The organism is Yersinia kristensenii, assembly GCF_900460525.1.
Taxonomy (GTDB): domain Bacteria; phylum Pseudomonadota; class Gammaproteobacteria; order Enterobacterales; family Enterobacteriaceae; genus Yersinia; species Yersinia kristensenii.
In genome coordinates this window covers 1266984-1324654 of sequence record NZ_UHIY01000001.1, presented here as the reverse complement: position 1 = coordinate 1324654, position 57671 = coordinate 1266984, and the positions used below count along the sequence as shown (strand labels likewise).

The window sequence follows — 57671 nt, the reverse complement described above, 5'->3', positions numbered from 1 at the left end:
TGGAGTGACTTAAGTTATCATTACCTCACTGGGAAAAATGTGGCCGATAACCAGCGGCTGCGCTTTATGACCGGCTATTACTACAAGTTAATCAATGAAGATAACCGCCGTTTTACCGTCGGTTTGAATGGCATGTGGTGGCATTATCAAAAAGACCTCAGCGGCTACACCCTGGGTCAGGGCGGGTATTATAGCCCGCAAAAATATCTGTCACTGGCTATCCCGGTAAACTATCGGCAGCGGACAGATAACTGGTCGTGGGAGTTGGGCGGGTCGGTATCTGTTTCACATTCCGCGACCAATGATCGGGCGCGTTATCCACTGCAAAATCTGCTCAACAATAGCTTGCAGCCTATTCCAGATCGCGGTAAACCCGATTATGGGGACAGCAGCAATGGTGTGGGTTACACCTTGCGAGCTTTGATTGAGCGCCGCCTGAGTTCTCACTGGACTCTGGGGGCCGGAGTCGATATTCAGCAAGCCAAAGATTATACCCCAAGCCATGCGCTGATTTACCTGCGCTACTCCATGGCAGGGTGGCAGGGCGACTTGGATATGCCGCCACAACCGCTAGTGCCTTACTCAGATTTTAAGTAATAGCCAGTCGCGCCTCTTGACATAAAAAAGCAACTTTAGAGTGATAAATAGCGCTTTGAAGTTGCTTTCCTGATAGGAAAAGACTGAAACCCACGATATTCTTCCCAACCGGTTTGGTTTCATAAGATAAAATCTCAGGGTTATCGAGTATACTCGGATAGCATCGATGAGTCGCCGCATCACTGTGGCAACAATTTTATTTTACTCAGTCAGAATGGGTGGGAGTGAGTTTGCGGGTAAGGCGTTCATTAACGATTAAACAAATGGCAGCGGTGGCGGTTGTCGCACTGGTTACCATCTGTATTTTTATCGTCATTCAGTTATTCCACTTTGTGCAGCAGCGCAAGGATGATTACGCCAAGCAGTTGGAGAGTATTGCCTATTCCGTTCGCCAACCGCTGTCTGCCGCAATCTTGAGCGTTGATATCCCCCAAGCCAAAAATATCCTCAATAATTTACTGCCCATTGGCATCCTGAGCCGCGCCGATGTGATTTTACCTAATCAAATTCAGGTATTACACGCAAACTTCCCTACGGAAAGGCCCGTGCCACGCTGGGCTAAACGTATTTTTTCTCTGCCGGTGCAGATAACGGTGCCGTTATATTCTCTGGAGCGGGTATCCGCCAATCCGCAGCCACTGGCACATTTAGTGTTACGGGCAGATTCATTTCGCCTATATCAGTTTATCCTCAGCACCTTGTCGGCGATGCTCTCGACTTATTTGCTGCTGGCATTGGTACTTTCGGTCTCTCTGGCCTGGTGTATTAATCGCCTGATTGTTCACCCATTGCGTGCGATCGCCAAAGAGCTGGAAAAGATTGGTCAACAAGGGGTGTTGAATCACCAACTGACTTTACCTGCTCATCATCAGGATGATGAACTGGGGGTGTTGGTTCACAATTATAATCGTAATCAACAATTGTTAGCTGAGGCTTATGCGGGGATGAGCAGCCCGCTGAGTACTGAATTACCTCTGCCACATAAAACCCTAAAACAATCGTCACAGGAAAATGACATTTTGCAGGCGATTGAAAAGCGTGATTTCGTCCTGTTTTTACAGCCGCAATGGGATATGGAAGCACCGCGAATTATTGGTGCTGAAGCATTGCTACGCTGGCGGCAGGCGGATGGTAGCTATCGTCTACCTTCAGAGTTTATCACTGACTCAGAAGAAAGTGGCGCGATGATACCGCTGGGCAATTGGGTGCTCGAGGAATCCTGCGGCATTCTGGCTGACTGGAAAGCTCGAGGGATTACCTTGTCGCTGGCGGTCAATATTTCCGGCTTACAACTACAATGCGAGAGCATCCTGACGCATCTGCAAACCATTCTCAGCCGTTATGATATTGACCCACGCCAATTGGTGCTGGAAATTACTGAGACTGCGCGTATTCAGGATCTCGACAAAGCGCTCATGTTACTGCGCGAATTACAAGGGCTTGGCTTATCTATCGCCCTGGATGACTTCGGTACAGGGTATTCAAGCCTGCAATATCTCAATCACCTGAAAAGCTTGCCGATCAATATCATTAAACTGGATAAAAGCTTTGTGAAGTATTTACCAGAAGATGATGTGATGGCGAGAATCATTAGCACCATCTCCGAGGTGCTGAAACTCCGCGTTATGGCTGAAGGCGTCGAGACGGACGAGCAGCGGCAATGGCTACTAAAACAAGGTATTCGCTGTGGTCAGGGCTTTTTATTTTCGGAGCCGTTATCACGCGAGGAGTTTGAAACCCGCTTTACCCTGCGCCCTTGATGCTACAGCGGTGTTAGCGGTCTTGTTGTAATACCAATGACTTTGGATAATATTCTTCGCCCTTGTGACGTCAAACTGATATTAGCTATCTTTATTAATAATACCGCGAAGAAAATATTATGCTGATATCTCTTTATCTTCTTTCGAAGCTATACAATATAACTCCCCATTGCGTCAAGACTATTTAATTCGAAGTAAAACCCCTCCGAAATAGCCTTAATCCCTTACTACACCTACGATATAACAAAAAACTTACAGTGCCATTGCATTAGTTAAAACTATTTACTTTGAACTAAATCACATAAATGGATATCAATTTTATTAATTTCGAACTATCGGTCATAGATCTCGGAACTTAATATCAAAATAAATAGAATGACGTTTCATAAGTGAGATTTTTATTTATCATAATAATTAATGTTATTTATTAAAATAAGGTAACTGTAATGAAATTTAAATTACTATCTCTGGCAATGGCATCACTTATCAGTACTAGCGCAATGGCCGTCACTATTGACTATCGTCATGAAACACAAGATCAAAGTGGTAATAATCACAAAGACCGCTTATTAATGTCCCACCGCTTTGCTAATGGCTTTGGGTTATCTTTGGAAGGCAAGTGGAAAAGCGCCAGTGACAAAGATAAGCCATTCCATGAAGGCGTGAGTAATGGTACTGAAGTCGTTGCCAGTTATGTGTATAAAATTGATAAAATATTCTCCATCGAACCGGGTTTCTCATTAGATTCAAGTTCGAGTGCTAACAGCTATCGCCCTTATCTGCGCGGGAAGGCTAATATTGTCGATGATCTCTCTATTTCATTACGTTATCGTCCTTATTACAAACGCACCAGCGCCAATATTAATACAAAAAAAGACACGTCTGAAAATGGTTATAATCTGACGAGTGTCCTCAGTTATAAAATCAACAAAGAATTCCAATTAGACTACGAGTTAGATTACAAACAAGCCAATAAAGCCGGTGTCATTCTAGCGGATAACGAAAATTACGATTGGACCCATGATTTTAAATTGACGTATAAGTGGGATAAGAACTGGTCCCCTTATATGGCTGTCGGCAATGTCTCTGGTAGTAAAAATACTGATGAACGCCAAACTCGTTATCGCGTAGGCGTCAAATACAGTTTCTGATCTATTACTGAAGTCATCACATTCTGACCTTTGGGGTCACACCTCGCTATAGCGATTTTTGACAGGTAACGAAGTCATGAAAAAAAGAGCGTTATTTTTGAGTATGGCAGCGCTAGCCACGTTGTATATTCCCGCCGGACAGGCAGCGGATACTGACCGCCTGACGGTGGTAAAACAGTATGTCGATAATGTGCTAAATAAGGCATCCGATACCTATCACGGTGATAAGCCGAGCCCATTATTGGCGGATGGTGTTGACCCCCGAACCGGGCAGCAACTGGAATGGGTATTCCCTGATGGCCGCCGGGCAGTATTATCAAATTTCTCAGCACAACAAAATCTCATGCGCGTCATGAGTGGTTTGAGCCAGCTTAGCGGTGATCCCCGCTATCAGAAACGCGCCGAAGATATTGTTCGTTATCACTTCCAGAATTATCAAGACCCAAGTGGTTTGCTGTATTGGGGCGGTCACCGGTTTGTTGATCTGAAAACCCTTCAACCAGAAGGGCCAAGTGAAAAAGAGATGGTGCATGAGCTGAAAAATGCTTATCCCTATTATGACCTGATGTTTAGCGTCGACAGTGATGCCACCGCGCGGTTTATCCGTGGCTTTTGGAATGCCCATGTTTATGATTGGCGTATTCTTGAAACCAGCCGCCACGGTGAATATGGCAAGCCGATGGGCGCACTGTGGGAAAGCAAGTTTGAGCAGCAGCCACCTTTCTTTGCTACCAAAGGGCTGAGCTTCCTCAATGCGGGCAATGACCTGATTTATTCTGCGTCCTTGCTCTCCAAACACCAGCAGGAGCCCGGCGCATTAGTCTGGGCTAAACGCCTGGCAGATCAGTATGTTTTACCGCGTGATGCCAAAACGGGCCTTGGTGTTTATCAGTTTACACAAGCTCTCAAACGCGAGGAGCCAACGGATGATGCCGATACCCATTCTAAGTTTGGCGATCGCGCTCAACGCCAGTTTGGGCCGGAGTTCGGCCCGGCAGCACTGGAAGGCAACATGATGCTCAAAGGGCGCACCAGCACCCTTTATTCTGAAAATGCCTTGATGCAGTTGCAGTTGGGTAAAGATTTGGGGCCTCAGGGGCAGGACTTGCTGAAATGGACGGTGGATGGCCTGAAAGCCTTTGCCAAATATGCCTATAACGATCAAGACAATACCTTCCGTCCGATGATTGCCGATGGGCAGGATTTATCCAATTACACCCTCCCACGAGATGGTTATTACGGTAAAAAAGGCACCGTGCTCAAACCATACAAAGCAGGTAATGAATTCCTGATTTCTTATGCGCGTGCTTATGCCATTGATAATGAACCATTACTGTGGAAAGTGGCGCGCGGCATTGCCAACGACCAAGGACTGGGTGATATCGGTACTGCGCCGGGCAAAGATGTAAAAGTGAAGATGGACACCACCAACAGTGATCCTTACGCGTTGTTTGCTTTGTTGGATCTCTACCAGGCCAGCCAGGTAGCAGATTATCGGCTACTGGCAGAGAAAATCGGCGATAACATCATCAAAACACGTTATATCGACGGTTTCTTCATGGTTTCTCCCGATCGCCAATATGCCGATGTTGATGCTATAGAACCTTATGCTCTGCTGGCTCTGGAAGCATCATTGCGCAATAAACCTCAGGCTGTGGCACCTTTCCTGAATGGTGCAGGCTTTACTGAGGGGGCCTACCGTATGGACGACGGTTCGTCGCGGATCTCAACCCGTGATAATGAACTGTTCTTGCTCAATGTGGGCGAGAAGCTACAACCGAACGGCCGTAAATAGTCCCGACAGTGGCCCGTGCTGGGGCCGCTGTTGGTAAAAAGTGCCGAGCAGCGGCTTCCCAGGGCCTGCTTGCCCGGCGCTTTTACCCACGGGTTTTCAGCGTCGTGATAAAGATAAACCGCCCCCTTGCTTCATCCTCAAAAGGGGGCCACCGTCCACTCAATATTTTTGCTCAAAAATTATTCATTTCTTGCATGTTCCACAACTGCCGATTGCTTCTTTTTTATCCTTTCTCATTACTCATCATTTTGGGTTAATTGTCTGGTTGATCTGACTGTATTCCGTTTATTGCTGCCGCTTGAAGCGTTTCAGTTCTTAATTTCGCATTTAGGGTGCAATCCAGTGCAACTAATAATTTCCATATTGTTATGAGGGTGTTATTTTCCGCGCAAGCACGGATAAAAAAGAAGTGTCACTCAATTATCACAGAGAGCAAAGCGACAGGCTGCCGTGTATTACTCCAAAAGGACATAGTTATGAAAGCTTCAATATTTAAAAGTCTTTATTTTCAAGTGCTAACGGCGATTACTTTGGGCGTGCTGTTGGGGCATTTCTATCCTGAGCTCGGCGCTCAGATGAAGCCTCTGGGTGATGGATTTGTTAAACTAATTAAAATGATTATCGCCCCTGTGATTTTCTGTACCGTTGTGACCGGTATCGCGGGGATGGAAAGTATGAAAGCTGTGGGCCGTACGGGTGCCATTGCGCTGCTCTATTTTGAGATTGTCAGTACCATTGCGCTACTGATTGGCTTGGTGATTGTTAACGTGGTGCAACCCGGTGCTGGTATGAATATCGACCCGGCGACACTGGATGCAAAAGCGGTTGCACTTTATGCTGAACAAGCTTCGCAACAAGGGATTGTGCCATTCTTACTGGATATCATTCCCAGCAGCGTAGTCGGCGCTTTTGCCAGCGGCAATATTCTGCAAGTCCTGCTGTTTGCTGTGCTGTTCGGTTTTGCCCTGCACCGCCTGGGTGAAAAAGGTCAGATTATCTTTAATGTTATTGAGAGTTTTGCCCGCGTTATCTTCGGTATCATTAATATGATCATGCGCTTGGCACCTCTCGGGGCTTTCGGGGCCATGGCCTTTACCATCGGTAAATATGGCGTGGGTAGCTTGGTGCAACTGGGCCAGCTCATTATCTGCTTCTATATTACCTGCGTGTTGTTTGTGGTGGTGGTGCTGGGCTCCATTGCGAAATTCAATGGTTTTAATATCTTCAAGTTTATCCGCTATATAAAAGAAGAATTGTTGATCGTGCTCGGGACATCCTCCTCGGAGTCTGTGCTACCGCGCATGTTGGATAAGATGGAGAAAGCCGGATGTAAGAAGTCCGTGGTGGGCTTGGTTATCCCGACCGGCTACTCGTTTAACTTGGACGGCACCTCGATTTACCTGACTATGGCGGCAGTGTTTATTGCTCAGGCAACCAATACCCATATGGATGTTATTCATCAGGTTACTTTACTGGTGGTGTTGCTGCTCTCCTCAAAAGGTGCGGCAGGGGTCACGGGCAGTGGCTTTATTGTTCTGGCCGCCACCATTTCTGCGGTGGGACATTTACCTTTGGCAGGTTTGGCACTGATTCTGGGTATCGACCGCTTTATGTCCGAAGCCCGTGCGCTGACCAATCTGGTGGGGAATGGGGTTGCAACTATTGTTGTGGCGAAATGGTGCAACCAATTGGATAACGACCAACTGCAAGCAGTGTTATCCAATAAAGCCTTACCAAATAATGAGATAAAAAACAGCGTTTCTCCGTCTTAACACCCCGATAACTCCCTATATTCTAAAAACTACCGGTGGCGAATCGTCACTGGTAGTCCCTCTTTATGATGCCCCGCGATAGCCTTTTTTGTGTGAATTACTATTTAGATACTATTTTTTACTCTGATGAGTGACATCGGCAAAAGCATGCGGTCTAACAGAATGGTACACTCCCAGCTCCAGTTTTTACGCGGGTGATAACCGTTGATTTTGCGCCCAATTATGACGGCATAACGATGCGCGTTTGAAAGCTGGGCTAATTTATTCATGTTTTCATGATTACCCTATTGCATGACGCCGGTATGTTACTTATTGGCGTTTGGCGTGAAAGCACAGATGGCTTACATGAATGACATGACGTTGCATCGTTTTAACATTGGATAGTTTATTAAGTAGGGGTTCACATGCAGGGCACCAGAATTCGTCTCATAGTTGGTGGGTTATTGCTGGCCGCCGCCAGTAGTAATGTGCAGGCTGAAGCACTACAACCCGATCCTGCCTGGCAGCAGGGGAAGTTAGAAAACGGGTTTTCATGGCAGTTGTTGGCAACGCCACAGCGCCCTAGCGACCGGATCGAGTTACGTCTGGTGGTTAATACAGGCTCATTATCTGAGAGTGCGCCACAGATTGGCTTTGCCCATTTGTTACCGCGTCTGGCATTAATGAGTAGCGCGAGTTTTACTCCTGCCCAGCTTCAGTCGCTATGGCAGCAAGGGGTCGATAGCGATCGTCCGTTGCCACCCGCTATTACATCTTATGATTTCACTTTATATAGCTTGAGCTTGCCCAATAACCGCCCTGATTTGCTGAAAGAAGCCTTGGCGTGGTTATCTGATACCAGTGGCAAGCTGGCCATCAGTGAGCAAACCGTCAATGCAGCGCTGAATAGTGCTGCTGATCCTATTGCTACGTTCCCGCAAAATATTCAGGAGCCTTGGTGGCGTTACCGGCTAAAAGGCTCTTCTCTGATGGGACATGATCCCGGTCAGCCAGTGGCAAAACCGGTAGATATTGAGAAACTGAAACAGTTTTATCAGCAATGGTATACCCCGGATGCCATGACATTGTATGTCGTGGGTAATGTCGATAGCCGCAGTATTGCCGCCCAAATCGGTAAAACATTCTCTGAGTTGAAAGGGAAGCGGGCGACACCGGCACCTATCGCGATGTTAGCGCCGCTACCGCCAGAACCTGTGAGTTTGATGAATGAGCAGGCGACACAAGACACATTATCACTGATGTGGGATACCCCTTGGCATCCTATCCAGGATTCTATTGCGTTAAGCCGTTACTGGCGCAGTGATTTAGCCCGCGAAGCATTGTTCTGGCATATTCAGCAAGTGCTGGAAAAAAGTGATCAGAAAAACCTGAAGTTGGGCTTTGATTGCCGGGTGCAATATCAGCGCGCTCAATGTGCTATTCATTTGAATACACCGGCTGAAAACCTGACCGCGGGCATGAGTTTCATTGCGCGCGAGCTGGCGAGCCTGCGTGCCAATGGCCTGAGTCAGGCAGAGTTTGATGCTTTGATGGTACAGAAAAACGAACAGCTCAGTAAGTTGTTTGCTACCTATGCCCGCACTGATACTGATGTTTTGATGAGCCAACGTCTGCGTTCACAGCAAAGTGGCGTGGTGGATATCGCTCCGGAACAGTATCAGAAGCTACGGCAGGCATTTTTGTCAGGTCTGACTTTGGCGGAGCTGAATCAGGAATTGAAACAGCAATTATCGCAAGATACCACGCTGATTCTGACGCAGCCAAAAGGTGAACAGGAAGTAAATGTGAAAGCATTGCAGGATGCGTATAACGCAATTATGACGCCACATACTGTGGTGCCAGAAGACGCGGCTCCAACAGTGGCTTCTGCGGAGGCAGCACCCGCGACACCTACCACGGCACAATAAATAGATATTTAGCAAACAATAAGCCCAGTATGGAATGTACCGGGCTTATTAATGTCATGCTGAAGGACGGGGAATCGTGCCGTTGGGGTCGTAGCGACGCAGTCGCCGGAGCGCCCCTAGGTGCGGTAAACCCTTCAGACTCTATGTTGAATCACACTACAGGCATGGCTGCCAGTGGGATGATTGCGCCACGATATTGAATCACGGTGCTGGCGGTTAAATGCCCACGCACGGCTGCGTCATGCGCGCTGCCACCGGTCAGGCGAACCGCCAGATAACCGGCACTGAAAGAATCCCCGGCCGCCGTGGTATCGACCACTTTATCTTTCGGCAGTTTAACCGCGGGAACATCATATTGGTGGGCTTCAAAGCCCTCTTTCACCCAGACGATGCAGGAATCTGCGCCGCGCTTGATAACAATTTCGCTTACGCCTAAATTCTGTGTGCGCTCAATCACTTGCTCTATGGGCTTCTCGCCCCACAGCATATCTTCATCATCCAATGTCAGGAAGGCGATATCCGTGCAGGTTAACATGTCGCGATAGGCTTGTTGTGTCTCTTCTTTGCTCTGCCACAGGCGAGGGCGGTAATTGTTATCAAAGATAACTTTCCCCCCATTAGCACGGCAGGCACGTAGCAACGTCAGCAAGCGCTGGCGAGAAGCGCTGTCGAGGATTGCCAAGCTGATGCCACTGAGATACAGATAATCAAACTTTTCCAGACGTTGGCAGATTTCATCCGCTTGTGGGCTGGTCAGCCAGAAACGTGCGGCGGCATCATTACGCCAATAATAGAAAGTGCGTTCACCGGTGCTATCAGTTTCAATGACATATAACCCCGGTAATTTATTATCCAGACGTTGAATGAGAGAAGTGTCGATGTTCTCTTGCTGCCAGGCGGCCAGCATCTCGTTACTGAAACTGTCTGTCCCCAGTGCCGTGACGTAATGTACATTCAAGTTCTGTTTGGACACCTGACGGGCAACATACACCGCAGTATTCAGCGTATCACCGCCAAAGCCCCGGCTGAGGTCGGAACCTTTTTGTGACAGTTCAATCATGCATTCGCCGATAACGGCAATATTTTTGCTGGTCATGGAAAGCTGGCCTGTGAGTCAAGAATGAAGATAAGGTTAGTCTCACTGCTGGCTTAGTCTGAGTCAATAGTATTAAAACGATGTTTTAAATTTTTTATGATGTAAGTCGGGAAACTGATAAGTTTCCCGCTATTTTGCACACATTTATGATCCTGAAAGTCATCATTCTAACCACAGTTAGGATGACTTTCGCAGGTCAGTCACACTGTGGCCGCCAATCCCCCAGTTATCTGTATCGACTTCATCAATCACCACCACGGTTGTCGCTGGGTTTTTGCCCAGAGTGTCGACTAATAGCTGGGTGACACCGGCGATCAGCTGTTTTTTCTGTTCCGCCGTCGCCCCTTCGCGCGTAATTTTAATATTGACGTAAGGCATGTTTATCTCCATTAAGTTCTTGGGTATGGCATTGATTAACCACTATAGATGGGTTAAATGTACCGCGCCAGCCCACTTGGCGCTGTAGCTATCTGGAAATAATAATCTGTCAGGCTGCTATATTCTGTTATGCGACGATATAAAGTTCTGGCCGCCTGAGTCGATAACATCTTCAGAAGAAAAACCGTTTATCACCGGGTGTCCTCAGTTGTCGGCAATACCCATCGCCGTAGCTGTTTGGTGCCCTAAAATATGGCGACTAAACTGATGATGACCAACAAAATATCAGGTTTACTTGCGCCATCCTTTGCCGCTATTGATCGAAATAAAGGACAGAGCTTCTGGCGGCAATGTCAGCGTCGGTATACTTTTCAACCTATCTATCGTACCTCTGGTGCGCTGCTGGCTATCGAGTTGCTTACGGCGGTTTTTCATCCCTCATCACCGGATACCCGCTTGAATCCGGAAGATTATTTTAGTGCCATTAGTATTCGCGCCCGTTTGGATGTGGTGCTTGAGCAGTTGAGTATGGTGAAGCAGTGGCATGAGATATTTGTGCATCACTCGGTGTTGGTCTCAATCAACATTGATGGTCAGGCACTCATGGCAATGCAGGATGATCAGCAGGCTAAGATGTTAATCGATGCCATGCCTTACATTCGTTTTGAATTGCTGGAGCATGTCGACACCTCTCTTGATACCCCCTTTGCGCGTATTGCCGAGGCAGACCGGTTATGGCTGGATGATTTTGGCAGCGGACTGGCGAATTTCACTTCATTCATTAGTTGGCGCTATGAGTACATCAAAGTGGCCAGAGATTTGTTTATCTTGCTGCAAGAAAGTGACGTCGGGAACCAGCTGTTTTTCAAACTGGTGACTTTAATGGGCAGCTATAGCAAAGGGGTCATTGTTGAAGGGGTGGAAACCTCACAAGAATGGGCGATGGTGCAGCAGTCTGATGCTGTTGCCGCACAAGGTTATTATCTCTCCCGCCCGACATCATTTGATCGTTTACAATCCCTTCCGATGCTATTTTGCGGCTAATTTTACTGCTCAATAAATAAGCGCTTATTCCTCCGGCACCCCATCCTGTCCCCTTCTCGACTATGATTAAAGTAGTTTTTTAATTCATACTATTAATTTGATGAGTATTGGCATGGAGTTGTTATGACCAAAACCGGAAAAGTGCTGGCGGGCATTGGCGGGGTTATTGTGTTGCTGTTGGCCGCCGTCATCGTGTTCATTATGACTTTCGATTGGAATCGCCTAAAACCCACCATTAATGAAAAAGTCTCGACTGAGTTGCAACGGCCTTTCGCCATTCGTGGCAACCTCGGGGTGGATTGGTCACGGAAAGGTGATGAGCCGGGTTGGCGCGGCTGGGTGCCGTGGCCGCATATTCATGCTGAAGATTTGGTGCTGGGTAACCCGGCCAATTTAGTCAGTGATAAAACGGCGGGTCAGGCCCATTCTGCGGCGGGCAACGCGGAGTCTACCGCATTCCCTACTGGGGAAATGGTCACTCTAAAGCGGGTCGATGCCAGCATTGCGCCGTTGGCACTACTGACGAAAGAGGTCTGGATACCGCGTATCTGGTTGACACAACCGGATGCTCACTTGTTGCGGCTGGCGAATGGCGAGAATAACTGGACCTTTAATCTGGCCAATAACACCGAAGAAGATAAGAGTACCGTTTCTGATTGGTCGGTGAATATTGATGATATTGTCTTCGATCGCGGCCAGATAAACTTGAAAGATGCGGTGCTGAAAGCGGATTTGCAGGTGGTGATTGATCCCCTCGGTAAGCCACTGCCGTTTGCTGAGGTGAGTGGCGCACGTAATGAGAAAAAAGAGAAGCAACCGGCTGAAAAAACACAAAATAATGCGCCCGATTTTGTCTTTGGCTGGAAAGTTGACGGTAAGTATCAGGGCCAGCCCTTAACCGGCAGTGGCAAAATCGGCGGTATGTTGTCGATGAGTGATGCCAGCACGCCCTTCCCCTTGCAGGCGGATGTCCGTTCTGGTTCCACTCGAGTGGCGGTGGCGGGGACATTAACCGACCCCGGTAATCTAGCGGGGCTGGATCTGCAATTGAAATTCTCTGGTGCCAGTTTGGATAATCTCTATCCGCTGATTGGTGTGTTATTGCCAGCTACGCCCCCTTACAACACCGATGGTCGCTTAATCGCGAGTCTCAAGCCGGCCGGTGGGGCGGTGTATCGCTACGAAAACTTTAACGGCAAAATCGGCGACAGTGATATTCATGGCAATCTGGCCTATACCGCCAGTCAGCCGCGGCCGAAATTAACCGGCAACATGTCATCGGATAAATTGCGCTTTGCTGACTTAGCTCCCTTGATTGGGGCGGATTCCAATCAGGAAAAAGCCAATCGCGGCGAGCGCAGCCGACAACCCAGCAATAAGGTGCTGCCGACTGAAAAATTCGATACTAAAAGCTGGGGCGTGATGGATGCCGATGTCACCTATGCAGCTAAACGTATCGATCGGGATAAATCATTGCCATTGACTGACCTGTCGACTCACGTGGTGCTCAATAATGGTGAGTTGCGGCTCGACCCACTGCGATTTGGCATGGCTGGGGGGGATCTCAATGCGGCTCTACGCTTGAACGGCAATAAAAGCCCTATGCAGGGTAAGGTTGATTTACATGCCCGCCGCCTGCAACTGAAAGAGCTGTTGCCGCAGGTGCAGGCGATGCGCAACAGTTTGGGCCAATTGAATGGCGATGCTTCCTTTACCGCCAGCGGTAACTCGGTTGCCGCTCTGCTGGCGACCAGCAATGGTCACTTGCGCTTGTTGCTGAACCAGCGGCTAATCAGCCGCAGCTTGATGGAGTTACTCGGCCTGAATGTCGGTAACTATTTGGTGGCGAAGCTGTTTGGTGACGATGAAGTCAAAATTAACTGCGCGGTGGCTGATCTTCAGCTGCGTAATGGTTTGGCGACGCCACGGCTGTTTGTTATTGATACCGAGAATGCCATTATCAACATTACCGGAAATATCAATTTTGCTACTGAGCGGTTGGATTTATCCATTGATCCGGAAAGCAAAGGGCTACGAATTTTAACCCTGCGCTCTCCGCTGTATGTGAAAGGCACATTTAAGCGGCCGGATGCGGGAGTCAAAGCCGCGCCTTTGCTGGCCCGTGGCGCAGTTGCTGCGGTGCTGGGTGTGGCGCTGACTCCCGCAGCGGCATTACTGGCACTGATTTCCCCCAGTGAAGCTGAAGAAAATCAGTGCACCCCATTGCTGCAAAAAATGAAGCAAAAGAAATAGCGAGTTAATGTGTCGGTGGTTGGGGCAGCAATTGGCAACTGTGATCTTGCAGTTCCTCCACCGATGCCCGCTGTAGCTTTATCAGCCCGGCTTTACTGGCGAGCAATAAAAACTGCCCATCGGGCAAGGCTGTCATGGCGAGACCATAACGGCCCATTTCATCTTTCGCGCCCGGCACTTCATCCGCTAACAAACGAAATGCCCCTGATTGCTGTAATTCTGCCGCCGTCGTCCGCCGCACCAGATAATCATGCCCTAATAAACCGCCGGGCAAGGGCTGCCACTGCTGACGGAAATTGGCCTCTTGTGCCGCCAGAGCTGTTTTGACCTGTGGCTTCAGACAAGAAATATGAATATGTAAATGATCCTGACTGCGGCCATATTTTGAATTGATGGCTAGCGAGATATCCGCATCATCAATGGGTGCGCCGTATTTATCCGCCATAAAGTGGCGAGCTTGCCAGGCATCAAAGACATAGTTGGGGCTGTTGGTGGCTAATAACTGCGGGCTTTCTATGCCGCTGATTTTTGCTGTCGGCATCAACAAATACTGTAATGGCCCGTGCCTGTCTTTGTACACCACGAACCCCGCGGGGATATCAACTTCGGCACAAGGTTGCGGATTATGCGCTGTTTCCATATGGGGCACACATTGCTGGCTTACTATTTTCCATAATGCATCCGCATTGCTAAAGCGTAATTTATAGCCAATGCCCAACAGGATAGCGCCCAGCAATATCAATAAAAACCACGGTTTTTTTAGATAACGAAACATTAGCTTCCCTTCACTTTCCATGATGAGCCACTAGTGTAGTGAGATATCCGTGGAGTGGGCAAACCCCATAATGCTTATTTATCATTATGGGGTGTTGACCTTAAACAGAAATGTGCGGGCTATTGCGGGGCCTTATTGTCCGGCTCTTGGGGGAGAGTGCCGTCTTCGGCATAGCGGGCGGTAGCTATCCAGGCGGCGCAAAATAAGGTCAGGCGGGCGAAAAAGTAGAAAAAGGCCATTAAGCCAATCACTGAACCAAAGGCGGCCCCAGACGGGGAACTGGCAAGGCGCGGCAGCATCATGGTCATGACAAATTTGATGATTTCAAAGCCGATAGCGGCAATTAGGGAGCCCCGCAATAGCGCTTTTTTCTTCGGCTTATGTCGCGGTAGAATCCAAAATATCCATAAAAATAACAGATAGTTAGCAGCGATGGAGATGGATAAAGCAATCAGTGTCATGACCGGCCGCAACCACTCGATCCCCCCTAATCCTAATGCATTAACAATCGCGGATTGCGCCGCTCCGGCGATAGAAGTCAGTGAAAGAGTAATAATCAGCGCGATAACTAAGCCAGTGAGTGAAATAAAATCACGGGCGTAGCGGTAATAGAATTTTTCCTGATCCTGTGGATTGCGCTCCCAGACATCCCGCGACTGGGCACGAATGGCTTCGCGCAAATTCCCCATCCAACTGATACCGGAATAAAGAGCAATCGCCAAACCGGTTAATCCGACGGTGGTGCGCTGCTGAATAGCGGTATTCACTGTGTTTTTGAGTGTGGCCGCCAGACTCGGGTCACTGATGGTATTCACAATTTTATTAATTAATTCAGCCAATAAATCGGGGTTAGAGGCGAGTACAAAACCCACAGCGGCAAAAGAAACCATCAAAATAGGGATCAGTGACAAAAATGAAAAATAAGTAATGGCGGCCCCGAACTGACTACCCAGCCGGTCATTGAAACGATCTGTTGCGCGGATAATATGGGCAATAGCGGGGTAAGCTTTTACACGGTCAGTAAGCCGTGCCATAAAGGAAATTGCTTTTTTGCCCGTTTCAATGCCAGCAGTCAGCGGTGCTGGGTTGCCTCGCGGTGCGTTCGGCATAATGCTCCTTGAGTATGTTAATCCATGCTTTATGCAGATGATTATGCTAAGAAATAGGATATAAAACAGCTGCTAATCTGTTGATAATAGCAGAGTCGATGCCTATCACAACCTTGCCTGCGGCTATGCTGCTGTGGGTGTCGGCCAGGATTCTGGTGTAGTCATAGATTTTATGTGTGCTCAATTATCATCACTGCTGTGGTGTCTGCCGTCAGCGCTTCAAAAATATGTTCTACATCAGCGGAATAACTGATGTAGTCGCCGCTATTAAGCTCCACTGCCTGATCAACTGGCCCGACTCTGGCTTTCCCTGAGCCGATAATCACATGTTCAATGGTGCCGGGCATATGGGCTCGGGAGCGCCTGGCTTCACCGGGTTGAACATTGATCCGATAAATATCTCGCTGCACGCCCGCAGGGCACGCCGCCAGTAACGTGGCGGTGTAGTTTGCCTGCTCGGAAACCGCAGCAATCCCTTCATGCGCTCTGATGACCTGAACATGCAAGCGCGGTTGGGCGATAAGCCGACTGACCGGGACATCCAGTGCCATTGCCAGTGACCAGAGGGTTTCCAGACTAGGGTTCCCGGCTCCGCCTTCCAATTGCGATAATGTTGATTTCGCGATACCCGCGCGTTTGGCTAATTCCGTCACCGTCAGCCCCAACTTCTCACGTTCCCGGCGGATAGAGGCAGAAAGCAAGCCAATCGGGGTTGCCGCATGGTCTGAGTTATCAAGCACAGAGTCAGTCATTGTTCACCATATCATTCATTTGTTCATCTTGACGAACAATTCAAAGTCGTTCACCATAATAGTCACTTGTTCATTTTAATGTATTACCTGTTGAGTGCCAAGCATTCAAATAGCAAAGCATCTGGGGAGAAAGGCTGATGAAACTAAAAACGCGTGGCGCAGTGGAGATGATTGCCGCCATGCTTATCTCCGGCACCGTAGGCTGGCCGGTGATTGCCTCAGAGCAACCTGCGGTAACCGTTGTATTCTGGCGCTGTGTATTTGGTGCTTTAGCCCTATTTATTATCTGTGCCATGTTAGGTTTGCTCAAGCGCGGGGTGCTCACTCGACAACAGATTGTTATTGCCATCATCGGCGGGATTACGCTGGTATTAAATTGGGTTTTACTGTTTGGCGCGTACTCTTATGCTTCCATTTCGGTGGCGACGGTGACTTACCACACTCAGCCCTTTATGTTGGTTGGGCTGGGTGTGCTGTTTTTCGGTGAGAAATTAACCGCAAATGTGCTCTGTTGGCTGCTGGTGGCTTTTGGTGGGATGCTGTTTATCATTATCGGGCAGCAGGGGGGGATCACCTTGGGTTCCGACTATCTCATCGGCATCGCGATGGCGCTGGGGGCAGCCTTGATGTATGCAGTGACGGCCGCCATTATCAAACAGTTAAAAGGCCTGCCCCCCCATCTAATCGTGCTGATTCAGTTAGTGGTCGGCGCAATTTTATTGTCCCCTTTTGTGGTCTGGTCTGATTTACCGCTGCCGGGGAGTACATGGGGATTACTGTTGATTATCGGCGTTATTCACACCGGGCTGATGTCCTCGCTGTTATATGGCGCGATTCAGAAAATACCGACCAGCCTGGTTGGCGCGCTCTCTTTCATCTACCCGGTGGTGGCGATTATTGTCGACTGGCTAGTGTTCGGTCACCGCCTGAGCGCCGTGCAAATGGTGGGGGCTAGCGCAATCCTACTGGCGGCGGCGGGGATGAATTTTGGCTGGAAACTGATGGGGAATCGCTCGCACGAAAGTCAAAAATATTCTTGAAGATAATATTGAAAGCAATTTGTCCTAAGCAATAAAAAAGGCTACAAACCCTGCGGTTTATAGCCTTTTAAGGTTTATTAAAAAACCTTAGCGCATAGTCACAAACTCTTCAGCAGCGGTCGGGTGGATAGCGACCGTGTTGTCGAAATCTTTCTTGGTTGCGCCCATCTTCACGGCGACCGCGAACCCTTGCAGGATTTCATCCATACCAAAGCCAATGCCGTGAATGCCGACAATCTTCTCTTCCGGCCCTGCGCAGACAAGCTTCATCCGACATGGCTGGCGGTGCTGAGTCACGGCACTGTACATCGCGGTGAAAGACGATTTGTAGACTTTCACTTGGTCGTCGCCAAACTTCTCGCGCGCTTGCGGTTCAGTTAGGCCAATAGTGCCGATCGGTGGGTGGCTGAATACCACAGTCGGGATATTGCTGTAATCCAGATGCTCGTCCGGCTTATTATTGAACAGGCGCTCGGACAAACGGCGACCGGCGGCAACCGCCACTGGGGTCAGCTCAACGGCACCGGTATTATCGCCAACTGCGTAGATACCTTTAACGTTAGTATTCTGGAACTTATCGACTTCGATATAGCCTTTTTCATTGGTTTTGACACCGCTGGCAGCCAGATTCAGGTTATCAGTTGCCGGTTCACGGCCGATGGCCCAAATCAGATGGTCGACAGTTACTTCAGTGCCGTTTTCCAGTTGCAGTGTCAGGCTGCCATCCGCATTCTTGATAACCGCTTTCGGCACTGCTTCAGTATGCAGCTTTGGCCCTTCGGTGTTCATCACTTCCAGCAGGGTTTCAACAATCAAGGGATCAAAAGTACGCAGTGGTGCATGTTTACGCACAAATAAATGTGTTTCTGTGCCTAACCCATTGAGCACGCCCGCGATTTCTACCGCGATATAACCGGCACCGACCACCGCAACGCGTTTTGGCATTTCGTCCAATTCGAAGAAACCATCGGAGTCGATACCATACTCAGCCCCTGGAATATCCGGATGACTTGGGCGACCGCCGGTGGCGATCAGGATGTGATCGGCGGTAATCTTCTCACCATTCACTTCCACAGTATGCGCATCCACAAAACGCGCAAAACCATGAATAACATCCACTTTGTTATTACTTAAGCCACGGTCATAAGACTGATGGATACGATCGATGTAAGCAGTACGATTGGCAATCAGCGTTTTCCAATCGAAATGATTCACGGTGGTGTCGAAGCCGTAATCCGGGCCATACAGTTTAATGGCTTCCGCAATTTGCGCCGCATGCCACATCACTTTTTTCGGTACACAACCGACATTTACACAGGTGCCACCGAGCTGTTTAGCTTCAATTAGCGCACATTTTTTGCCATACATGGCTGCCCGGTTGATAGACGCGATCCCGCCACTGCCACCGCCAATTGCTAGATAGTCGTAATGTTTGGTCATCAGGGTCATTTCCAAGTCGTTTAAAAAATTGCCTATCAGTGTAGCGCTTGATAACGCTTTGTGCATCAATGGCTCTGATAGGCGATTCATTTATGAAAGAATTATTCCAGTGCTATCTATACCAAAATAATTCGAGTTGCAGGAAGGCGGCAACTGAGTAAATCCCCAGGAGCTTACACAAGTAAGTGACTGGGGTGAGCGACGGCAGCCAACGCATCTGCAGCTTGAAATATGAAGGGTATATTATTCCGGCACTACCCATTTCACCAGCGTATGGCCATGGCCAGACGGCACCAATGCTTTGTGCAGCCATGGCAACAGCGTATTCATTTGCTGTTCCAGCTTCCATGGTGGGTTAATCACAATCATACCCGAGGCGGTCATACCGTGTTGGTCACTGTCTGGGCGAACGGCCAATTCAATTTGCAGAATACGGCGGATGCCCGTGGCTTCCAGATCCCGTAATAAACGTTTGACTTGCTGGCGTAAAACCACCGGATACCATAGTGCATAAGTGCCCGTTGCAAAGCGTTTATAACCCTCCTGAATGCCTTTTACCACATCCTGATAATCGGTTTTCATTTCATACGGTGGATCGATAAGAATCAAGCCACGGCGTGATGGCGGCGGTAACTGTGATTTAAGCTGCTGATAACCATCCGCTCGTTGGACTTTAGCGCGCTCATCTTTGGCAAATTCATTGCGCAACAACGGGTAATCACTCGGGTGCAGCTCAGTCAGATGGATTTTGTCGTATTCACGCAGTAAATGGCGAGCAATCAGCGGTGAGCCGGGGTAATAACGCAACTTCTCACCACGGTTAAAGTAATTGATTGCACTCATATACGGGGCTAAATCAGCAGGTAAATCATCACGTTGCCACAGTTGGCCGATACCCTCAAGATATTCACCTGTGCGCTCTGCATGCTCGCCACTTAATTGATAGCGGCCGGCACCAGCATGGGTATCCAGATAAAGGAACGGTTTTTCTTTTTCTTTCAAAGACTCAATAATCAGGCTTTGAACAGTATGTTTAAGAACGTCGGCATGGTTGCCAGCGTGAAAACTATGGCGGTAACTGAGCATTTTATTTTAACCAATTGATATTTAGCACATTGCGGCAGTGTTTCTTGCGATCTTTCTGGGTGGATGCGACAAAGCATCGCCGTTATAAACCGCAGCCAACACATTATGGCAACTAGTATAAACTGTCTGGTGGATAAAAAGTGAAAAGCATTAATTTGTGATGAATACCTCCCCGGATACAATGGATATAATCATGGTAGTGATGCCGCCAGCCATTGATTTTCATGCTGACAGACCTCATGTTGTTTGTTCACACATTAATTCATACATAATCTATTATTCGTCGCTGGACTGCTTCTGGCGTTGGTATTCAAAAAATAATCAGGACAACCCTATGACAAATCCGCTGTTGACCCCGTTCTCCCTGCCGCCATTTTCTGCTATTCGCCCTGAAGATATCGTGCCTGCGGTAAAATCCGCTCTGGATGAATGCCGTCAAGCGGTGGAGCGGGTCGTCGCCCAGCCAGGCCCTTTCACCTGGGATAACCTGTGCCAGCCATTGGCGGAATCCGATGACCGCTTATCGCGCATTTGGTCGCCAGTTGGGCATCTGAACTCCGTCAAAAATAGCCCGGAATTGCGCGCGGCTTATGAACAAAGCCTGCCGCTGCTGTCGGAATACGGCACCTGGGTGGGGCAGCACAAAGGTTTGTATCAGGCCTATGTCAGCTTGAAAGAAGGGCCAGGGTTTGATGCATTGACCGCGCCACAGCGCAAAGCGGTGGAAAATGCACTGCGTGATTTCCAATTATCCGGCATTGGTCTGGAACCTGAACAACAAAAACGTTATGGCGAAATCGTGGCCCGTTTGTCTGAGTTGGGCTCGACTTACAGCAATAATGTGCTCGATGCCACCATGGGCTGGAGCAAATTAATTACCGATGTCGAGCAACTGAAGGGCTTGCCGGAAAGTGCATTGGCCGCCGCTAAAGCCATGGCTGAAGCCAAAGAACAGGACGGCTGGTTACTGACGCTAGATATGCCGAGCTACTTACCGGTACTGACTTACGCCGACAATGCTGAATTGCGCGAAGAAATGTACCGCGCCTTTGCCACCCGTGCTTCTGATCAGGGGCCGAATGCGGGCAAGTGGGATAACAGCGAAATCATGGCCGAAATTCTGACTCTGCGTCATGAATTGGCCCAATTGCTCGGTTTTAGCAGCTATGCGGATAAATCGCTGGCGACCAAAATGGCCGAAAGCCCGCAGCAAGTGCTGGGCTTCTTAAATGATTTGGCAAAACGCGCGCGCCCACAAGCGGAAGAAGAACTCGCGCAGTTACGGGATTTTGCTGAAAAACATTATGGTGTCAGTGAGTTAGCCGCGTGGGATATCACCTATTATTCCGAGAAACAAAAGCAGCATTTGTTCTCCATCAGTGACGAGCAATTACGGCCTTACTTCCCAGAACAGCGGGTGGTAGAAGGGCTGTTTGAAGTGGTGAAACGTATTTATGGCATTACTGCCAAAGAGCGCCAAGATGTCGATACCTGGCACCCAGATGTGCGTTTCTTCGAGTTATATGACGCCAGCGGCGAACTGCGCGGCAGTTTCTATCTGGACTTATACGCCCGTGAACACAAGCGCGGCGGTGCCTGGATGGATGATTGTGTTGGTAGTCTGCGGTTGGCCAATGGCCAATTACAAAAACCGGTTGCTTATCTGACCTGTAACTTTAACGGGCCTGTCGGCGGCAAACCGGCATTGTTTACTCATAATGAAGTGACCACGTTGTTCCATGAGTTTGGCCATGGTTTGCATCATATGCTGACCAAAATTGATACCGCGGGTGTTTCTGGGATCAATGGTGTGCCGTGGGATGCGGTCGAATTGCCAAGTCAGTTTATGGAGAACTGGTGCTGGGAGCCGGAGGCGCTGGCGTTCATTTCCGGTCATTACGAAACCAACGAGCCATTGCCACAAGAGATGCTGGATAAACTGTTGGCGGCGAAAAACTATCAGGCGGCGCTGTTTATCCTACGCCAACTGGAGTTCGGCTTGTTTGATTTCCGTATGCATTACGAGTTTGACCCGCTGACCGGTGCGCAGATCTTGCCTGTTCTGTATGAAGTGAAAAAACAGGTGGCAGTGGTGCCATCGCCAACGTGGGGCCGCTTCCCACATGCCTTTAGCCATATTTTTGCCGGTGGCTATGCTGCTGGTTATTACAGCTACTTATGGGCGGAAGTGCTCTCGGCTGATGCTTTCTCGCGCTTTGAGGAAGAAGGCATTTTCAATGCCGCAACCGGCCAGTCGTTCCTTGACAATATTCTGTCCCGTGGCGGCTCCGAAGAGCCAATGACCCTGTTCAAGCGCTTCCGTGGCCGTGAGCCGCAGTTGGATGCTATGCTGCGCCATTACGGTATTAAGGGCTAGAATGTGTCACAGGTAAGTATTTGTTTATTGTCTGAAGCAGGCGCCGATCCCGGCGCCTTGTCTATTCTGGCTGAACGCTGGGGTTTGGTGTCTGACGAGCAATCAATTATGGCGTTGGTGCTAACACCTGAGCGCCTTGAGCTGCGCAAGCGCGATGAGCCGAAACTCGGTGGCATTTATGTTGATTTCGTTGACGGCACGCTAGCCCATCGCCGTAAATTTGGTGGCGGGCGCGGTGAGGCTGTCGCCAAAGCGGTAGGGATCAAAAAAGGCTATCTTCCGCACGTGGTTGATGCTACCGCAGGCCTGGGGCGGGATGCTTTTGTATTAGCGGCACTGGGCTGCCATGTGCAAATGTTGGAGCGCAATCCGGTGGTCGCCGCATTGCTGGATGATGGTTTGCGCCGCGGTTATCAGGATGCCGAGATTGGCCCGTGGTTACGTGAGCGGCTAACATTGTTGCATGCGTCCAGCTTAACTGCGTTGGCGGATATTGAACCGCGGCCGGAAGTGGTTTATCTCGACCCAATGTATCCGCATCGGCAAAAAAGTGCATTAGTTAAAAAGGAAATGCGGGTGTTCCAATCGCTAGTGGGCGCTGACGAAGATGCCGATGGCTTACTGGCACCGGCGCGGGCATTGGCGACCAAACGGGTGGTGGTTAAGCGCCCGGATTATGCAGAACCTTTGGCGGGGATGACTGCGCAGGGCGCAGTGACCACCAAAAGCCACCGTTTCGATTTATATACCCATCTTCCTTGACGCCGCAGCGGTGTTAGCGGCACTCACTTACCCGAATCACTGACTTGTGTCAGCTCATCGGGATGCGTTTGTTTGCTGCCTTGCTGCAACGCCAATGACTTTGGGTAATACCCATCTTCCGAGAGCGAGTGGTCGAGGTTTTTCAACAGCCTGAAGCGGCGGCAAATTATTGCTGTCGCTTTTGATTTTAAGTATTCAATATTATGTCGTGAGCAGCGGGTTGATGATAAAGTTATTTAACGTGAGTTGATGTTTGCCGGTGAGCTTGATCATCATGTCGGCTTCATGCAGCTTATTATCAAAATCAACCATTAAATAAGTTATATCTCTTACTTCATCATATTTCTGCATTATTTCTGTCTGACCACTAAAACTGAATTTATCAACTAGAGCAATATCTTCATTACCATATATAAGTGGAGATAAATCTATTTTATCTTCACCTGATTTGAAATCATGAATAGTGTCAGCAGATGTGGTTAAAGAATCTTCAATATGGTGGTAGGTAAAAGTATTATTTCCCTTACCCCCCCAAAGATGATCGGCTCCGTTGCCACCTGATAATTTATCATCGCCGTCCCCACCCGCCAGTACATTAACTTCCTTATTACCCCATAATTGATCATTGCCACAACCACCAATAGCATTTTCTATCACCACCCCATAGGCAATGGAGATATTGCCTTTTAGCCCCCCAATATGAGAGAAGCTGCCTGCGGTGAGATTAATAACCTGATCTTGGGTTTGATAAGAGAAATCAAGAGTATCAATACCGTCTGCATCCCATATACAAAGTATGGGGGCATGGCTGGAATAGGTATAAATGTCATTCCCGGTTCGGGTGCTCATATTCGGGCCATAAAGATATTGGAGTGCGGCGATATCATATAGTTGTGGCGTGTATGCATAATGCCCACCATAGTCGGCATCTGAATACCATTCAGAGTAATAGCTCATGACGCTTTTTTGTTGTGTCAGCCTAACAGTATCATGAGTGTGTTTCAGGCCAAGAGTATGCATGATTTCATGAGTAAAAACGCGCCCACCATAGTTTGAGTGGGTGGGGGTAAGATTCTCCGGGAAATCAGCATTAATACACACCGGGCTGAGATTTCTTTGATTAGGACTATAGGCATAACCTGCGGCACTGATAGGTTGCTCGGGGTGGACATTGACAATGGGAATATTAGCGTTAACACTTTCATTAACTTCAATGAATCTGATGTTTGCCACATCGGATATGCTCTGCATCGCGATTCTTGTCTGCGATATTTGCCACTGATTAAGCGCAGAAATCGGGCCGTCATTCTTGAGTCGATAATAATGATACTCTTGAGAAATACTCTGCTTAAATGAATAAGTCACAGCGGTCATGTTGTGATTATCTTTATTTTCCCATTTGTATTCATAGACTATTGCTGAGAGTTCCATATTGTTTGGCATATTATTAATACTTATTTTATCATTGCTATTTATAACGTCAGTGTGAGTTTTTAAATATTCCTTTAACATTCCCATTCCTTAATCATTAAAAATGAATTATTTTAATATCTATTAATCCGAGAAGGGAATGTCACTGATTAGGTTCTTATTTTAAATAAGCGAAATCTTAAAGAGAAATTTTAATATGAATACGTTGGATTATATAAATACGATGGTTGAATGCCATTGGGTAAAAACATCCCATATTCTTATCAATGCTTATCTCAAAGAATATGGGTGTTTTATTATTTACAGCACGCCTTGGGCCAGCATGGCATCTGCCACTTTGACAAAGGCCGCAATATTAGCACCATGAACATAGTGGGTTTGCTTACCGTCACCGCCATACTCGACACAGGATTGGTGAATATCCAGCATGATGTGGTGCAAACGAACGTCAACTTTCTCTGACTTCCAGCTCAGGCGGGCCGCATTCTGGGCCATTTCCAGACCTGAGGTCGCAACGCCACCGGCATTGGCCGCTTTACCCGGTGCAAACAGAACGCCGGCATCCAAGAAAGCATCAGTGGCCTGAATGGTGGTCGGCATATTAGCGCCTTCAGCGACGGCTTTAACCCCATTGGCAATCAACTGACGGGCGGCAGGTAAATCCAGCTCGTTCTGTGTTGCACAAGGCAAGGCGATATCAACCGGAACACTCCACGGCTGTTGGCCCGCTAAATAGACCAGATTACGTTCGCGGGCATAATCTTCAATGCTGCCGTAACGTTTATTTTTAATCTCGGCCAAATGGGCCAATTTTTCTGGCGTAAAGCCTTCTTCATCAACCACAGTACCACAGGAGTCAGAGGCGGTAATGACTCGAGCGCCCAGCTCCATGGCTTTTTCGATAGTGTATTGAGCCACGTTACCCGCACCGGAAACAGAGACTCTTCTGCCTTCAAAACCTAAACCGTGGCGCTTGAGCATGGCGTCGGTGAAATAAACTAAACCATACCCCGTGGCTTCCGGGCGAATAAGACTGCCGCCGAAAGAAAGCCCTTTGCCGGTGAAAACACAGGCGGTGTTATTGGACAGTTTCTTCATCATGCCGGACATAAATGCCACTTCGCGGCCACCAACACCAATATCACCCGCAGGAACGTCAGTATCCGGGCCAAGATGACGATAAAGCTCAGTCATCAGTGCCTGACAAAAACGCATGACTTCCGCCTGACTTTTCCCTTTCGGATTAAAATCAGAACCGCCTTTACCACCACCCATTGGTAATGTTGTTAGGGCATTTTTAAAAGTTTGTTCAAAACCCAGAAACTTAAGAATGGATAAGTTTACTGATGGATGGAAGCGCATTCCGCCCTTATAAGGGCCAATCGCTGAGCTAAACTGAACACGCCATGCGCGGTTAACCTGAACCTTACCTTGGTCATCAGTCCAGGCAACGCGGAACTGAATGACTCGCTCTGGTTCGACTAAACGTTCCAATAGGCCTTGTTCACGGTAATGAGGGTTTTGCTCCAGAAAGGGCCAAAGTGAGGTGAAAACTTCACGGACAGCTTGGAGATATTCTGGTTGGTTGGCATCACGTTGTTGTAAAGATTCTAAAAATGACTCCAGAGAGTTTAAACAATTCATCACTAATAATTCCTTGTACCCATTGAGACTCTCCTAACAGATTTTTGCGGTCTATTATTATTATCCAAAATAGTGAGGAGACGATGTTGTGCATCTTCGACTATATCACTGGTTTATATTCATGCCGCAAGTGATTTTGACAAAAACTTAGCAGGGTTATTAATGTGTGGAGATATAGGGTGGGCGTGGGGTTCAGCATAAAAAACGCCCGCTAAAGGCGGGCGTCATGGGTGATTAATGCTAAATTAATGCTGTTTAGTAGCTTAATCGTCTCCATTAGTCTCATCATCGCGCAGTGGTACGATGAGCATATCGACATGAACGGTATTGATCAGTTGGCGTGCTGAAGACATCAACTTGCTCCAGAAATCCTGATGATGGCCGCATAATACTAAGTCCATATCGTATTTCTTAATGGCATCAACCAAGACCTGACCCAAATCACCACTGCCACTCAGCGTTTGCTCAATGGGGTACCCGGCATTTTGAGAAAGTTCGGTCAATGCATTGTGCGTTTCTTCAGAAATGCGTTTCTGCATATCGCCAAGATTAACGTCGATCAGGCCGGTATAAAGATCTGAGTAGTTAACATCAACATGGATCAAGGAAACTTTGGCATTGTACGGTTTGGCCATAGAGACCGCTTTTTCCACCAACACCTTACTTTCCGGAGATAGGTCAACCGCAATCAGAATGTGTTTGTAAGCCATAAGTAAACTCCTTCCATAATGTTAATTAATGGGTAAGCAAACATTCAACCGTTGAACGGGTGCTAACGCGATATCGACATAGTACCATTATGACCCCTAATTGAAGTGTTTCACGGATCACAACACACTGTTTTGATGATGATCACTAAAGTCTGTGTATATCTTTTACACGAATGTCCCATCAAGCTCTACCGTGCATGGCCCTAATATAGGGTCATATTGATTGAATTTAAAGCAGTTCATTATCCTAAGTATAGCGCTGATTAGGTATCATGATGGACGTAATTTCATATTTACTACGCAAATACTCCCTGTAAAAAATGGCGATTTAATTAATATAGTCAGTTAAGAAAGCTTAATATTTAGCCAGTTTTAGTAGGGAATAAAAGCATTTCTGCACGAGAAAAGTTTGTTATAAGTTAATACTAATTGATACTTAACAAACCCCAAAATAGGCTTAATTTAGAGATTATCAGGCTATTTTTCATTTCATTTCCTACACTCATAAAGGGAGTCCAACACGTTCGGATCGTGTGTCGAGGGAATAATGCATCGAGCCACAATCAGAAAGCGAACGATAGGGGGTGGCTTTTGAAGCCCTGGGGGTGTTTGTATCAGCTAGAGTGAGCGATGGCGCAAGGGTTCAGGGGAACACAGACCTAATGCGGGTAATATCGCTGGGAGGATGATTATGATCAGTACCGTCGCGCTTTTTTGGGCTTTGTGTGTGGTATGTGTGATTAATATGGCGCGTTATTATTCATCACTGCGTGCTTTATTAGTGGTATTACGGGGTTGCGACCCGTTGCTGTATCAGTATGTTGATGGCGGTGGATTTTTTACCTCCCACGGTCAGCCGAGTAAACAGATTAGATTAGTTGGCTATATCTTTGCCCAACGTTATCTGGATCATCATGACCCGGAGTTTATTCGCCGTTGTGAAAGGCTACGTGGGCAATTTATCCTGACTAGCGCATTATGTGGTTTGGTCGTGGTCAGTCTGGTGGGCTTAATGTTGTGGTATTAGTATGAGCTTCTGGCAAAAAAACATGTAAAAAGGCGACCTGATAAGGCCGCCTTTTATTTGCTTTTAACCCAGTGTTATCACCATTTTATATCATCAGGGTTCCGCTCAAAGCGCCCTGTGAATGTAATAAATTTTCTGGATTTAGATAAACTTCAACGCTATCCAGTACAACCCACCGGAAAGAAGAATAGAGATTGGCAAGGTTAATACCCACGCCAACATAATATTCTTCACTGTCTTACTCTGCACACCACCACCATCCACCAACATGGTGCCGGCAACAGCTGAAGAGAGCACTTGAGTTGTCGATACTGGCATACCGGTATAACTTGCAATACCGATGGAGACCGCCGCAGTCATCTGGGCAGAAACCCCTTGCGCGTAGGTCATGCCTTTCTTACCGATTTTTTCACCGATAGTGACTGCCACACGTTTCCAGCCGATCATGGTACCCAAAGACAGGGCCAGAGCGACGGCAACGATAATCCAGGTTGGTGCATATTCCACAGTTTCTAACAAATCTGTCCGCAGATTATTGAGGAAACGGCGGTCTTCAGCACTGGTTTCTGGCAGTTTGGCGACAGTCCCTGCGGTTTCTGCGACACACATCAACAAGCGACGCATATGGCTACGTTGATCGACCGTCAGGTCATCATAGCTTTGCAGGTTCGCCAACAGCGCCTGCGCATTATCAATCGCTATCATGGCGCGTGAGCTATCGCAGTGGAACTGTGCCGGTGTATTCGGCAATGTCTCTGGTGTTGGCACCAGTGGCTTCAGCGCGACAGCATGAGGTAATACTTCAACATGCTGCTGATAATATTGTTGCAGATGAGTTACTGCATCGCGGGTGCGGGCAATATCATAGCCTGTTGCATTCATATTCACGACGAATCCAGCGGGAGCCACGCCAATTAATACCAGCATGATCAAGCCAATCCCTTTCTGACCATCGTTAGCGCCGTGAGAGAAACTCACGCCAATAGCCGATATGATCAGTGCTGTACGGGTCCAGAATGGCGGTTTACGTTTACCGTCTTTCTTTTCACGTTCCGCAGGTGTCAGGTGAATACGTTGCTGCTTTTTGGTTCCGTTCCAGTAACGACGTAACAGGAACACCATCAAACCGGCAATAACCAAACCCACAATTGGGGATAAGATTAATGACAGGAAGATTTGAATCATCTTAGGAACGTTCAGCGCATCGACAACAGATGTGCTGGTCATTAATGCATTGGTTAAACCAATACCGATGATTGCACCAATCAGCGTGTGCGAACTGGAGGCGGGGATACCGAAATACCACGTGCCCAAATTCCAGATGATCGCCGCCAACAGCATAGAGAAGACCATCGCCAGCCCATGTGCTGAACTGACATTTAACAGCAGATCAGTAGGCAATAAGTGAACAATGGCATAAGCCACGCTCAAACCGCCCAGCATCACGCCGAGGAAGTTAAACACCCCTGCCATCACGACAGCCACCTGTGAACGCATGGCGCGGGTATAAATTACGGTTGCAACCGCATTGGCTGTGTCATGAAAACCATTGATGGCTTCGTAAAACAGCACAAACAACAAAGCAAGAACTAACATTAGGCCGGTATGGAAATCCAGGCCAGCGAAAAGATGCAGCATAAGCGTTACGCCAGTTTGTGGACATGAACGCGGCGCATTATCAGTGACAATGGGGGGTGGGGAAAAGGAAAATATGACCTTTTTTTGACATGACCGCAGATGAATTGGTCTTTTTGAGCAACATATGCATGTTATATCAGCAAGTTACTTAGTTTTACCGTATGAGACATTTTCTTACTATAGCTTCCTGCCAGCGGGCGACTTACAATCTCCCGCCGCTAATTTATCAGTCGAATGAATAAATAGTATGCGGATTGGCGGTAAAGCGAACAATTTTGTAGTGATGATGATTTTACTCAGTGAGGCCCAGTGTGGAACAGTTTGATGTGGTAGTGATAGGCGCAGGTGCTGCGGGCTTATTTTGTGCGGCTCAGGCCGGGCAAGCTGGGTGCCGGGTATTGTTGGTTGATAATGGCAAAAAAGCAGGGCGCAAGATACTGATGTCCGGCGGTGGCCGCTGTAACTTCACCAATATGTTTGTCGAACCCGCAGCCTATCTCTCACAAAACCCTCATTTTTGTAAATCTGCTTTGGCGCGTTACACCCAATGGGATTTCATTGATTTGATGAATCGCTACAATATTGCCTGGCATGAGAAAACACTGGGGCAACTGTTTTGTGATGATTCTGCCCAACAAGTGGTCGAGCTTTTGCTGAAAGAGTGCGAATTGGGGCAAGTTACGATTCGATTACGCAGCGATATTCTGTCAGTTGAAAAAAACGATGCTGGTTTCTTATTGCAAATTAATGATGCAAAAGTGAGCGCTCACTCACTGGTGGTGGCTTCAGGTGGGCTCTCTATGCCGGGATTGGGTGCCTCTCCCTTTGGCTATAAACTGGCAGAACAGTTTGGCTTGAAAGTTTTGCCGACGCGCGCAGCTTTGGTTCCGTTCACTTTACATAAACCGTTGTTGGAGCACCTGCAAACACTTTCTGGTGTTTCAGTACCAGCGGTAGTGATGGCAGAGAATGGTGTCAGTTTCCGTGAGAGTATTTTATTTACTCATCGTGGACTTTCTGGCCCGGCCATTTTACAACTTTCAAGCTATTGGCAGCCTGGAGAGTATGTGAGCATTAACTTACTTCCTGATACTGACTTAGAAACTTTCCTTAATAATGAGCGGCAAGCACACCCCAATCAGACCTTAAAAAACACACTGGCTCAGTTGCTTCCTAAGCGGTTGGTGGAATGCCTCCAGACTTTGGAGCAACTGCCGGATGTCACCTTGAAACAATTAAATGTGCCGCAGCAGGCCGCGTTAGTGGCTAATTTGCAACAATGGCGGGTGCAACCTAATGGCACGGAAGGTTACCGTACTGCTGAAGTGACAATTGGTGGTGTAGATACTCAAGAGCTCTCCTCCAAGACGATGGAGGCTCATAAAGTGCCAGGGTTATACTTCATTGGCGAGGTTGTTGATGTTACCGGCTGGTTAGGGGGCTATAACTTCCAATGGGCCTGGAGCTCAGCTTGGGCTTGTGCGCAGGCATTGGCGGTTGTACCACGATAATAAAAGGACTGTTCCGTTAGCCCAACGGAGACAAATTTTACTATGCGAATACAGCCGAAAAAAGAGGAAAAAATAAAAAAGGGAGAGCAAGGGTTGGCCTATTTAGATAATCAACAAAACAACTTTGAAAATAACAAAATCGGTCAATCCAAGTGACTTTCTGTACGCATAGGTACCCTGGCTCCTCAATAAATCCGGTATAATCTGGCTGGATTTATTCTTTTACTGAAGTGTCAGTATCCTTTGGATGGTTAACATAACGGCATCCTCTGTATTTTTACCTGTAATAAAGTTTGCTGCGGATTTAGTTTCTTCGAAAGCATTACGCATGGCAAAACTGAAGGTAGCTCTCTCCATTAATTCAATATCATTAAGACCATCACCAAATACCATGGTCTCGTCTTTATTGACGTTTAACAACTTTTGGAGAATCTCGACGGTATGCCCTTTATGCACACCGACATCAGCAATATCGATCCAGGCATCTTCAGAAACGACAATATAGGCTTTATCGAAGAACTCGTGTAGATGAGGTTTGAATTCAGGGCAGCGGCCTTTTTCGTCATAGACAGATATTTTGACAAAATCATGTGAAGTTTGTGAGAAACAATCGACTTTTGTTACTTTGGCATATGATTTTTTAATTTTATTTTCCATTTCTGTAGATACAGAACTCTTAATAAAAGCGCCTTCTGATGTACAAGCAATAATGACAGGCTCTTTATTAATCGCTTCTAAAGTGGAAATTATTTTCAGCCCAAGTTGATTTTTTATTAACGATTGATAAACATACTCGCCTTGATGTTTTATTCTAGTGGCGCTGTCACCCAAAATCCAAAACTGCTCTGCATCATCCTTGAAAAGCTCTTCTACACGTTCACATTGCTTACCCGTACATAGCGCAAAATGAACACCTTTTTGACTCATTATCTCCTTGATATCTTGAAATAATGTACGGTTATAATCTCCTTTGTCATCAAGAAAAGTTCCATCCAGGTCAGTAATTATTAATTTTATCATTGTAGGGACTCATGTTATTAAGGTACCCATAAATATTACAAAATATTATATTTATGTCACGGGAAAATACATTTTTTTGATGTGACATGTTCCAATGGCAAAACAATGTGTTTTTTAATTGAGATTACAACAAATACAGTTATGCATTGTGATTCTGGTGCTATTTAATTAAATCATATTGATCATAATAGAGAATTTCATTGAACTTAATAGCTTTAAATATAATTTAGGAAAACTCGTATAGAGTATATTCTTTGATATTTCTTAATCATAAGCAGATTAATAAAAATAATATCGCCATTGCGACCTGGTTTTATCTCTTGGTTGCTTCGTGTGGTGTTGTCTGATTTTCAGGTGCTTCCGACAATCAGCCCCATCATTTATTGATGGGGCTTTTTCATGCTTTCAACTTGTTTAGATGCGGTTCAAAACAACATTGTCAGTTATCAATCCTGCGGCACAGGAATACGTCTGATAATCCAGTCTAGCCCTTGGCGGTAGCTACAACGTTGTGATTCTGCATCATATTCTCCGGCCGTGACAGAAAGAGCAAAACCATGCGTGTAATCCACGATGATATTTAACAGCATGTCGGGCTGCTCATTTACGGTGAGGGCGGCAATGTTGCTTCTTATGAGTTCGGTCAACTTGGCAAGTTGTTCAGGGAACAGTGTTGGGTCGGAAAAAATGTATCTCACAAGGTTCGGATGTGCCAAAACGGCATCGCAATATCTACCCAGTAAAAAGTGCAGACGCTCGCTGGGGGTTTCACCGGCGGGAGACTCCCCCATATCAGCAAATATTTCGGAAGCAAGTTGTTTGAACATGCTGCTCCGTGAGCCGACATGATGTGCCACCGCCATGGCTGTCACGCCCAGACGCTGGGCGATTAAACGGAATGAAACCTTTTGTTCTCCGTTTTCGTCAAGAAGTTCCAGAGCAACATTCAATACTTCAGTTTTTGAGAGTGCCTTTGTTCCTCTGGACGGGCGGCCTATAGCACGTGCCTTTGTCAATTTTGTGAGATCCTGTAGCGATGGTGTACAAGACCGGAAGGAAAAGCCTTAGAGGAAATCAGTGTCATATCGATATCTCTTGTAAGGTTGCCAAACAGCGGAATACCCTGACCAATAAGGATCGGCACTTGTGTTATTGCCAGATCCTCAATAAGCCCATCGCGGATGAATGACTGAATGACCTGTCCACCATCGATATAAGCGCGTTTCCAGCCTGCTTCGGACAGCGAAACCATCAGCGCTTTGGGTTCAAGCCTTGTCACTTGCACCTTCTGTTTTAGATGAGCTGGAATAATGCTCTCTTCGAGTGTTCTGCTCATAACAATCACCGGTTTTTCATAGGGCCATTCGGGGAAAGTGAGAATTTTCTCGAAGGTTATCCGCCCCATAATCACCCCATCAATGCTGTCCACAAATGCATGATACCCATAGTCTTCACCCTCGATGTTCTGTTTTTCCAGCCAATCCAGACTATGGTCTTTGCGGGCGATAAAGCCGTCAAAACTGGTCGCGATAAAAACGTGTCCCGTGGTCAATTTCATCTCCATACATAACTATACACCGTATAATTATGTATGGTTTTTTCGGCAAATAACAGGGGCCAGCGGATGTTAATTCCTACAGGTTCGTGAATAGCAGTGTTGTAAAATGGTGTTTTAGATTTTGGGGGCATGTTAATTGAGTGAGGATCTCCCGAGTTTACGGGGGTAGATAACTCAACACCGAACTTATCAGTCCGTCAGATTTTGAGTCAGGATCTGACCAAAATGCATCACTTAATGTGAAATTACCCTCAACACTGGTGAGAGAGCGGGTCATTTCCGGATAGCGCCGGGCAAATAAAACAGCCACCGCTCCGCCAACGGAGTGCCCAATAACATGAACCGGTTCGGTGAATGATTTCCGTAACCAAAGTGGCGATATGGTCTGCCTGGTCTTAAAGACTCCAACTGTCAGGTGCTATCTCGCGATAAGCCCCGTAGCCTAACTGGTCAGGAGCGAAGACACTCCGGCTATCGAACGACGAAAGGATCCGGGGGAAATCTAACGAACCAAAAAGACCATGAATTCCGGAATTGGTCGAAGCGAGAATGCATTTTAACGGCCCATATTGTGACGTTACAAAAAAAACTATCACTGAGCTGATCGTGAAATAAGCTCGAGGTATAAAAATATTCTTTTCAGCATGAGAGATAAATCGACTATTAATCATGCTGTTTTACTCGCCTACAATTTTTCATCAGTGGGCCATGGAATTGCATTGCTTTCTTAATGTAAGAGAGGGTAACGTAACAGGGAAATTGATTATCAGATGCTGATTAGCTTATTTTTAAATGAGTAATAGCACTTCTTTGATCAAATATTGAGGTAATGTGAGTGAATAAACCTATAGGTGTGTTTGATGCTGGAATTGGCAGCTATGCAATAGTCGATTAAATTCGGAAATCTTATCCATCCCAAGATATTGGATATTTAGCGGACAGAAAAAGTTTTCCATATGGTGCAAAAGACCATGAGAAACTGCTGATATCTATTGCTAAAGCCACGGAGTATCTATCAGAATATGGGTGTTCAGCCGTAGTTTTAGCATCAAATGCACCCAGTATTGTTGTTATGGATGATTTACTTAAATTAGCCTCATTGCCTGTTATTGGAATTTTACCCCCGGTTAAAGATGCCTGCCTAAACTCTAAAACTAAGAAAATAGCTATATTGGGTGTTCGAAGTATGGTCGAAAGTCCTGAACTTAAAAGGTATATAATTGAAAATACTATAGAAGAATGTGATGTTTATGGCGTCAATGCTTCTGAGTTAGTCAATCTAGTTGAGGATTTTTCTTTCCGTAATGATAAAGAAAAGACGCAACAATCGGTATCTCTGTTTTTGGAAAAGCTACTTGAAATATATCCAAATATTGATGTAATAACTCTATCTTCCACTCATTTACCCTGGCTTAAAGAATTTTTCTTAAATGCTCAGCCTCATATAATTTTTCTCGACCCATCGGATAAAGTAATAGAAGGAATTCGCCCTTACGTTACCTTTGGTAATGGAGTTGTTGATTGTATAGCAACCGAAAGTAAACAGTTTTCAATTAAAGATTTTAATGAAGCATTGTCGGGTCTAAAAACTGGACTAATAGCTAAGTTGGTTCACATATAGAATTGATAATAAAGTTTGTGTGTCAATTCACTGTAAGAAAATATTGAAACAAGCTGTATATAAGAGCCAGAAATCTGCTCTTATTAAAGCTTGGCTAGTCAGTAAATAATGGAGAATTTATATCTATCGTCGCGACGCTCCATTAATTAGTGTTGAGTTAGGCGGCATTTTTGTGGTCTATATCCTTTGTTATTCTCCTCAATGAGCTATTTATGGTGCTTATATTATGCGGCATTCTCGCTCGCAAGGCTTATTGCCAATAAAGTTCTGTGCGTGCTGGTGAATGCAAGGGTGATGTAACAGGATATCTATCACCTTGGTAGCACAGTATCGGATATGTTTCTACGGCGTGTGACCGAATGGTTTTTTATGCCTATCGGGATGGCTGGGCAAACCAGCCCCCGATGGCATATGTTAGATTCTAATATAAAGAAGAAGCTAAGTTTTATGATTTGTCACCGTCACCGTCACCGTCACCGTCACCGTCACCGTCACCAATATCGGTTCTGCGTATTAGTTTTGTAGATAGACAATACTTTGGTGAATTTCTCTTTCAATATCAGCCTTTGACCAGGTATTCAATTGTGATGAAAATGGTTCAAAAGCATATATCCCCTGATAACCCAGCCGTTCCAGATTATCTACTTGCTGTTTACTGTTTAATTTATCCTGTTCACTCAGCATAATTCGGTCCTCATCAGTCAGTGTGTGCTTTAACCGTGCCTCTTCGACACCGGAAAGATGTACTAGGCCGATAGTATTGATGTCGATATGTGCATCGAATTCAGCCTGTGCAATATCACTCAGATAATAGTGGAAAGTATCCAACACCATTTTATAGGGCGCGGCTGACTTGTGGATGATAGATTGCGTTAGCAGGTGAGAACGTAACGAACTGATTTCAAAACCTAAAGGTTCCACCAATCCGGTTACCTGATACTTTTTAAATAGCGGGGCTAACAACACTAGAGCATCAATCGTGTCTTGTTCTTTTTGCTCGGCTGAACGGCGGTCATTAGCACTACAGTTTGGGCATAAAATAACCCCACGGCAGTTAATCGCTTTTGCTTGTTTCAGCATGTTCTCTGTTTCTTTCAGTAGGGCAGGGCGGTGTTCTGGCAGATTAAAGTATTGCAACGCATTGATAGTAACAATTTCGATTTCATATTCATCGGCCAGGGCATTGAGTTGTGCCGAACTTAACTCATCCGTCACTTTTCCGCTCAGCATATCATTGCGTAATTCAACCTTATTTAACCCGCATTTTTTAACCAGGCAAAAAAAGCTTTCGATACTTAAGTTTGGGGCAATTTTGCGATTAATACAGAAACGATCTTGTGCAATAGGCATAGCTTTGCTCCTGCAATGATAACCCGACGGTCAAACCGCCGATAATACAACCGATGACGACATTGAATACTGCCAGCTTGTCTCCAGCGGATGAAGATTGAAGTAACTCTCATACTAATCTAAATAAGAACATTTATTTCACTTTTATCAAATTACGAAAAATTAATTTTTAGATCTAGTTCAAATATTAAGCTGGAAAATGTCTTAAAAAAATCATTTAAAGCTAAAAACAGCCAGGTTCATATCTCTATTTTTTATGTTATCAGTTTTTATCGGAGTGAAATCTGAGATATTACAAATGGGTAGAGGTATTGCGTAGATGCTCTGAGGATTTTGATAGTGACGCGGGCTCCTTGCAGGAACTTGCGATACATCGCACAAAATAAAATTTCCAAAGAAAGTTATTTGAAACTTTTTTTTCAATAGCATAGAGTCTGCATATCGGCTGGCTTTTCGTCTTTCCGGCGGTTGGTCGCCTTGTGGGTTAGATTGGCTTTATCCAAGATAACCCTTACTGATTGAGCGCATGGTTTGTTAGGTGTCTGGCATATAGCCATTTTCCATGACCCTTGCGATAGCCGCTATTAAGAAGAGGGTGAGACATGAAAATCGTGAGTAACTTTATCGGTGGGAAGAATTCTCTGAGTTCCAGCAATCAGATTGCCGATATTCATAATCCAGCCACCGGCAAAGTTGAAAGCCAGGTTACACAAAGTACAGCTGAAGACGTCCATCAGGCTATCGGAGTTGCTCATCAGGCTTTTGTCGATTGGTCACGAACTCCCCCTCTGCGTCGCGCTCGCATTATGTTCAACTTTAAGACCCTGATTGAACAACACCGTGATGAATTGGCGGAATTGATTGTTCGTGAACACGGCAAGGTCTATTCAGATGCTTTGGGCGAAATCACTCGCGGTCTGGAGGTAGTCGAGTTCGCTTGTGGTATCCCTCACTTATTGAAAGGCGAATATTCTGCAGATGTGGGTACCGGCGTTGATAGTTTCTCGATGATGCAACCTTTGGGTGTGGTTGCCGGGATAACCCCGTTTAATTTTCCTGCGATGGTTCCAATGTGGATGTTCCCCATTGCATTGACGTGCGGTAATACCTTTATTCTGAAACCGCCCGCGTTGGATCCTTCTGCATCGGTTCGTTTAGCTGAATTGCTGACAGAGGCGGGCTTACCTGATGGCGTATTCAATGTTATTCACTGTTCAAATGAAAGTGCTGCACAACTCTGTACAGACCCACGAATTCAAGCCGTAAGCTTTGTAGGTTCCTCTACTGTTGCTGAACATATTTACACCACTGCCAGTGCACACGGTAAGCGCGTACAGGCTTTCGGTGCTGCAAAAAATCAAGCGATTATCATGCCCGATGCTGATTTGGATGCGACAGTTAATGCATTGATGGGCGGTGCGTTTGGGTCTGCCGGTGAACGTTGTATGGCATTGCCTATTGCTGTTGTTGTCGGTGATAGTACGGCAGATAAGCTAATTGAAAAGTTAAAACCACTCATTACTCGCTTGCGTGTCGGCCCAGGTATACAGCAAGGCGGGGAAGAAAATGAAATGGGGCCGTTAATTTCAGCAGCCCATCAGAAAAAAGTTATTGGTTATATTGATCAAGGTATTAAAGAAGGCGCGACATTAGTCACAGATGGTCGCAATTATAATGTCGCTGGCTATGAGCAAGGATATTATGTTGGCGGTACGCTGTTTGATCATGTCACTCCGGATATGAAGATTTATCGGGAAGAAATTTTTGGCCCAGTGTTGGGGATTGTCAGAGTTCCTGATTACCAAACCGCAATTAATACGGTAAATAGCCATGAATTTGGTAATGGGAGTGCGATTTTTACCAGCAGCGGTCACTATGCACGGCAGTTTGTACATGAAGTCCAGGCTGGGATGGTTGGAGTTAATGTGCCAGTTCCTGTGCCGATGGCATTTCACAGTTTTGGTGGTTGGAAGCGCTCTGTATTCGGTGCATTAAATGTTCATGGCACTGATGGTGTGCGTTTTTATACCCGCATGAAAACAACCACGGCCCGTTGGCCAACCGGACAGCAAACTGTCTCAGAATACAGTATGCCAACACTGGGTTAATGCTGCTTGAGAGTGTTCGTTAGCATAATTTCATGTTGTTAACAGGGGAGTCACCATGTCGTCATTACTTGCCAAATGTCAGCTACCGGATGTGGATGGGCGTATTCAGCATATTTCTCCAGAGAACGCAGGCTGGCGTTTTGTTGGGTTTGATGTCTATCACCTGACGGCTGGAAAGACGTTGGTTCTAGACAGTGTTGATAATGAACTTTGCCTGGTATTGGTTGCGGGCATTGCTTCGGTATCAACACGTCGGGCCGAATATCCGCACATTGGCAAACGCATGAATCCATTCGAACGAACACCGCCTTATTCTGTTTATGTTCCACATCATGATCATGCGAAAGTTGTGGCAGAGACCGATTTGGAATTGGCTGTTTGCCGTGCCCCCGGTAATGGTTATTTACCTTCCCGGCTGATTACACCGGCAGATGTGGGTGTGGAGCGGCGAGGTAAGGGGCGTAACCAGAGGTTAGTACATAATATTTTACCTGACAATCAACCCGCTGATAGTTTACTGGTGGTTGAGGTTTATACCGATGAAGGGAATACCAGTTCATACCCAAGCCATAAACATGATCAGGAAAATGCTACAGATGAAACCTATTTGGAGGAAACTTATTATCACCGGCTGAGTCCAGAGCAAGGTTTTTGCATGCAACGGGTGTATACCGACGATCGTTCACTGGATGAATGTATGCCGGTCTATAACCGGGATGTTGTGAAAGTACCGAAAGGCTACCACCCCGTAGCAACATTGGCAGGTTACGATAGCTATTATTTGAATGTTATGGCTGGGCCAGTAAGGTTATGGAAATTTACCTGGGAAAAAGATCATGAGTGGGTCAATAGTGATCAATATCCAGCAGGAAAAAACTAAAGCACTCTGGTTAAAAATGAATTGATGGGTAGGTGGGATTCTACCCATTTTATTGAACTGCCGACGTTTACACTTTACTTATAACTGATTGATAATATTGCTTTGTGGCTTATTCTTTTGCGTTATTCAGTGCTAATGAAACAGCTAAAGTTTGCGCCAGACACATAGAAGCAACTTGTGAGCGGAATCCATCAACTTGTGCTTCTCGCACCACAAAACACACATCACTGAACGCCGCTAATGGGCTGACTTGGCTATCGGTAATAGCAATCTGTTGAGCACCACTTTTCGCACCCAATTCCACCAGTTCTAATGCTTCTTGTGCATAGGGTGAATAGCTAATGGCAATAACGACATCTTTGGGTTTTACCATACTCAGTTGTTCAGCGAACATACCCCCTAGCCCATCAATCAGAAAAGCGCGGCGTTCCAAATGACGTAATGCATAGGTCAGGTATGAAGCAACGCTGAAAGAGCGCCGCAAACCAATTACATAGATATTTTCAGCGTTGTTCAATAGTTCAACAGCTTTATCCAACTGTTCTGCGCTGGTTTGCACTGCAAGTTGTTGTAGGGCTTGTGCATTGACCATCGTAAATACATTCAGTATTTCAGCTGGCTTTTCTGGTGCTGTATTGCCATCAGTTGAGGTTTGACGAAATAACCGGGCGCGCTCGGTATAGTTAACAGTTTCTTCCATCAGATGTTGACGGAATACCTGTTTCATTTCATTAAACCCACTGAAACCAAAGGCATTTGCAAACCGAATTAATGTTGATGGTGGCACACTAGCTTGGGCCGCAATGGAAGCAACTGTATCAAATGCAATGCTGTTACTGTTATCCAAGATATAACGGGCAACTTGTTTTAAGCGTTTGCTTAACGTCTCATAACGATGACGAATCTGGTCTTGTAACAATGATAGTTGAGTAGGGTTATTCATCCATTCGGCCCACGGCAGAGGAAAATTCAGGGATTATCTGTCAGGCATTCTAACAGATGGTTGGAAAATTTCATTTGCTGATATCCGCATTTACTTTTATTTCATCGCGAATTAAAATTGTTCACGAAGCCATAATAAATGAAACGGCTATAAGCAAAAGATATTACTTGATTAAGTTTGACAAAAATCAGGATTTTTTCAGGCTAATAAGGATTAAATCATGCAGATGGCAGCACAATGGCGCTAACGTTTTTCCACGTTAGCGCCAGTAAAGCTGTATTAAATTCAGACGACTGGCCGATAGTCTCGCCAATAACCGATCAGCGTTTGATAATTTTGTTTCACTTGAGCGATCAACTCTGCATCATTTAGCTCACCTTGTAGCCAATAGCGAGATGCTTGGCCGAAGATGGTGCGGCCGACAGCAAAACCTTTAACCCAAGGCGCTTGAGCCGCTGCGGCAAAAGCCGCTTTTAATATCGCTTCTGAAGAATCTAACCCAAGAATCAATACACCTCGGCAATAGGGATCTTGAGTTTCAATCAATTTACCTACTTGTTGCCAATTTTCGGCGCTGAGTGGTGGTAGTTTCCACCAATCCGGCTGAATACCTAGCGCATAGAAATGTGCCATAGTTTCGATGTAATAACGCTCATCTTTGTCTTTATTATCTTCAGGTAAAATGACTTCCAACAGCAATTCATGCCCTGATTTACAGCATCCACGGTAAACATCCAGAATCAACTCATCCTGTTGCTGGCGTAGTTCGGTGCTGTCCTTAGGATGATAAAAAATCAGGCACTTCACAACATGTTCCTGTGGCCAATCAATAAGTTGAGAACCAATATTGCCGTGTTCAAGGCGTAATGGCCTTGAACTGGGTTGCTCAATAGGGCGGCCTATCCACCACCCTTGGCCGGTAATAGTGTTAAGTGCTTCTTGGCCATAAGTCGTATCTGCCAAAATGCCACTCTTATGTGCTAGCTCAGATTCTTGAGCAGCTTGCTGTGCAGCTTGGAGCAATAATGTTTTGAGTTTGGGGATCCGCTCTTCACTCACCCCCGCCTCGCGAGCCATATCGGCTAGTTGTTTGCGGTGATCAAAAGCAAATACACAAAGTTCCGGCCATTGCTGTTTACGGCTAGTCACCCGGTGCAAGTGGTTAAGATGAGCATCACGATCTGGGCGTAGAATAGAATGTTCACGGCTGAGGTAATTATCTAACTCTGTTTTGGTTGGCATAGCAGGCGCACAGCCATGACGGGAAACAACCAGTGCACCGCAGGCATTGGCATAACGGCAAGCTTGTTCCCAGCTCTCATCATTAAGATAACCGCGCAGCAAGCCAGACATAAAGGCATCACCAGCCCCCAATACATTGAGCACTTCAACGTGAACACCAGAATGGAGTTTGACCCATTCCCAACAGGTGGGAATTTCCCCTTCGAACACTGAACAACCTTGTGCTCCGCGCTTACAGACTAGTGTCGCTTGGGTGACTTTACGGACATTTTGTAGCGCTATCAGAGTATCTGTGCTGCCACCGGCAATATGGAACTCTTCTTCCGTGCCGACAATTAAATTGAAATGGTGTAGGACTTCCTGTAATTGCTGAGTCACTTTTTCCGACTCAATGAAACGTGTTTCACCATCGCCAAGTGAGGTTAGACCCCATAATACTGGGCGATAATCAATGTCCAAAGCAGTTCGTAGCCCATGTTTATGCGCATATTCCAATGCTTTCAGTACGGCAGCGCGTGTATTAGGGTGCGAAAGATGTGTGCCAGTGATAGCCAGTGCACGTGATGACGCAATATAAGACTCGTCTATATCATCTTGCGTAAGGGCCATATCCGCACAGTTTTCACGGTAAAAGATCAGTGGGAAAGTTTCTTGATCTTTAATTCCTAGAATAACCAATGCGGTTAGACGCTGCTTGTCAGTAATAAGAAAACGAGTATCAGCACCAACACGTTGTAATTCCTCGCGCAGGAAACGGCCCATATGTTCATCACCTACACGTGCCAGCATACCTGACTTCAAGCCTTGGATTGCCGTGCCGTAGGCAACATTACCTGATGAACCGCCCAAATATTTGGCAAATGTACTGGTATCTTCCAGCCGGGAACCAATCTGTTGTCCATAAAAATCGACGGCAATTCGCCCGATACATATGACATCCAGCTCTTTGTGTTGTGTACCCATCCCCATTTCCTTCTTTTAAAGCCCCGACAATGTCCAATGAAATGAACTGTAATGACATTTCTGAAATCAGTATGAGGAATAAATATTTCAAGTTCAAGGTTAAATGAAATTTACACCCCGATTGTGTGACCGGGCTAAAAGCCTTGTATAACGCTTGAGAATAGAGTCTAGGCCAAAAGATAATACAAGTTATTAATGGTTTTCTTAGGGGAAGTTGGTCGGTACTGGAAATCAATATATATTAATAATATCAATTCATTATATGCTTATTTTGAAGTTTTAAAATGATCATCTTTTAGATGAATCAATGCGGGTATTACAGTTTCAGTGTTTACCTGATTATTTGATCCTCATCGCAGAATGAAATGTTTCTTCTGTAATGTGATTTTATGAAAAAAATATTTGTTTATAATCCTTACTATGTTTCACCTCTCTGTTGTCAGCATAGCAGAAACCACCCAATCGGTTTCTTCTCTGTGCAAACGTATCTTCGGGGCTGAAAATATCTCAGTTCCATGGTATCGCGCAAACATAGCAAAGGATGGGTAAATGAATAAGATTCGGCTAACCACGGCACAGGCATTAGTCCGTTTTTTGGACAACCAATACCTGCAAGTTGATGGTCAGGAAATCAAATTTATCAAAGGGATATTTGCTATTTTTGGCCATGGTAATGTACTGGGGATTGGGCAGGCACTGGAACAGGATTGTGGCCAACTAGTCGTCCATCAAGGGCGTAATGAACAAGGAATGGCCCATGCTGCGACGGGCTTTGCAAAACAGAAACTGCGTCAGCAAATTTATGCTTGTACCTCATCTGTTGGGCCAGGAAGTGCCAATATGGTTACTGCAGCAGCGACTGCAACGGCTAATCGTATCCCACTACTATTGCTTCCTGGTGATGTATTTGCATCGCGTCAGCCAGACCCCGTACTACAACAGATTGAGCAATCTCATGACCTGAGTATCAGTACCAATGATGCATTCAAACCCGTCAGTAAATATTGGGATCGCATTACGCGGCCAGAGCAACTGATGAGCGCGTGTATTAATGCAATGCGGGTACTCACTGACCCAGCAGAAACAGGAGCAGTGACACTTTGTTTGCCGCAAGATGTTCAGGCTGAAGCCTATGACTATCCTGATTATTTCTTCCAGAAACGCATTCATCGCCTTGAGCGAAGGCCAGCCAGCGGCGGAATGCTGGCTGATGCGATTGCTTTATTGACCACCAAACGTAAACCGATTTTGGTCTGTGGTGGTGGGGTGAAATACTCGCAAGCCGGTCAAGCATTACAACGATTTGCCGAATGCTTCGGTGTGCCATGGGTAGAAACACAAGCCGGTAAGGGCACAATCAGCTCCGAACATGAATTGAATCTCGGTGGTATTGGTGAAACGGGCTGTCTGGCGGCTAACACATTGGCGAAACAGGCTGATCTTGTTATTGGCATTGGTACTCGTTATTCCGACTTTACTACATCATCTAAATGGTTGTTTCAGAATCCTGATGTTTCATTTCTCAATATCAATGTGAGTGCTTTTGATGCCGGCAAACTCGATGGTTTGCAATTGCTGGCTGATGCGCGTGAAGCATTGTCAGCATTGCATCAACAGCTCGATAGTTCTGGCTATCAGGCCGGTTGGGAGGGCGAAATTGCTCGGGTGCGCGCTGAACAATTAGCGGAGACGGAGCGGGTCTATCAGGTGGAATACAATGCTGATGACTTTATCCCTGAGATTAATGACCATTTGGATCGTGAGCAGGTTTTTGCTGAGTTTATTAATCAAACCGGTTCTTTCCTGACACAAAGCCAAGTGCTGGGGGTTCTGAATAATCAACTACCTGAAGATGCAGTCATTGTTGCTGCTGCAGGGAGTTTACCCGGTGATTTGCAGCGGGTGTGGCGCACAAAAGGCAGTAATGGTTATCACGTCGAATATGGTTATTCGTGTATGGGTTACGAAGTCAGTGCTGCATTGGGTGTGAAGCTGGCTGAACCTGATCGTGAAGTTTATTCGTTGGTGGGTGATGGCGCTTTCATGATGCTGCATTCTGAGTTGGTCACATCCATTCAAGAGCGTTGCAAAATTAACGTCGTGTTGTTCGATAATATGACCAATGGCTGCATTAATAACCTCCAGATGGAACATGGAATGGACAGTTATGCCACTGAATTCCGTTTCCGTAATCAAGATACTGGCCAATTAGATGGTGATTTTGTTCCAGTAGATTTTGCCATGTTGGCCGCTGCTTATGGCTGTAAGACATACCGTGTTTCTACTGAGCAGCAACTGGTCGACGCATTGGCAGATACCCGTATACAGAAGATTTCAACCCTGATCGATATAAAAGTTCTACCAAAGACCATGGTGCATAAGTACCTGAGCTGGTGGCGAGTAGGTGTTGCTCAAGTTTCTGATAGTGAAAGGACGGATGCCGTGGTTCGAGTGTTGGAACAAAATATTGCCAAAGCCCGTGATTATTAACGCACCTGTAACTTGGAAGATGACGGGTACATTTGATTTGAATGTGAAGTCGTAAAACGAGCAGGTATCACCTGCAAACCAAAACTTCATGAGGGAAATTATATGTCGTTAAATATTGGTGTGATTGGAACGGGTGCTATCGGTCAGGATCATATTCGCCGTTGTAGTAAAGTTTTGCAGGGTAGCCGTATTGTTGCTGTGACTGATATTAATCGCGAGCATGCCACCAAAGTTATTCGTGACCTGGGTATTGAGGCGAATATATACGCTGATGGCCACGAAGTGATTAATGCAAAAGAAGTGGATGCGGTGTTGGTGACCTCTTGGGGGCCAAGTCACGAAGAGTTCGTATTGGCGGCTGTTGCGGCGGGTAAATATGTATTCTGTGAGAAACCATTGGCTGTGACCGCTGAAGGCTGCAAGCGGATTGTTGAAGCTGAAGCAGCGCAAGGTAAGCGCTTGGTTCAAGTCGGGTTTATGCGGCCTTATGACCAAGGCTATCGCGCGCTAAAAGATGTTATTACCAGCGGGAAAATTGGCGAGCCATTAATGCTACATTGCGCTCATCGCAACCCAAGAGTCGGCGATAACTACACTACAAATATGGCCATCACAGATACCTTAATTCATGAAATTGATGTATTACGCTGGTTGTTAGATGATGATTATGTCTCCGTCCAAGTTGTTTTCCCGCGAAAAGCCAAACATGCCAAAACGCATCTGAGGGACCCTCAAGTCGTGCTATTTGAAACGGCAAAAGGGACGCGTATTGATGTTGAAATCTTTGTGAACTGCCAGTATGGCTATGATATTCAATGCGAAGTGGTCGGTGATAGTGGTATTGCGAAATTACCTGAGCCATCTTCAGTATTGCTGCGTAGTGAAGCTCGACTATCACATGAAATCCTCACCGATTGGAAAGATCGTTTTATCGATGCTTATGATGTCGAGTTGCAAGCCTTTATCAACGATGTTCTGGCTGAAAAACTCACGGGGCCTTCGGCTTGGGATGGTTTTGCGGCTGCAGTCACTGCAGATGCCTGTATTGCTGCGCAGGATAATGGTGAGATTGTTCCAATAAACTTACCGCAACGGCCCGATTTTTATAACAAGTAATATCAATATCTGCTGTCTGTGTATTAGTCGACAAGCTGCTGCGTAGCTATATTTTTTGTTACAGAGCCAGCCTATCTCAAACTTGTATATATCTCACGTGAAACCGGGAGTGCTATGAAGATTGCATTTGATGTTGATGTCATTAAAGACCTGGGTATCACGAATATGGTTCGCCAAGTGGCGGAGTGGGGATATAACTATATTGAGCAGTCACCACATCCACAGCTGAACCCGTTTTATAAGCACCCCAAAGCGGGTCGTGAAGTTGTTGCTGAATATAAAAGAGCGCTAAAAGAAACCGGGGTCGAAATATCATCTTTCATCGTGGTATATCGCTGGGCCGGGCCACTTGAAGCACGGCGACAAGCAGCAGTGACCAACTGGAAGAGAATGATTGAAATTGCCGTCGAAATGGGGGTTTCCATCATTAACACTGAACTTTCTGGCGACCCAAATGAGCCCGAAATTTGTGAAGAGATGTGGTATCGCTCAATGGAAGATCTATTACCAATTATTGAGCGCGAGGGTATTCGAGTAGAGATCCAATCTCATCCATGGGATTTCTGCGAAGAAAACAATGAAACCGCAGATTTAGTGAAATCACTACGCAGCGATAACGTGAAATACCTTTATAGCGTCCCCCACACCTTTTTCTATGATAAAGGCAAAGGGGATGTCACCAGTATGCTTAAATATGCCGGTGATGATCTTTCTCATGTATTAATTGCCGATACCATGAATCACACCAAACACTGCCGTTATATTGTGAATCCGCCAGGGGTTGATGCTGTTATTCATCAACATGTAGGTATTGGTGAAGGCGAAGTTGATTTCTCCGCATTGTTCCAGACATTACGTGATATGGATTTCGCCAACCGCACTTTTAAAGTTGGTGGTGAATCAATTATTGCGACTTCTCTTTTTGGTTACCCGGAAAAAATAGTGCATCAGGCTGTTGCTACTCGCGAACGTATTGAGCGCGAATTGTTAGGTAAATAAAACCCTATAGCCATCTGGGTATTAAGTACCATTTAAAACATAAATAAAGACTATTTTTGGCTTTGCAGGATGGGTAATTAATCACCTTTTAATTGCATTCATCTGAATAAGTGAGATATGTCACCGAGGTTTATTATGAATAAAGATCGTGTGAAGTTGGCAATCGCTCCTATTGGCTGGACGAATGACGATATGCCAGATTTAGGCAAAGAAAATACTTTCCAACAATGTATCAGTGAAATGGCGCTGGCTGGATTTACCGGTAGTGAAGTTGGTAGTAAATATCCACGAGATCCTAACGTATTGAAACCTATGCTTGAAATACGTGGCATACAGATTTGTAATGCTTGGTTCAGTACTTTCTTTGCCGATGATCAACACGCCAAAACCATTGATGAATTCACTAATCATATGAATTTTCTCCATGCAATGGGAGCAAAAGTCATTGGTTGTTCAGAACAAAGCAAAAGTATTCAAGGGACGACAAAAGCTGTCTTCGAAGAAAAACCTTATTTTACTGATATTGAGTGGCAACGTGTTGCGGATGGTTATAACGAGTTAGCTAAAATTGCTGCAACGAAAGGGATGCAAGTATGCTTACATCATCATATGGGAACCGGTATTCAAACTAGTGAAGAAATTGATCGTTATATGAGTATGGTTAACGACGATGTTTATCTGCTATTTGATACTGGTCATGCCTATTATTCCGAAGGTAACCAGGCAGCGATGTTAGCTATTTTAGAAAAATACTTACCGCGTATTAATCATGTTCATTTGAAAGATGTTCGTGACGAGGTGGTTGCAGAAGTTAAAGCGAAAAAACTCAGTTTCCTTGATGGTGTGAAAAAAGGTACTTTTACAGTACCCGGTGATGGTGTCATCGATTTCCGACCGGTGTTTAAATTACTGGATGAAAAAGGCTATCGAGGGTGGATGGTGGTGGAGGCAGAGCAAGATCCGGCGATTGCTAATCCATTTGAATATGCGGTGAAAGCCCGCCGTTATATCCAAGAAACTGCGGGTATTTAGTAATATTTATCATCTTTTAAATTGCAGGCGTATTTATTGCTCTTGCATGTTGTCCACTGACAAACAGTCACCGCAGGGGATAGGGCATATATCTTATCCCCTGAAGGTTAGTTTGACTGCTTGATTCGTCCCATATGATGTACATCAACAAACTGCCCATCGCGGAAAGCAAAACAGGGGCTGGTGCCTTCAATTTCAAAACCAAATTTCTGGTAAAGAGCAATGGCTGCCAAGTTATCGACAAACACAGTTAATTCAATTCTTTTTATATTCAGCCAGTTATCACATAGGTCGATCATGGCCGCCATTAGCATGCTACCCACACCTTGCCTGCAAAAGGCAGCATCAATAGCAATACCGAAAGTAGCTACATGACGGCGGCGCGCTCGTTGATTTGCTTCAACAGTCAGCTGACCAACAATTTTGTCATCAATGCATGCCACCAGATTATGCATCCCAGCGGGTGTCTCTCTGATTTTTTTCGCCCACATATCTTGAGACGGTAGGGGAAGCTGTAATGTGTCACGATAAACCTGTGGATGAGAAAATAGCTGATGTAAGGCCGGATAATCAGTAGATTCCACATGGCGTATCAGCACATTTTTCATAAACATATCCCTACTCTTACTGTTTGAATTACCTAATAAAATAACTATTTCTTTAATTGAGTCAATAATATTAGCAGCGGCTAAAAAAAACACTTTACAAGTGAGAGTGATAATGATTATCATTGTCGTGCTTTCAGGTGAGACCACCAAAGTTTAGGTGTTCACATTACGAAGGCACGACATTGCTCACATTGCTTCCAGTGTTTACTTAGCCAGCCGGGTGCTGGCTTTTTTTTGCCTGTTTTTCCTCATCGATCTTCGCTAATTCTTGGCTAAAAGGCCCAGATTTCAGAGATGGCTATGCGCTTGCTCTCTAATTGCTTCAAATTCAAAGTATTTGTCTTTTAACATATTAATCAGTCGAATTTTTTGAACAGAGGAGTGAGTTTTTTGCGCTTTCATATTCTTCAGTGACCTCTAGACTAAAGAAAACGTTGAGGAGAACTGAACATGATTTATTTACGCAAAGCAGAAGAACGTGGCCATGCTAATCACGGTTGGCTGGACAGTTGGCATACTTTCTCATTCGCCGATTATTATGATCCAGAATTTATGGGTTTTTCAGCACTACGCGTGATTAACGAAGATGTTATCGACGCCGGTCAGGGATTTGGCACCCATCCACATAAGGATATGGAAATCCTGACTTATGTACTGTCTGGTACTGTCGAGCACCAGGACAGTATGGGTAACAAAGAACAAATTCATGCGGGTGAGTTTCAGATCATGAGTGCTGGTACGGGTATCCGTCATTCAGAATATAATGGTCGTGATGATCAGCCGCTACATTTGTATCAGATTTGGATTATCCCGAATAAGACCGGTTTGCAGCCACGCTATGAACAACAAATGTTCGACATTCCACAAGGGCGGCAACTAGTCTTATCACCGGATGCTCGTGATGGTTCGCTGAAAGTGTTCCAAGACATGACGCTATGGCGCTGGGCATTGAAACGTGAAGAGCAGTCAATTTATCAAATCCAGGCAGAGCGGCGCATCTGGATACAGGTTGTGCGCGGTAAGGTGTCTATCAACGGCCACCGTGCGGGTACCAGCGATGCATTTGCTATCAGGGATGAAGCTGCACTTTCTATTCATGCTGACGAAGACAGTGAAATTTTGCTATTTGATTTACCGCCAGTTTAAGTTTGATGATTCTATACCCTAAATAATTCGAGTGAGTAAAAGCAGCCAACGCACATGTAGCTTGAAGTTTGACGGGGATATGTAAAAAAGGGTATGCGCATCGCGTCATACCCTTTTCTTTGCTAGAATAGCTCCCCGTTTACTCTGCCTCAGTTCATTGATAATGAAGAAAAAAAGGCCAGTGCTACAAGATGTTGCCGATATGGTTGGGGTCACTAAAATGACTGTCAGCCGTTATTTGCGCAATCCGGAGCAAGTTTCTGCGATGTTGCAGGAAAAAATTGCACTGGCGCTAGACGAACTTGGCTATATCCCTAATCGTGCTCCCGATATCCTGTCTAATTCCACCAGTCATGCTATTGGTGTCTTACTGCCATCATTAACCAATCAGGTTTTTGCCGAAGTGCTGCGGGGGATTGAAAGTGTGACGGATGCCCATGGCTATCAAACCATGCTGGCACATTATGGCTATCAGAAAGAACGTGAAGAGCAGCGGCTGACCTCTCTGCTGTCCTACAATATTGATGGGTTGATCCTCTCCGAGCGGCATCATACGGCGCGGACACTGAAAATGATTGAGGTCGCGGGCATTCCTGTTATTGAGCTAATGGATTGTTCATCGCCATGCATTGATTTGGCCGTGGGTTTTAATAACTTTGAAGCGGCAAGACAAATGACCCAGCAGATTATCGCCAAAGGTCACCGTTACGTGGTGTATTTTGGCGCGCGTCAGGATGAGCGGACGGTGATTAAGCAGCAAGGTTATGAGCAGGCGATGCGTGAGTCAGGTTTGGAACCGATGAGTGTGATGACCAGCCGTTCCTCATCATATTCTGCTGGTGCGGAACTATTACGCGAAGCTCAGGTGAATTATCCGCAGATCGACAGTATTTTCTGTACCAATGATGATTTGGCTATTGGCGCAGTATTTGAGTGTCAGCGCCAAGGTCTTGTTATTCCAGATGATATGGCGATAGCCGGGTTCCACGGCCATGATATTGGCCAGTCGATGGTGCCGAAACTGGCCAGTGTGCTGACCCCACGCGAAAGAATGGGGCAAATTGGTGCCGAGCGCTTGCTGGCCCGGCTACGCGGAGAGGCGGTCACACCCAAAATGGTTGATGTGGGCTTCACCATCCTCCCCGGCGGCAGTATTTAACTCATTGTTACTGCTGTGTAATTGTTATATCACCATTGCCAATAACAAGCAGCCAACCAATCCGCAGACCGATATAATGGTTTCCAGTACTGACCATGATTTGAAAGTTTCGACGATTGTCAGGTTGAAATATTCTTTAAACAGCCAGAAGCCCGGGTCGTTGACGTGAGAGAAAATCACACTGCCCGAACCCACTGCAATCACCATCAATTCAGGACTGGCCCCAGTGGTGGCAATGAGTGGCGCTACAATCCCCCCAGCCGTGATGGCGGCCACAGTCGCCGAACCCAGTGCAATACGCAGCACGGCTGCAATTGACCATGCCATTAGAATTGGTGATAGCCCGCTGCTGTTCATCATACTGGCAATATAGTGGTCAACGCCGCTGTCGACTAAAACCTGTTTGAAAGCGCCGCCACCGCCAATAACCAACAGCATCATTGCAATGATTTTGATGGAATCGGTCACGGTGTCCATCACGGATTCCATTGAGCGGCCACGGTTTAAACCAAAGGTGAAAATCGCGATTAACACGGCGATCAGTGTGGCGATTACCGGGTCACCCAAGAACTCAGCATAAGAGAGCACTGGGTGGCCTTTGGGCAAAATCATCTCTGCCACCGCCCGCAATGCCATCAAAATAACCGGCACCAACGCTGTGCTGACACTGACACCAAAACTTGGCATCTCTTCGTCAGTAAAGGTTTTCGGGTTATACAGCCCTTCTGGCACCGGTTTATCAATCCCTTTCAGGAACCGCGCAAATACCGGGCCAGCCAAAATTACTGTTGGAATGGCCAGTAACGTCCCATATAACAGGGTCTTACCCATATCGGCATGGAAGATGGTAGCAATGGCGGTTGGGCCGGGGTGCGGGGGCAAGAAGCCGTGAGTCACTGACAGCGCTGCGGCCATCGGGACACCCACATATAACAAGGGGATACGAGCTGATGCCGCGATACTGAATACCAACGGTAACAACAGCACGAAGCCGACTTCATAGAACAGAGCAAAACCGACGGTGAAACCGGTCAGCACTACCGCCCATTGAATGTGCTTTTTACCAAATTTATCAATTAAGGTTGTAGCGATTCGTTGAGCGCCACCGCAGTCCGCCAGTAATTTACCGAGCATAGCACCGAAGCCCATAATGAGCGCCAGGCTACCCAGTGTTCCGCCGACCCCTGCTTTGATTGAGCCGACAACTTTGTCGACCGGCATCCCTTGCATGACACCCACCGCTAGCGCGACCAGTATCAGTGAGATAAATCCGTTGAGCTTGAAACGGATCATTAGTAACAGCAGCATGGCAACGCCAACCGCGACAATGACTAATGGCATAGTATTTCTCCACTTACTTTGGGTATGCTCGTCATACTTCAAGCTGCATGTGCGTTGGCTACATTCGTTACTCGGCCCGTCCATGGGCCTCGCTTCTGTGAGGCCGCTGCAAGTAGCGTTCAAATCTGCTCCTTAGCAGATTTGTCACCCGCATCACTTACAACACCGTAAGCTCATTGGGATTAATGAGCCTCATCCTTGAGGCTCACCCTGCGGGCTAGCATAAATGCTGTTCAAATCGGTTCCCGACCGATTTGTCTCTCACTTGCCGCCTTCCAGCAACTTGAATTATTTAGAGTATATGTATCGCTTTTTGTTATGGTTACAGGCCGCTAGGGCCAGCGTGATTGCGCGATTGAGTTCAGTTATGATGTTCTATCCTTTGTGATAAAAGTCACATCTCCATTTGTTACCGGTATCATGATACCGGTAACATGATAAAATACGGAACCATAGCGAGCAGTAAAATTCCTATTCTGAGATAGAGATCAACATTATGGCTGGACGTAGCATTATCGTGATGGGTGTATCAGGTAGCGGTAAAACCACTGTGGGAGAGGCAGTGGCACGGCGAATTCATGCCAAATTTATTGACGGTGATGACCTGCACCCTCGTGCCAATATTCAGAAAATGGGCAGCGGACACCCTCTTAATGATGAAGATCGCATGCCGTGGTTGGAGCGGCTGAGTGATGCGGCCTACAGCCTGAATCATAAAAATGAAACCGGCATTATTGTCTGTTCAGCACTGAAACGCCGCTATCGCGATCGGCTGCGGGCAGGTAATCCGGAAATGGTATTTCTATATCTGAAAGGCAGTTTTGAGGTGATTATGGGGCGGTTAAAAGCCCGATCAGGTCATTTTATGCCCACTGATTTATTAAAAAGTCAATTTGAAGCATTGGAAGAACCGGGGGCAGAAGAGCCGGATGTTATCTGTGTGGATATTGATGCGGATATTGATGAAGTTGTGCAGCGCTGTGTGCTAGCGCTAGAAAGCCAAGCTTAATCGGCGAGTGGTGCAAATTGCTGACAAAGTTGAATGAAGGATAATCGTGCCGTTGGGGGCTCTACTGATTTAAAGTACTAGCGCGTCAGCCACCGGAGCGCCCCTAGGTACGGTAAATCCTTCACTCACTGAGCTATCAAAAATTTTGCCATCAATTGGCAGACAAACTTATTTAGTCAGGTATGCCCGCACGCCATCCAAAAACATCTGTGTTGATAACATGACCAAAATTAACCCCATCAGCCGTTCCAGAGCACTGACACCTTTATTGCCCAACAAGCGCAGGAACAGATTCGACATCAGTAAAATGGCCGCCGATAAACCCCAGGCAATCATCAACGCCAGCACCAAATGGCTGAGCTGATTAGGATATTGATGGGAGAGCAGCATCAGGGTCGCCAGAATAGACGGGCCTGCCACTAAGGGAATTGCCAGTGGAACCAGGAAGGGCTCTTCCCCTGCCGATAGCCCGGTAACATTGCTTTCTGGAGAGGGGAAAATCATCTTAATGGCGATTAAAAACAAAATGATACCGCCGGATATTGAGACCGTTTCAGTGCGCAGATTCAAGAATGCCAGAATCTTCTCGCCTGCGAACAGAAAAATCAGCATCAATATGAGCGCGATCAGCAATTCGCGAATCAATACTATGCGCCGCCGTTTAGGTTCCAGATGTTTAAGCACCGACATAAAAATCGGCAAATTCCCCAGCGGATCCATAATCAAAAACAGCAGCACGGTTGCCGCAATCATCTCTGTCATTATTACCTCAAATTAATCAAAACAACTGGCGTTTCGCGCCAGTCAAAGTCACATATTAGGAAGATTGCTTTGAATCATTCTGGTATCGAATAATTTAACTTGCCACTTTGTTCATATTTCGTAAGGTGGTATCAGGTTTGTCATCGTCAGTTTGCCGTATACACCAGCAGTGATGCGAGACAGACATCCATTAATCAGTGTCACTTTCCAAGGCAGGACAGTAAACATGAAAAACGTTGGTTTTATCGGCTGGCGCGGTATGGTCGGCTCAGTACTCATGCAGCGCATGATTGAAGAACGCGACTTTGACGAGATCCGCCCGGTCTTTTTCTCTACCTCTCAACACGGCCAAGCTGCCCCGTCTTTCACCGGCCAGCAAGGTACGCTGCAAGATGCTTATGATATTGATGCGCTGAGTGCATTGGATATTATCATCACTTGCCAAGGGGGAGATTATACCAACGAAGTTTATCCAAAGCTGCGTAAAGCTGGTTGGCAAGGTTATTGGATTGATGCCGCTTCTTCTTTGCGTATGCAAGATGACGCGATTATCATTCTGGACCCGGTAAACCACGGTGTTATTCAGCAAGGGCTGGATAAAGGTATCAAAACCTTTGCGGGTGGTAACTGTACCGTCAGCCTAATGCTGATGTCATTGGGCGGTTTGTTTGCGAATGATTTGGTTGAGTGGGCATCTGTTGCCACTTATCAGGCCGCATCCGGTGGTGGCGCGCGCCATATGCGCGAATTACTGACCCAAATGGGCATGTTGCACGCCGATGTAGCAAAAGAGCTGCAAGATCCGGCCTCGGCCATTCTGGATATCGAACGTAAAGTGACTGCGGCCACTCGCAGTGGCAAATTGCCGACCGATAACTTTGGCGTGCCATTGGCGGGCAGTTTGATTCCATGGATCGACAAAGCGCTGGATAACGGCCAGAGTCGTGAAGAGTGGAAAGGCCAGGCCGAAACCAATAAAATTTTGAATACTGGCAGTGTTATCCCGGTTGATGGTCTGTGTGTTCGTATTGGCGCACTGCGCTGCCATAGTCAGGCTTTCACACTGAAGCTGAAAAAAGACGTACCGCTACCCGAAATCGAGCAATTGCTGGCAACTCATAATGACTGGGTTCGTGTTATCCCGAATGACCGCGAGCTGAGCATGCGCGAACTCACCCCAGCGGCAGTGACCGGCACATTGAACACGCCGGTGGGTCGTCTGCGTAAACTGAATATGGGGCCGGAATATCTCTCCGCCTTTACCGTCGGTGACCAGCTGCTATGGGGCGCGGCAGAGCCACTGCGCCGTATGCTGCGAATTCTGCTGTAACTGTTTATCCGCACATAAGACTAAAGCCCTGAATTTAAAATCAGGGCTTTTTTGTTTCTATTCATTTGCTACATGAACGCCCAACCGCGGTGCTTAATAGGGTAAAACTCATCGCGCACAGAACTCTACCCGCGGGTTAGCTCTCACTTGCGGTGATAAATGGCAGCTTAATGATAATACGGGTGAATTTCTCCACCTCGCTTATTACTGTCACGCCATATTCGTTGCCATAACGTACTTTAATCCGCCGGTCGACCAGATTCATACCCAGCCCATCGCCATTGGGCCGTGGTTGATACAATCCGGCGTTATCCTCGACTTCCAGCACCAGAACATGGTCATCCAGCTTGCCGCGCAGGGTGATGCGCCCATTGCTGAACATCTGCGAGATGCCGTGCTTGATGGCATTCTCAACCACGGGTTGCAGGGAAAATGCGGGCAAACGCGCATCCATCAACTCATCCGGTAATGAAATCTCGACACTCAAACGGTCAGCAAAACGCGCTTTTTCGATTTCCAAATACGCATTCACGTGTTCTATTTCATCACTCAGTGTGACCACATCGTGGCTGCGCTTAAGGTTTTTGCGGAAAAATGTCGACAGCGAAAGCACCAGTTTACGGGCATGGTCGGGGTTGCGGCGGATCACCACCGACAGCGTATTGAGCGCATTAAATAGGAAATGAGGGTTGACCTGGGCGTGCAGCAGTTTGATTTCGGATTGCGCCAGCATTTGCTTTTGCTGTTCAAATTCACCCGCCAGAATTTGAGCCGACAGCAAGTGAGCAATACCTTCACCCAATGTGCGGTTAATACTGGAGAATAACTTACTTTTCGGCTCATATAGCTTGATGCTGCCCACCACCCGATGTTCTTCGCCCCGTAACGGGATAACCAAGGTGGAACCCAGTTTACAGGTCGGGGAAATTGAGCAGGTATAGGGTACGGCGTTGCCGTCGGCATAGACGACCTGATTCAATTCAATCGCCCGGTGGGTATGGTCGGAAGTAATGGCACCGCCGACTTGGTGGTGGTCAGAACCGGTGCCAATAAACGCTAATAGCTTCTCGCGGTCAGTAATGGCAACTGCGCCCACACCCAGTTCTTCATACAAGATGCGCGCCACTCGCATGCTGTTTTGCTGGTCAAAACCATGGCGTAATAACCCCTCCGCTCGCGCGGCAATTTGTAAAGCTTTAGCCGAGAATGCCGTGGTGTATTTTTCAAAAATAGCCCGCCTATCCAATAAGATACGCATAAACATCGCGGCACCAATAGTGTTGGTTATCATCATTGGCAGGGCAATGTTCTCAACTAACTCGACGGCTTCATGGAATGGGCGAGCAACTGCCAGGATAATCAGCATTTGTAGAACTTCGGCTACCAACGTAATACTGGCGACAACCAAGGGTTGGAAAAGCAGATCAAGGCGATTTTTGCGGATCAGATAACTGTGGAGTAGCCCGCCTAATAACCCTTCTGTTACGGTGGATAACATACAGGCGGTAGCGGTCATTCCCCCCATGGAATAGCGGTGTAAACCGCCGGTTAGCCCAACCAGAAACCCGACTGATGGCCCCCCGAGAACCCCTCCCAGAACGGCACCGATTGCGCGGGTATTTGCGATGGAGTCATCAATATGCAAACCAAAATAGGTTCCCATGATACAAAACATGGAAAACGTGAGGTAGCACACCAGTTTGTGGGGCAACCTAATGGTAACCTGCATTAAGGGGATAAAAAGCGGTGTTTTACTCAACAGATAGGCAATGACCAGATAGACGCACATCTGTTGTAAAAGGGAAAAAATCAGTTCGACCTGGCTAACGCCCATGTTGGATGACCACTGTAATGACTACAATTATTTATGCCGCTATTGTATCCAGATTTCTCTATTGAGAAGTTAACCAGCCCCTTTTTTTAGCAAAAAAGCGCTATG

The 57671-nt window shown here is 46.5% G+C and carries 46 protein-coding genes (1 of these 46 only partly in view); 24 read left to right on the top strand and 22 right to left on the bottom strand.

Translation table 11 applies throughout. The annotated features are described in order from the left end of the window. The 6 genes from bcsC to DX162_RS06165 form a co-directional block, all read left to right on the top strand. Window positions 1–597, top strand: partial view of a cellulose synthase complex outer membrane protein BcsC gene (bcsC, locus tag DX162_RS06200; RefSeq protein ID WP_032819109.1) — the 3' end only. It extends 2886 nt beyond the left edge of the window; only the last 597 of its 3483 coding nucleotides appear in the window; its start codon lies off the left edge, out of view; its stop codon occupies window positions 595–597. A 230-nt stretch (window positions 598–827) separates the two neighbouring features. Beyond that, window positions 828–2357: an EAL domain-containing protein gene (locus DX162_RS06190; RefSeq protein WP_080548221.1), complete on the top strand. Its 1530-nt coding sequence runs from the start codon at window positions 828–830 to the stop codon at window positions 2355–2357. 446 nt (window positions 2358–2803) lie between these two features. Continuing rightward, entirely contained in the window at window positions 2804–3508 is a 705-nt protein-coding gene (locus DX162_RS06185; RefSeq protein WP_004388920.1) for an oligogalacturonate-specific porin KdgM family protein, read from the top strand. A 76-nt stretch (window positions 3509–3584) separates the two neighbouring features. Further along, window positions 3585–5303 (top strand): pectate lyase, encoded by a 1719-nt coding sequence (locus DX162_RS06180; RefSeq protein WP_115155846.1) that lies wholly within the window; start codon window positions 3585–3587, stop codon window positions 5301–5303. 476 nt (window positions 5304–5779) lie between these two features. Beyond that, window positions 5780–7075 carry a dicarboxylate/amino acid:cation symporter gene (locus tag DX162_RS06170; protein ID WP_115155845.1) on the top strand — a complete coding sequence of 432 codons (1296 nt, stop codon included), beginning with the start codon at window positions 5780–5782 and terminating at the stop codon, window positions 7073–7075. 404 nt (window positions 7076–7479) lie between these two features. After that, window positions 7480–8982, top strand: coding sequence for a M16 family metallopeptidase (locus DX162_RS06165; RefSeq protein ID WP_004388924.1), 1503 nt, complete (start codon window positions 7480–7482; stop codon window positions 8980–8982). 151 nt (window positions 8983–9133) lie between these two features. On the opposite strand, the gene kdgK is transcribed toward DX162_RS06165, so the two are convergent. Together kdgK and DX162_RS06155 are read right to left on the bottom strand one after the other, a co-directional pair. Beyond that, window positions 9134–10078, bottom strand: a complete 945-nt coding sequence (kdgK, locus tag DX162_RS06160) for a 2-dehydro-3-deoxygluconokinase (protein WP_004388925.1) — start codon at window positions 10076–10078, stop codon at window positions 9134–9136. A gap of 177 nt (window positions 10079–10255) precedes the next feature. Then, on the bottom strand, window positions 10256–10456 hold the full coding sequence (locus DX162_RS06155) for a 2-hydroxymuconate tautomerase family protein (RefSeq protein WP_004388926.1): 201 nt from the start codon (window positions 10454–10456) through the stop codon (window positions 10256–10258). Between the two features lie 252 nt (window positions 10457–10708). Here DX162_RS06155 and pdeH point away from each other — a divergent pair, with 252 nt between their 5' ends. Then, a complete protein-coding gene (pdeH, locus tag DX162_RS06150) occupies window positions 10709–11500 on the top strand; it encodes a cyclic-guanylate-specific phosphodiesterase (protein ID WP_004388929.1) in 792 nt (263 codons plus the stop codon). Window positions 11501–11623: 123 nt separating this feature from the next. Beyond that, window positions 11624–13753, top strand: a complete 2130-nt coding sequence (locus tag DX162_RS06145; protein WP_004388930.1) for an AsmA family protein — start codon at window positions 11624–11626, stop codon at window positions 13751–13753. A 4-nt stretch (window positions 13754–13757) separates the two neighbouring features. On the opposite strand, the gene DX162_RS06140 is transcribed toward DX162_RS06145, so the two are convergent. From DX162_RS06140 to DX162_RS06130, 3 genes are all read right to left on the bottom strand, one after another. After that, window positions 13758–14528, bottom strand: coding sequence for a CDP-diacylglycerol diphosphatase (locus tag DX162_RS06140; protein WP_032819085.1), 771 nt, complete (start codon window positions 14526–14528; stop codon window positions 13758–13760). A 119-nt stretch (window positions 14529–14647) separates the two neighbouring features. Continuing rightward, the gene (gene yhjD / locus DX162_RS06135) at window positions 14648–15637 is read right to left on the bottom strand and encodes an inner membrane protein YhjD (protein ID WP_004388932.1); all 990 of its coding nucleotides are present in this window, start codon (window positions 15635–15637) and stop codon (window positions 14648–14650) included. Window positions 15638–15807: 170 nt separating this feature from the next. Next, window positions 15808–16389, bottom strand: a complete 582-nt coding sequence (locus DX162_RS06130; RefSeq protein WP_004388933.1) for a helix-turn-helix domain-containing protein — start codon at window positions 16387–16389, stop codon at window positions 15808–15810. A 137-nt stretch (window positions 16390–16526) separates the two neighbouring features. On the opposite strand from DX162_RS06130, the gene DX162_RS06125 reads away from it, so the two are divergent. Beyond that, a complete protein-coding gene (locus DX162_RS06125) occupies window positions 16527–17429 on the top strand; it encodes a DMT family transporter (protein ID WP_004388934.1) in 903 nt (300 codons plus the stop codon). A gap of 87 nt (window positions 17430–17516) precedes the next feature. On the opposite strand, the gene gorA is transcribed toward DX162_RS06125, so the two are convergent. Then, entirely contained in the window at window positions 17517–18869 is a 1353-nt protein-coding gene (gorA, locus tag DX162_RS06120; RefSeq protein ID WP_032819114.1) for a glutathione-disulfide reductase, read from the bottom strand. A gap of 243 nt (window positions 18870–19112) precedes the next feature. Beyond that, window positions 19113–19955 carry a 23S rRNA (adenine(2030)-N(6))-methyltransferase RlmJ gene (locus tag DX162_RS06115; protein WP_004388937.1) on the bottom strand — a complete coding sequence of 281 codons (843 nt, stop codon included), beginning with the start codon at window positions 19953–19955 and terminating at the stop codon, window positions 19113–19115. A gap of 334 nt (window positions 19956–20289) precedes the next feature. On the opposite strand from DX162_RS06115, the gene prlC reads away from it, so the two are divergent. Then, complete coding sequence (prlC, locus tag DX162_RS06110; RefSeq protein WP_032819086.1) at window positions 20290–22332, top strand: oligopeptidase A; 2043 nt, start codon at window positions 20290–20292, stop codon at window positions 22330–22332. Between the two features lie 3 nt (window positions 22333–22335). Beyond that, window positions 22336–23094: a 16S rRNA (guanine(1516)-N(2))-methyltransferase RsmJ gene (gene rsmJ, locus DX162_RS06105; protein ID WP_032819089.1), complete on the top strand. Its 759-nt coding sequence runs from the start codon at window positions 22336–22338 to the stop codon at window positions 23092–23094. 201 nt (window positions 23095–23295) lie between these two features. Here the strand turns inward: rsmJ and DX162_RS06100 are convergent, their stop codons facing one another. From DX162_RS06100 to uspA, 3 genes are all read right to left on the bottom strand, one after another. Further along, a complete protein-coding gene (locus DX162_RS06100) occupies window positions 23296–24606 on the bottom strand; it encodes a M10 family metallopeptidase (protein ID WP_004388941.1) in 1311 nt (436 codons plus the stop codon). Window positions 24607–24825: 219 nt separating this feature from the next. Next, a complete protein-coding gene (gene gdhA, locus DX162_RS06095) occupies window positions 24826–26169 on the bottom strand; it encodes an NADP-specific glutamate dehydrogenase (protein WP_004388942.1) in 1344 nt (447 codons plus the stop codon). A 263-nt stretch (window positions 26170–26432) separates the two neighbouring features. Then, a complete protein-coding gene (gene uspA / locus DX162_RS06090) occupies window positions 26433–26879 on the bottom strand; it encodes a universal stress protein UspA (protein ID WP_004388943.1) in 447 nt (148 codons plus the stop codon). A 691-nt stretch (window positions 26880–27570) separates the two neighbouring features. Here uspA and uspB point away from each other — a divergent pair. Beyond that, window positions 27571–27906, top strand: a complete 336-nt coding sequence (uspB, locus tag DX162_RS06085) for a universal stress protein UspB (RefSeq protein ID WP_005187112.1) — start codon at window positions 27571–27573, stop codon at window positions 27904–27906. Window positions 27907–28047: 141 nt separating this feature from the next. On the opposite strand, the gene pitA is transcribed toward uspB, so the two are convergent. After that, window positions 28048–29544 (bottom strand): inorganic phosphate transporter PitA, encoded by a 1497-nt coding sequence (pitA, locus tag DX162_RS06080; protein ID WP_004388945.1) that lies wholly within the window; start codon window positions 29542–29544, stop codon window positions 28048–28050. 311 nt (window positions 29545–29855) lie between these two features. Between pitA and DX162_RS06075 the strand changes: the two genes are divergently transcribed. Next, window positions 29856–31055: a BaiN/RdsA family NAD(P)/FAD-dependent oxidoreductase gene (locus DX162_RS06075; RefSeq protein WP_004388946.1), complete on the top strand. Its 1200-nt coding sequence runs from the start codon at window positions 29856–29858 to the stop codon at window positions 31053–31055. A gap of 222 nt (window positions 31056–31277) precedes the next feature. On the opposite strand, the gene DX162_RS06070 is transcribed toward DX162_RS06075, so the two are convergent. The 4 genes from DX162_RS06070 to DX162_RS22910 form a co-directional block, all read right to left on the bottom strand. After that, on the bottom strand, window positions 31278–32075 hold the full coding sequence (locus DX162_RS06070; RefSeq protein ID WP_004388948.1) for a Cof-type HAD-IIB family hydrolase: 798 nt from the start codon (window positions 32073–32075) through the stop codon (window positions 31278–31280). Between the two features lie 446 nt (window positions 32076–32521). After that, a complete protein-coding gene (locus DX162_RS06065) occupies window positions 32522–33091 on the bottom strand; it encodes a TetR/AcrR family transcriptional regulator (protein WP_032819090.1) in 570 nt (189 codons plus the stop codon). Further along, a complete protein-coding gene (locus DX162_RS06060; RefSeq protein ID WP_032819118.1) occupies window positions 33088–33627 on the bottom strand; it encodes a dihydrofolate reductase family protein in 540 nt (179 codons plus the stop codon). Before DX162_RS06060 ends, DX162_RS06065 begins: the two co-directional genes overlap by 4 nt. Window positions 33628–33790: 163 nt before the next feature. Beyond that, the gene (locus DX162_RS22910; RefSeq protein ID WP_227744214.1) at window positions 33791–34015 is read right to left on the bottom strand and encodes an alpha/beta fold hydrolase; all 225 of its coding nucleotides are present in this window, start codon (window positions 34013–34015) and stop codon (window positions 33791–33793) included. 513 nt (window positions 34016–34528) lie between these two features. On the opposite strand from DX162_RS22910, the gene DX162_RS06050 reads away from it, so the two are divergent. Beyond that, the gene (locus tag DX162_RS06050) at window positions 34529–35254 is read left to right on the top strand and encodes an aspartate/glutamate racemase family protein (RefSeq protein ID WP_115155843.1); all 726 of its coding nucleotides are present in this window, start codon (window positions 34529–34531) and stop codon (window positions 35252–35254) included. A 513-nt stretch (window positions 35255–35767) separates the two neighbouring features. Here DX162_RS06050 and DX162_RS06045 read toward each other — a convergent pair. Then, window positions 35768–36604: a TIM barrel protein gene (locus DX162_RS06045; RefSeq protein ID WP_004388953.1), complete on the bottom strand. Its 837-nt coding sequence runs from the start codon at window positions 36602–36604 to the stop codon at window positions 35768–35770. A 602-nt stretch (window positions 36605–37206) separates the two neighbouring features. Between DX162_RS06045 and DX162_RS06040 the strand changes: the two genes are divergently transcribed. Then, window positions 37207–38712 (top strand): CoA-acylating methylmalonate-semialdehyde dehydrogenase, encoded by a 1506-nt coding sequence (locus DX162_RS06040; protein ID WP_004388954.1) that lies wholly within the window; start codon window positions 37207–37209, stop codon window positions 38710–38712. Window positions 38713–38767: 55 nt separating this feature from the next. Continuing rightward, a complete protein-coding gene (gene iolB / locus DX162_RS06035) occupies window positions 38768–39592 on the top strand; it encodes a 5-deoxy-glucuronate isomerase (protein WP_004388955.1) in 825 nt (274 codons plus the stop codon). Window positions 39593–39701: 109 nt separating this feature from the next. On the opposite strand, the gene DX162_RS06030 is transcribed toward iolB, so the two are convergent. Both DX162_RS06030 and DX162_RS06025 read right to left on the bottom strand, forming a co-directional pair. Then, window positions 39702–40535, bottom strand: coding sequence for a MurR/RpiR family transcriptional regulator (locus DX162_RS06030; protein WP_004388956.1), 834 nt, complete (start codon window positions 40533–40535; stop codon window positions 39702–39704). A gap of 285 nt (window positions 40536–40820) precedes the next feature. After that, window positions 40821–42740: a bifunctional 5-dehydro-2-deoxygluconokinase/5-dehydro-2-deoxyphosphogluconate aldolase gene (locus tag DX162_RS06025; RefSeq protein ID WP_032819091.1), complete on the bottom strand. Its 1920-nt coding sequence runs from the start codon at window positions 42738–42740 to the stop codon at window positions 40821–40823. A 549-nt stretch (window positions 42741–43289) separates the two neighbouring features. Between DX162_RS06025 and iolD the strand changes: the two genes are divergently transcribed. The 4 genes from iolD (at window position 43290) to iolE (ending at window position 48377) form a co-directional block, all read left to right on the top strand. Next, window positions 43290–45230: a 3D-(3,5/4)-trihydroxycyclohexane-1,2-dione acylhydrolase (decyclizing) gene (gene iolD, locus DX162_RS06020; protein WP_004388958.1), complete on the top strand. Its 1941-nt coding sequence runs from the start codon at window positions 43290–43292 to the stop codon at window positions 45228–45230. 102 nt (window positions 45231–45332) lie between these two features. Then, complete coding sequence (gene iolG, locus DX162_RS06015; protein WP_004388959.1) at window positions 45333–46346, top strand: bifunctional inositol 2-dehydrogenase/D-chiro-inositol 1-dehydrogenase; 1014 nt, start codon at window positions 45333–45335, stop codon at window positions 46344–46346. 114 nt (window positions 46347–46460) lie between these two features. After that, complete coding sequence (locus tag DX162_RS06010) at window positions 46461–47345, top strand: sugar phosphate isomerase/epimerase family protein (protein ID WP_004388960.1); 885 nt, start codon at window positions 46461–46463, stop codon at window positions 47343–47345. Between the two features lie 135 nt (window positions 47346–47480). Next, a complete protein-coding gene (gene iolE / locus DX162_RS06005) occupies window positions 47481–48377 on the top strand; it encodes a myo-inosose-2 dehydratase (protein ID WP_004388961.1) in 897 nt (298 codons plus the stop codon). Window positions 48378–48484: 107 nt separating this feature from the next. Here the strand turns inward: iolE and DX162_RS06000 are convergent, their stop codons facing one another. Continuing rightward, window positions 48485–48985 (bottom strand): GNAT family N-acetyltransferase, encoded by a 501-nt coding sequence (locus tag DX162_RS06000; RefSeq protein ID WP_032819119.1) that lies wholly within the window; start codon window positions 48983–48985, stop codon window positions 48485–48487. 450 nt (window positions 48986–49435) lie between these two features. On the opposite strand from DX162_RS06000, the gene DX162_RS05995 reads away from it, so the two are divergent. Beyond that, window positions 49436–50131, top strand: a complete 696-nt coding sequence (locus tag DX162_RS05995; RefSeq protein WP_004388963.1) for a pirin family protein — start codon at window positions 49436–49438, stop codon at window positions 50129–50131. Between the two features lie 163 nt (window positions 50132–50294). Beyond that, window positions 50295–51290, top strand: coding sequence for a gluconate operon transcriptional repressor GntR (gntR, locus tag DX162_RS05990; RefSeq protein ID WP_004388964.1), 996 nt, complete (start codon window positions 50295–50297; stop codon window positions 51288–51290). A gap of 24 nt (window positions 51291–51314) precedes the next feature. Here the strand turns inward: gntR and gntT are convergent, their stop codons facing one another. After that, complete coding sequence (gene gntT, locus DX162_RS05985) at window positions 51315–52631, bottom strand: gluconate transporter (RefSeq protein WP_004388965.1); 1317 nt, start codon at window positions 52629–52631, stop codon at window positions 51315–51317. 496 nt (window positions 52632–53127) lie between these two features. Here gntT and DX162_RS05980 point away from each other — a divergent pair, with 496 nt between their 5' ends. Beyond that, complete coding sequence (locus DX162_RS05980; protein ID WP_004393547.1) at window positions 53128–53640, top strand: gluconokinase; 513 nt, start codon at window positions 53128–53130, stop codon at window positions 53638–53640. Window positions 53641–53808: 168 nt separating this feature from the next. Here the strand turns inward: DX162_RS05980 and DX162_RS05975 are convergent, their stop codons facing one another. Then, window positions 53809–54402 (bottom strand): YhgN family NAAT transporter, encoded by a 594-nt coding sequence (locus DX162_RS05975; RefSeq protein ID WP_032821272.1) that lies wholly within the window; start codon window positions 54400–54402, stop codon window positions 53809–53811. 226 nt (window positions 54403–54628) lie between these two features. Here DX162_RS05975 and asd point away from each other — a divergent pair, with 226 nt between their 5' ends. Beyond that, a complete protein-coding gene (gene asd / locus DX162_RS05970; protein ID WP_004393549.1) occupies window positions 54629–55732 on the top strand; it encodes an aspartate-semialdehyde dehydrogenase in 1104 nt (367 codons plus the stop codon). A gap of 136 nt (window positions 55733–55868) precedes the next feature. Here the strand turns inward: asd and DX162_RS05965 are convergent, their stop codons facing one another. Continuing rightward, window positions 55869–57566: a sensor histidine kinase gene (locus tag DX162_RS05965; protein WP_004393550.1), complete on the bottom strand. Its 1698-nt coding sequence runs from the start codon at window positions 57564–57566 to the stop codon at window positions 55869–55871. Window positions 57567–57671: the final 105 nt, after the last annotated feature.

Excerpts from the sequence above, each read along its gene's own strand:
- DX162_RS06185 (WP_004388920.1), top strand. The coding sequence starts at position 2,804 with ATGAAATTTAAATTACTATCTCTGGCAATGGCATCACTTATCAGTACT.
- DX162_RS06180 (WP_115155846.1), top strand. The coding sequence starts at position 3,585 with ATGAAAAAAAGAGCGTTATTTTTGAGTATGGCAGCGCTAGCCACGTTG.
- DX162_RS06170 (WP_115155845.1), top strand. The coding sequence starts at position 5,780 with ATGAAAGCTTCAATATTTAAAAGTCTTTATTTTCAAGTGCTAACGGCG.
- DX162_RS06165 (WP_004388924.1), top strand. The coding sequence starts at position 7,480 with ATGCAGGGCACCAGAATTCGTCTCATAGTTGGTGGGTTATTGCTGGCC.
- kdgK (WP_004388925.1), bottom strand. The coding sequence starts at position 10,078 with ATGACCAGCAAAAATATTGCCGTTATCGGCGAATGCATGATTGAACTG.
- DX162_RS06155 (WP_004388926.1), bottom strand. The coding sequence starts at position 10,456 with ATGCCTTACGTCAATATTAAAATTACGCGCGAAGGGGCGACGGCGGAA.
- pdeH (WP_004388929.1), top strand. The coding sequence starts at position 10,709 with ATGGCGACTAAACTGATGATGACCAACAAAATATCAGGTTTACTTGCG.
- DX162_RS06145 (WP_004388930.1), top strand. The coding sequence starts at position 11,624 with ATGACCAAAACCGGAAAAGTGCTGGCGGGCATTGGCGGGGTTATTGTG.
- DX162_RS06140 (WP_032819085.1), bottom strand. The coding sequence starts at position 14,528 with ATGTTTCGTTATCTAAAAAAACCGTGGTTTTTATTGATATTGCTGGGC.
- yhjD (WP_004388932.1), bottom strand. The coding sequence starts at position 15,637 with ATGCCGAACGCACCGCGAGGCAACCCAGCACCGCTGACTGCTGGCATT.
- DX162_RS06130 (WP_004388933.1), bottom strand. The coding sequence starts at position 16,389 with ATGACTGACTCTGTGCTTGATAACTCAGACCATGCGGCAACCCCGATT.
- DX162_RS06125 (WP_004388934.1), top strand. The coding sequence starts at position 16,527 with ATGAAACTAAAAACGCGTGGCGCAGTGGAGATGATTGCCGCCATGCTT.
- gorA (WP_032819114.1), bottom strand. The coding sequence starts at position 18,869 with ATGACCAAACATTACGACTATCTAGCAATTGGCGGTGGCAGTGGCGGG.
- DX162_RS06115 (WP_004388937.1), bottom strand. The coding sequence starts at position 19,955 with ATGCTCAGTTACCGCCATAGTTTTCACGCTGGCAACCATGCCGACGTT.
- prlC (WP_032819086.1), top strand. The coding sequence starts at position 20,290 with ATGACAAATCCGCTGTTGACCCCGTTCTCCCTGCCGCCATTTTCTGCT.
- DX162_RS06100 (WP_004388941.1), bottom strand. The coding sequence starts at position 24,606 with ATGTTAAAGGAATATTTAAAAACTCACACTGACGTTATAAATAGCAAT.
- gdhA (WP_004388942.1), bottom strand. The coding sequence starts at position 26,169 with ATGAATTGTTTAAACTCTCTGGAGTCATTTTTAGAATCTTTACAACAA.
- uspA (WP_004388943.1), bottom strand. The coding sequence starts at position 26,879 with ATGGCTTACAAACACATTCTGATTGCGGTTGACCTATCTCCGGAAAGT.
- uspB (WP_005187112.1), top strand. The coding sequence starts at position 27,571 with ATGATCAGTACCGTCGCGCTTTTTTGGGCTTTGTGTGTGGTATGTGTG.
- pitA (WP_004388945.1), bottom strand. The coding sequence starts at position 29,544 with ATGCTGCATCTTTTCGCTGGCCTGGATTTCCATACCGGCCTAATGTTA.
- DX162_RS06070 (WP_004388948.1), bottom strand. The coding sequence starts at position 32,075 with ATGATAAAATTAATAATTACTGACCTGGATGGAACTTTTCTTGATGAC.
- DX162_RS06045 (WP_004388953.1), bottom strand. The coding sequence starts at position 36,604 with ATGCCTATTGCACAAGATCGTTTCTGTATTAATCGCAAAATTGCCCCA.
- DX162_RS06040 (WP_004388954.1), top strand. The coding sequence starts at position 37,207 with ATGAAAATCGTGAGTAACTTTATCGGTGGGAAGAATTCTCTGAGTTCC.
- iolB (WP_004388955.1), top strand. The coding sequence starts at position 38,768 with ATGTCGTCATTACTTGCCAAATGTCAGCTACCGGATGTGGATGGGCGT.
- DX162_RS06030 (WP_004388956.1), bottom strand. The coding sequence starts at position 40,535 with ATGAATAACCCTACTCAACTATCATTGTTACAAGACCAGATTCGTCAT.
- DX162_RS06025 (WP_032819091.1), bottom strand. The coding sequence starts at position 42,740 with ATGGGTACACAACACAAAGAGCTGGATGTCATATGTATCGGGCGAATT.
- iolD (WP_004388958.1), top strand. The coding sequence starts at position 43,290 with ATGAATAAGATTCGGCTAACCACGGCACAGGCATTAGTCCGTTTTTTG.
- iolG (WP_004388959.1), top strand. The coding sequence starts at position 45,333 with ATGTCGTTAAATATTGGTGTGATTGGAACGGGTGCTATCGGTCAGGAT.
- DX162_RS06010 (WP_004388960.1), top strand. The coding sequence starts at position 46,461 with ATGAAGATTGCATTTGATGTTGATGTCATTAAAGACCTGGGTATCACG.
- iolE (WP_004388961.1), top strand. The coding sequence starts at position 47,481 with ATGAATAAAGATCGTGTGAAGTTGGCAATCGCTCCTATTGGCTGGACG.
- DX162_RS06000 (WP_032819119.1), bottom strand. The coding sequence starts at position 48,985 with ATGAAAAATGTGCTGATACGCCATGTGGAATCTACTGATTATCCGGCC.
- DX162_RS05995 (WP_004388963.1), top strand. The coding sequence starts at position 49,436 with ATGATTTATTTACGCAAAGCAGAAGAACGTGGCCATGCTAATCACGGT.
- gntR (WP_004388964.1), top strand. The coding sequence starts at position 50,295 with ATGAAGAAAAAAAGGCCAGTGCTACAAGATGTTGCCGATATGGTTGGG.
- gntT (WP_004388965.1), bottom strand. The coding sequence starts at position 52,631 with ATGCCATTAGTCATTGTCGCGGTTGGCGTTGCCATGCTGCTGTTACTA.
- DX162_RS05980 (WP_004393547.1), top strand. The coding sequence starts at position 53,128 with ATGGCTGGACGTAGCATTATCGTGATGGGTGTATCAGGTAGCGGTAAA.
- DX162_RS05975 (WP_032821272.1), bottom strand. The coding sequence starts at position 54,402 with ATGACAGAGATGATTGCGGCAACCGTGCTGCTGTTTTTGATTATGGAT.
- asd (WP_004393549.1), top strand. The coding sequence starts at position 54,629 with ATGAAAAACGTTGGTTTTATCGGCTGGCGCGGTATGGTCGGCTCAGTA.
- DX162_RS05965 (WP_004393550.1), bottom strand. The coding sequence starts at position 57,566 with ATGGGCGTTAGCCAGGTCGAACTGATTTTTTCCCTTTTACAACAGATG.